We start from the raw sequence: 54,583 nt of genomic DNA, 5'->3' as shown, positions 1-54,583 counted from the left end.
GGCGGGGGGTTGTGTTGGGGGGGGGGGGTGGTGGTGTTTGTTTCGCTCACCCCCCCCCCCCCGGGGGGGGGGGGGGGGGGCCGCGGGGGGGGGGGGGGGGGGCCCCCCCTTTTCTGGACGCGGTGTTGGGAGAAGGCCCCCTCACCCGTCGCTACGCGCCGACCTCTCCCCCAAAGGGAGAGGTGAAGAAGCCATCCTCATCGAGGGCAGGAGCTAACTATGGCACGCAACGTTTCCACTCAAGCCAAAGTCGGCTTCACCATCGGCGCCTGGGTCATTGCCCTGCTGCTATTCTCGCCGATCCTGTGGACCATCCTGACCGCGTTCAAGACCGAGGGCGAGGCGATCGCCAATCCGCCCACGTTTCTGCCGCAACACTTCACGCTGGAAAACTTCGGCGCCGTGCAGGATCGCTCAGACTATATCAAGCACGTCACCAATTCGGTCCTCGTGTCGTTGGGCTCGACGCTGCTGGGCCTGATCATCGGCATTCCGGCCGCCTGGTCGATGGCCTTCGCGCCAACCAAGCGCACCAAGGACATCCTGATGTGGATGCTCTCCACCAAGATGATGCCCGCCGTGGGCGTGTTGATCCCGATCTACCTGATCTTCCGCGACCTGCACCTGCTGGACACGGTGCACGGCCTGACCATCATCATGACGCTGATCAACCTGCCGATCATCATCTGGATGCTCTACACCTACTTCAAGGAAATCCCCGTTGATATCCTCGAGGCCGCCCGCATGGATGGCGCCGAATTGTGGAACGAGATCGTCCACGTCCTCGTGCCGATGGCCGTCCCCGGCATCGCCTCCACCTTGTTGCTGAACGTCATCCTGGCCTGGAACGAGTCGTTCTGGACCATCACGCTGACCTCGGGCCGCGCCGGTACGTTGACCGCCTTCATCTCATCCTTCTCCAGTCCACAGGGCCTGTTCTTGGCCAAGCTATCGGCGGCGTCGCTGCTGGCGATCGCGCCCATCCTCCTCCTCGGCTGGTTCAGCCAGAAACAACTCGTCCGCGGCCTGACTTTTGGCGCAGTGAAATAGGGATTTGTAGAAAATGGGCTCCATCGCACTCTCCCACGTCAACAAGTCCTTCGGCGACGTTCAGGTCATCCCGGACATCACCCTCGATATCAAGGACGGCGAATTCGTCGTCTTCGTCGGCCCCTCGGGCTGCGGCAAGTCCACGCTGCTGCGCCTGATCGCCGGCCTTGAGGACACCACCAGCGGTCATATCCTGCTCGACGGGCAGGATATGACCAAGGCGCCACCCGCCCGCCGGGGCCTCGCCATGGTGTTCCAATCCTATGCGCTCTATCCACACATGACGGTGCGCGACAACATCGCCTTCCCGCTCAAGATGGCAAAGATGAGCAAGGAGCAGATCGACGCCAAGGTCGAGTATGCCGCCCGCACCTTGAACCTGGCGTCCTATCTCGACCGCCGTCCGCGTGCCCTGTCCGGCGGCCAGCGCCAGCGCGTCGCCATCGGCCGCGCCATCGTGCGCGAGCCCAAGGCTTTTCTGTTCGATGAGCCCCTGTCCAATCTCGATGCGGCTCTGCGCGTCAACATGCGGCTGGAAATCACCGAACTGCACCAGCAGCTCAAGACCACGATGATCTACGTCACCCACGACCAGGTCGAAGCCATGACCATGGCCGACCGCATCGTGGTGCTCAATGCCGGCAATGTCGAACAGTTCGGCTCCCCACTCGATCTCTACAACAAACCCGCCAACCGCTTCGTCGCCGGCTTCATCGGTTCGCCCAAGATGAATTTCATCGACGGCGCCGAAGCCGCCAAGCACCAGGCCCACTCCATCGGCGTGCGCCCCGAACATTTTACCTTGTCGCGCATCCCGAAGCCCGGCGCCTGGAAGGGCACCGTGGCGGTTGCCGAACTGCTCGGCTCGGACACGTTCCTGCACGTCAACGTCGACAATTTTGGGCTGTTCACCGTGCGCACCGGCGGCGAGGATACCTACAAGCACGGCGACGATGTCTACCTGACGCCCGAGCCGACCCGCATCTACAAATTCGGCCCGGACGGAAAAGCGCTCTGAACCAACCGCCGCGTCATTCCCGCGCAAGCGGGAACCCGCTCTTGGGCCGGCGCGATAGAATGGGTTCCCGCTTGCGCGGGAATGACGTCGTGGCTTGAACGACACGATCAAGGACTAGACCAATGACCACCAAGCTCTCCGCCGCCACGCTCGAAGCCGTCGCCAAAACGGCCTCAGTCCCGCAATACGACCGGAGCAGCCTCACGGCCGGGATCGTCCATTTCGGCGTCGGCAATTTCCACCGCGCGCATCAGGCCGTCTATCTGGACGACCTGTTCGCCACCGGCAGCGACCATGATTGGGCCCTCGTCGGCGCCGGTGTGCGCGAGGCCGACGAAGCCATGCGGCAAAAGCTGCTGGCGCAGGACCTGCTGACCACTGTGGTCGAGCAGGAAGCCGATACCAGCACCGCCCGCGTCACCGGCGGCATGATCGATTACCTCCAGCCCGGCGACAGCGCCGCGGTGATCGCTAAGCTCACCGACCCCGCCATCCGCATCGTCTCGCTGACCATTACCGAGGGCGGCTATTATATCGACCCGGCAAGCCAGAAGTTCGATCCGAAGCACCCGGACATCGCCTACGACGCCGCCCACAGCCATGCGCCCCGCACGGCGTTCGGCCTGATCCTCGCGGGCCTGCTCGCCCGCCGCTCGGCCGGCATCGAGCCCTTCACGGTGATGAGCTGCGACAATATCCCGGGCAATGGCCATGTCACCGAAAACGCCGTGATCGGGCTGGCCCGCCTGATCGATCCTGAGCTTGCCTCCTGGGTCAAGGACAAGGTCGCCTTCCCCAATGGCATGGTGGACCGCATCACGCCAGCCACCTCAGATCGCGAGCGCACGCTGCTCGCCGAGAATTTTGGCATCGAGGACAACTGGCCGGTGTTCTGCGAAAGCTTCCGCCAATGGGTGCTGGAGGACAATTTCCCCGCCGGCCGCCCGGCGCTGGAAAAAGTGGGCGTGCAGTTCGTCGCTGATGTCGCGCCCTACGAGCACATGAAAATCCGCATCCTCAATGGCGGCCACGCCACCATCGCCTATCCGGCGGGGCTGATGGATATCCATTTCGTGCACGAAGCCATGGAAAACGCTCTCGTCGCCGCCTTCCTCAAAAAGGTCGAGAACGACGAAATCATCCCCGTCGTGCCACCCGTGCCCGATACCAATCTCGACGAGTATTTCGCGCTCTGCGAACGTCGCTTCGGCAATCCCAAGATTGGCGACACTATCCGCCGGCTGGCGCTCGATGGCTCCAACCGCCAACCCAAATTCATCATCCCCTCCGCCGCCGACCGCGTTGCCGCCGGCCAATCGGTGACGGGGCTGGCCTTGGTTTCCGCCCTCTGGTGCCGCTACTGCTTCGGCACGACGGATTCCGAGGTTGTGATCGAGCCGAACGATCCAAGCTGGGACCGCCTGACCGCACAAGCCAAACTGGCGAAAGACGATCCTAAAGCCTGGCTGGCCATGACCGATATCTATGGCGACCTCGCCCGCAACACGACCTTCGTCGCGGCCTTCAGCCATGCGCTGACGACACTGTGGTCGGTCGGCACGAAAGCGACGTTGGAACGCTATCTGGCGAATACGCTCTGACGATGAACCGGGCGCCAAAGCTGCCCCACCCACCGACCCTTCCCCCGGACTTGATCCGGGGGCCACTCCCCACAGCCGATGATCGCTCGAGAGACCCGCGGATCAAGTCCGCGGGAAGCGGCGGTGGGTGGGGTTGGATTATAGACAAATCATGACCATCGACCTCATCATCTTCGACTGCGACGGCGTGCTCGTCGATAGCGAACCCCTCGCGATGCGCGTGCTGGTCGCCGCCATCGCCGCGCAGGGCATCACCGTTACCACCGAAACCGCCTATCGCGATTTCCTCGGCCGGTCCCTGGCCTCGATCTCGACCAGCCTGATCGATTCCCACGGCGCGCCGCTCGGCCCCGCCGCGCTCGCCAGCATGCGCGGTGACCTTTACGCGCTCTACCGCCAAGAACTGCGTCCCAGCCCCGGCCTGCCCGCCATCCTCGATCAGCTCAAAATCCCGTTCTGTGTTGCCTCCTCGTCCGAACTCGAACGCATCCGCCTCAGCCTCGATCTGACGGGCCTGCTGCCCTGGTTCGAGCCCCATATTTTCTCCGCCAGCATGGTGGAAAACGGCAAACCGGCGCCGGACCTGTTCCTTCACGCCGCCTGCCAGATGGGCGTTGCGCCGGCCAAGTGCCTTGTCATCGAGGACAGCCCCGCCGGCATCGCTGCCGCCCGCAATGCCGGCATGGCGGTGTTCGGCTACATGGGCGGCAGCCACGTCGCCCCAGCCGGTCTTCGCGCCGCCGTCGCCGCGCTCCATCCCGACGCGATTTTCGACGATATGCACGCCCTGCCCGATCGGCTAAGCTCACTGCGAACCGAGAAGAAGGCGCAATAGCGTTGAAGCAAAGCCTCCTGGTGGCAGTGGATGTGGGCACGGGGAGTGCCCGAGCCGGAGTGTTGACGCCGCAAGGCGCGCTGCTCGGCCGCGCCGAAATGCCCATCGCCATGAACCGCACCGACGCCAATCATGCCGAGCATGACAGCGAGGATATCTGGTCCGCCGTCTGCGGCGCGGTGCGCGAAGCGATGGCGCTGGCCAAGGCCGACCCGGCCGATGTCGTCGGGCTCAGCTTTGACGCCACCTGCTCGCTCGTCGTCCGCAATGCCAACGGCGCGCCGCTCACCGTCTCCACTAATGGCCTCGCCCGTTGGGACACCATTGTCTGGCTCGACCACCGCGCCCTCGCCGAAGCCGAGGAATGCACCGCCACCGGCCACGAAGTGCTCAAATATGCCGGCGGCGTTATGTCCCCGGAAATGGAAGTGCCCAAGCTGATGTGGCTCAAGCGGCATATGCCGGACACTTGGGAGCGCGCCGGACAAATCTTCGACCTCGCCGATTTCCTCTCTTGGAAAGCCACCGGCTCGCTCGCCCGCAGCCAATCGACGCTGGTTTGCAAATGGACCTATCTGGGCCATGTCGCCGCCCCCTGGCGCCGCGATTTCCTCGCCACCGTCGGGCTGGATGATTTGTTCGAGCATGCGGCCCTGCCCGAGGCCGCCAGCGAAGTCGGCGCCGATCTTGGGCCGCTCAGCGCTGGCGCCGCTGCCGAGCTTGGGATCACCGCCGCTTGCCATGTCGGCGCCGGCTTGATCGATGCCCATGCCGGGGCGCTCGGCGTGCTCGGCACCTTTGCGGGCGATGTCGACACCATCGACCGCCACTTGGCGCTGATCGCCGGCACCTCGAGCTGTGTCATGGCGCTCTCCGCAGAAGACCGACCGACCCCCGGCGTTTGGGGTCCGTATTTCGGCGCCGTGCTGCCGGGTGTCTGGCTTAACGAGGGCGGCCAGTCGGCGACCGGCGCGCTGCTCGATCACATCATCAAATGGCATGGCGCGGGCGGCGAGCCGACCTCGGCGATGCATAGCCGTATTGCCGATCGCATCATGGAACTCCGCGCGATTGAGGGCCAGAACTTCGCGCTACGCCTGCATGTCCTGCCCGATTTCCACGGCAACCGCTCGCCGCTCGGCGATCCGCACGCGCTGGGCGTCATTTCCGGCCTGACGTTGGACAACGATTTCGACTCCCTCTGCCGCCTCTATTGGCGCACCGCCGTCGCCATCGCTCTGGGCGTCCGCCACATCCTCGAAACTCTAAACACGCGCGGTTACGCCATCGATACGCTGCACGTCACCGGCGGCCACACCAAGAACCCGCTGCTGATGGAACTCTACGCCGACGCCACCGGCTGCACGGTGGTCGAGCCCGCCGCCCAGGACGCGACTCTGCTCGGCATGGCCATGGTCGCCGCCACCGCCGCCGGGCTTTATCCGTCGCTGGATCAGGCCTGCATGGCCATGCACCAGGGCGGCACCGAGCGGAAGCCCGATCCCTCCGCCCGTGCTCGCTTCGACAAGGATTATGCCATTTTCCTCGAAATGCTGCGCCAGCGGCAGATCATCGACGCGATGAGCTAAAGTCTAGCCGTTAGCACCATCTCACCCACCCGCTGCCCTTCCCGCGGGCTTGACCCGCGGGCCTCTCGCCGCTCACGCCGTGTTGAGGGCGGCCCGCGGGTCAAGCCCGCGGGAAGAACGGTGGTTGGGCAACCTCAGCGCCTTCGCAACTCAGCCCGTCACAATTCAATCCGCACAACACCCATCCACTCATCCCGCCTATCCCTGCCCGCCAAACCCCGCTAAGCTTTGACCGGGAAGTCAAATTTCGTGGCACTTGAAGCGAGCGACGCGAACGCATGTCGATCAAAGCCGCCGTCTATCATCTGACGCATTATAAATACGACCGTCCGGTTGTCCTGCAGCCGCAGATCATCCGGCTCCAGCCCGCCCCGCACAGCAAGACCAAGGTGTTGAGCTATTCGCTGCGGGTGTCACCCAGCAATCATTTCGTCAATGTGCAGCAGGACCCCTACGGCAATTTCCTGACGCGCTTCGTCTTTCCAGAGCCGGTCACCGAGCTCAAGATCGAAGTCGATCTCGTCGCCGACATGACGGTCTACAATCCGTTCGATTTCTTCGTGGAAGAGAGCGCCGAAATCTGGCCGTTCCAGTATCCCGAGGATATCCGCGCCGATCTATCCATCTATATGCAGCCCGAACCGGTGGGCCCGCTGCTGCAAAATTTCCTCGACGGCATCGACAAGACGCCGATGAACACGGTGAACTTCGTTACCGCCATCAATGCGTCCATCCAGCAGCACATCACCTATATCGTGCGCATGGAAACCGGCGTCTGGACGCCCGAGGAAACCCTGGGCAATGCCCGTGGCTCCTGTCGCGATTCGAGCTGGCTGCTGGTGCAGACCCTGCGCAATCTGGGCCTCGCTGCGCGGTTCGTGTCCGGCTACCTGATCCAGCTCAAGCCCGATCTGGTCTCGCTCGATGGCCCTGCCGGCACCGATCACGATTTCACCGACCTGCACGCCTGGTGCGAGGTTTATCTCCCCGGCGCCGGCTGGGTCGGCCTCGATCCCACCTCGGGCCTGCTGACGGGCGAGAGCCACGTTCCACTGGCGGCCACGCCGCATTACAGGAACGCCGCCCCGATTTCGGGCTTTGCCAGCTACGCCGAAGTCGATTTCGCCTTCGACATGACGGTCACCCGCGTCGCCGAGCATCCGCGCATCACCAAGCCGTTTTCCGATGCAGCTTGGGACGAGCTCAACGCCCTTGGCCATCAGGTCGATAAGGTGCTGCTCGATAACGACGTTCGCCTCACCATGGGCGGCGAGCCGACCTTCGTTTCCATCGATGACTTCGAAGCCGATGAATGGAATACCGGGGCCGTCGGCCCCACCAAGCGCGCGCTCGCCGATGACCTGATCCGGCGCCTCCGCACCCGCTTTGCCCCCACCGGCCTGCTGCATTACGGCCAGGGCAAATGGTATCCCGGCGAAACCCTGCCGCGCTGGACCTTTTCGCTCTATTGGCGCGTCGACGGCAAGCCGGTCTGGAAGGACGAGGCTTTGGTGGCTCGCGAGGGCGTGAAAACCACGGCCACCCACGAGGACGCCAAGAAGTTCCTCGATGCCTTCGCGCACAATCTTGGCCTCACCGGCGAAACCATCGACGAGGCCTACGAGGACCCCGGCGAATGGCTGCTCAAGGAGGCCAATCTCCCGGCCAATGTCGATCCCGCCAATTCCGAACTGGCAGATCCAGAAGCGCGCTCGCGCATCGCAAAAGTGTTCGAGCGCGGCCTGACCAATCCCACCGGCTACGTGCTGCCGGTGCAGCGCTGGAACGCACAGGCGTCGAGCCCATGGCTCACCGAAAAGTGGAAAACCCGGCGCGGCAAGCTGTTCCTCGCACCGGGTGACAGCCCGGCCGGCTACCGCCTGCCGCTCAGCTCGCTCAAGCATCTCAAGCCGATCGACTATCCGCATGTGGTCCAACAGGACCCCGGCGAAGTGCGCGGCTTGCTTCCCGAGCCCGATGAAATCCTGCCGCGCAATACCGGCGGTCCCGCCGTCGATCCGCGCACGCAGACGACGGCCGCCTTCACCGCCGCCACCGAGCAACAGGACCGCACCGAGCAGGAAATCAGCGAGATCGAGGGCCAGGTCCGCACCGCCGTCACTGCCGAAGTGCGCGATCACCGCATCTGCGTCTTCCTGCCGCCGGTGGAGAAGCTCGAGGATTATCTCGAACTCGTTGCCGCCACTGAAGCCGCCGCCAAGGCCGTCGGCTATCCGGTGCATTTGGAGGGCTATGCGCCGCCGCACGATCCACGCCTCAACGTCATCCGCGTCGCGCCAGATCCGGGCGTCATCGAGGTCAATATCCACCCGGCCTCGAACTGGGACGATTGCGTCGCCACCACCACGGCGATCTATGAGGAAGCCCGCCAAAGCCGCCTCGGCGCCGACAAGTTCATGATCGACGGCCGCCACACCGGCACGGGCGGCGGCAACCACGTCGTGGTTGGCGGCGCTACGCCCAATGACAGCCCGTTCCTGCGCCGGCCCGACATGCTCAAGTCGCTGGTGCTGCATTGGCAGCGCCACCCGGCCATGAGCTACATGTTCTCGGGCCTCTTCATCGGCCCCACCAGCCAGGCGCCGCGCTTCGACGAGGCCCGCCACGACAGCCTCTACGAACTCGAAATCGCTATCGCCCAGGTGCCGCATCCAGCCTCCGGCCTGCCGGCCCCGCGCCCCTGGCTGGTCGATCGCCTGTTCCGCAACCTGCTCGCCGACGTCACGGGCAATACCCATCGTTCGGAAATCTGCATCGACAAGCTCTATTCCCCTGATGGCCCCACCGGCCGGCTGGGATTGGTCGAATTCCGCGGCTTCGAAATGCCGCCCAACGCCCGCATGGCCCTGGCCCAGCAGGTGCTGGTCCGCGCCCTGATCGCCCGCTATTGGACCGACCCCATCGACGGCAATTTCGTACGCTGGGGCACCACGCTGCATGATCGCTTCATGCTACCGCATTACGTCTGGGCCGATTTCCTCGATATCCTGGCCGATCTCCACAGTCACGGCTTCAAGCTCGACCCTGCCTGGTTTGCCGCCCAGCTCGAATTCCGCTTCCCGTTCTGCGGCGAGGTCGAATACGAGGGCGTCCGCCTCGAACTGCGCCAAGCGCTCGAGCCGTGGCACGTCATGGGCGAACAGGGTGCCATCGGCGGCACGGTCCGGTTCGTGGACTCTTCGGTCGAACGCCTCCAGGTCAAGCTCGAAGGCATCAACCCGGAACGCTACGCCGTCACCTGCAACCAGCGTCCGGTCCCGCTCCGCGTCACTGATACCGCTGGCACCGCCATTGCGGGCGTTCGCTACAAAGCCTGGCAACCCGCCTCCGGCATGCATCCGGAACTGCCGGTCAATACGCCGCTGGTGTTCGATATCTACGACAAATGGAGCCAGCGCCCGGTCGGCGGTTGCGTGTACCACGTCGCCCATCCGGGCGGCCGCAGCTACGATACCTTCCCCGTCAATGGCAATGAGGCCGAAGCCCGCCGGCTGGCGCGCTTTGTGCCGCAAAACTATTCCGGTGGAGGCTTCGTTCTTCATGATGAAAAGCCTGCGGATGAATTCCCGCTGACGCTTGACCTGCGCCGCCCGCCCAGATGATTTGACCGCCAATGGAAACTCGACAGCAAAAGCCTCGCGGCAAGCCTCCGGCCGGTCCCAGCATCATCGCTGATTACCGGCTGCAACCGGGCGTGCCCGACGAAATGATCGACCCCTCGGGCAATATCCGTCCGGGTTGGGCCGAGTTGATGTCGGCCTTCGACGACCTCGGCCCGACCGAGCTTGCCGCCCGCTTCGAGCGCGCCGATCAATATCTTCGCGATGCCGGCGTGTTCTATCGCAAATATGACGGCGCTGCCGGCAAGGAACGCTCCTGGCCGCTCGCCCACATTCCCCTGCTGATCGACGAGGCCGATTGGACGCGCATCAGCCACGGCCTGATCGAACGCGCCGAACTGCTCGAACAGATCGTCGCCGATATCTATACCGACAACACCCTGGTGCAACGCGGCCTGCTGCCGCCCGACCTCGTAGCCCGCAATGGCGAATTCCTGCGCCCTTTGGTCGGCGTCAAGCCCGCCTCGGGCTACTTCCTGCACTTCTGCGCGTTCGAGCTTGGCCGCGGCCCCGATGGCAATTGGTGGGTACTGGGTGACCGCACCCAGGCCCCGTCCGGCGCCGGTTTCGCCATCGAAAACCGCGTCGCCACGACGCGCGCGCTGAGCGAAATCTACAGCGACATGAACGTGCATCGCCTCGCCGGCTTCTTTCGCACCTTCCGCGATACGCTGTTCGAGCAGGGCCGCCGCGATGGCGGCCGCGTCGGCATCCTGACGCCCGGCCAGCTCAACGAAACCTATTTCGAACACGCCTATATCGCCCGCTATCTCGGCCTGATGCTGCTCGAAGGCGAGGACATCACCGTCGAGGACGGCAAGGTGATGGTGCGCACCGTGGCTGGCCTCAAGCCGGTCAGCGTGCTGTGGCGTCGCGTCGACGCCTCCTTCACCGACCCGCTCGAATTGCGCTATGACAGCCGCATCGGCACGCCCGGCATGGTCGAGGCCCTGCGCCAGGGCTCGATCTCGATGATCAACGCTCTGGGCACCGGGATTCTGGAAACCCGCGCGCTCGCTGCCTTCCTGCCGCGCCTGTCCAAGGCCATCGCCAGCAAGCCGCTCGAACTGCCCGAAATCGCCACCTGGTGGTGCGGCCAGCCGGCCGAGCGCGACTATGTCATCGACAATTTCGACAAGCTGATGATAGGCCCCGCTTTCGCGACTACGCTGCCGTTCGACGATCCGCGCGGTACTGCGCTCGGCTCGTCGATGACGCCGGAGCAAAAGGCGGATCTGATCGCCCGCATCCGCCTCAATGGCGCCGATTATGTCGGCCAGGAACAGGTGCAACTCTCCACCGCCCCGGTCTATGTCGAGGGCAAGCTGCAACCGCGCCCGATCACGCTGCGCGTCTATGCCGCCCGCACCGACAAGGGCTGGACCATCATGCCGGGCGGCTTCGCCCGCGTCGGCTCGTCGCCCGATACCGCCGCCATCGCCATGCAGCGCGGCGGCCAGGCGGCCGACGTCTGGGTGCTGTCGAGCAAGCCGGTGGAGCGCGTCACGCTGCTGCCTCAGGATGGCCAGAAGCTGGTCCGCAATTCGCCCGGCAGCCTGCCCAGCCGCGCCGCCGATAACCTGATCTGGCTCGGCCGCTATGCCGAGCGCTGCGAGGCCACGGTGCGCATCCTGCGGGCGTACAATGCCCGGCTGGCCGAACTCTCCAAGTCCGACCTGCCCATTCTCACGCACGCGCGAAAATTCCTCGAAACCATCGACGTCGATGCGACCGATGCGCTGCCGCAGGGACTGCTATCGTCCATCGACAGCGCAGTGCACAGCGCCAGCCAGATCCGCGACCGCTTTTCGCCCGATGGCTGGCTCGCTTTGGCTGATCTGCAAAAAAGCGCCCAGCGCTTCGCCGCCCGCGTGCAGCCCGGCGACGACGCCACCCGCGCCATGACGGTCATCCTGCGCAAGCTGGCTGGTTTTTCGGGCCTCGTGCATGAAAACATGTACCGCTTCGCCGGCTGGCGTTTCCTCGAACTGGGCCGCAGGCTGGAACGCGCCATCCAGATCGCCCGCATCACCGCCTGGCTGACCGACAAGGAAGCCCCCGACGGTTCGCTCGAAATGCTGCTCGAAATCGGCGACAGCGTCATGTCGCATCGCCGCCGCTATTCGGTCAGCGCCGGCACGCAGAGCGCCATTGACCTGCTGGTCCTCGACCCGCTCAATCCGCGCTCGGTGCTGTTCCAGCTCACTGAACTGCGTGCCCAGATCGAAATCCTGCCGAACGGCGTCGAGGATGGGCAACTTTCGCCCGCTGCCAAGGCCGCGCTGCAATTGCACACCGACCTCGTCATCGCCGAGCCTGCCGACATGACCCCCGTGCGCCTCGAAAAGCTGGCGGCAGATATGGGCATGCTGTCCGGCCTCGTCGCCGCGGCGTATTTTGTATGATGGGGAATGCGATGGCACGATGTTCCCCGCGCACTCCACTTGCCGCGAGCTTGACCCGCGGGCCGCTCGCCATACACACCATGATCGCGGCTTCCGCTGAGCCCCGCGGGTCAAGCCCGAGGGAAGGCGACAGTGGGTTTTGGGCTCCTGGAGCGGAAAACTAACCCATGCTCTACGATGTGAAACTGGACCTGCATTATGACTACGACGCCACAGTACAGGGTGGGCGCCATCTGATCCGCGTCGCGCCGATCAGCATTCCCGGCGTGCAGCGCGTCGTGGCTGCTGGGCTGTCGTTCGAGCCACGGCCAGATCGCAAAAGCCATTTCACCGATTTCTTCGGCAATTCGGTTACCACCATCGCCTATGACGGGCCACACGACACGCTCGATGTGCGGCTCTCCGCCCGCGTCCAGGTCGAGGACATCCATCCGCCTGCCGACCTGTCGCCTACCCTGCCTAGTCTCGCCGCGGAAATCGCCCGCTTCTGGTCGGTGGCTCCCGATAGCCCGCATCATTTCCTCGCCGCCTCGCCCCGCGTGCAACTGGTGCCGGCCATCACCGACTATGCCCGCGATGTGGTCGCCAGCGCCGCCTCGGTGCAGTCGGCGACGCTGGCGCTCTGCATGGCGATCCATCGCGATTTCACCTACGACCCCAAGGCCACCGACGTCGCCACCAAGCCCGCAGAGGCCTTTGCACTGCGCAAGGGCGTCTGCCAGGATTTTGCGCATATCATGATCGCCGGCCTGCGCGGCGTCGGCATTCCCGCGGGGTACGTCTCCGGGTTCCTCCGCACCATTCCGCCCCCCGGCAAGGCCCGCCTCGAAGGCGCCGACGCCATGCATGCCTGGGCCCGGGTCTGGTGCGGCCAGCATGCCGGCTGGATCGAATTCGACCCTACCAATGCGATGATCGCCGGCCCCGATCATATCTCCATCGGCCACGGCCGCGACTACGGCGATATCTCGCCCATCGTCGGCGTGCTGCGCACCCATGGCGGCCATGAAACCACCCAATCGGTGGACGTCATCCGGGTCGAATAATCCCTTACACACTAGTAATGGAACCAAAATCAGCCATTGCCCGTTCATTGGGCAAGCGCAACAACGCGCTCCAAAGTTCAAACAATCCCACCAATATTTGGCTGGTGATGAGTTGCGGAGGCCGGCATGACCCATATGGAAATCAAGGCAATCGAAGACGCCGGCCGCAGTTCGATGGTTTGGTCCACCGAAGGCTATGATGGGCAGACCCATTATGCCGACGTGCTCAAGGCCTTGGCGCCCGCGTTGTTCATTCTCGCCGCCGCCGCGGCCCTCATGTTGTTTATTCTGTAAACGTCAGCGTCCGGAACCTTAGCGTCAACCGTACAGGAGAGTTCCAATGACTTTAGGCACCATTCTCATCATCATCCTGATCCTGCTGTTGATCGGCGCACTGCCCAATTGGGGCTACTCGCGCGGCTTCGGCTACTTCCCTTCCGGCATTCTCGGCGTCGTCCTGGTTGTGATCCTCATCCTTGTCTTGATGGGACGCATCTGACGCCGAACCACAAACGGGCACCTGGCTTCGGCCGGCTTCTACCTCAAGGTAGATCGTGCCCTGCGGGCTAAGGTCGCCCCACCTTTTGCCCGCCCCATGACGCCTCGATGCGCTCCCCCCAGCGTATCGGGGCGTCTCTTTTTGCCGCCGCAAGGAACCCCCCGCTGTTCGCAGCGTTAAACTCGCAACTCATGGAGCGTCCCAATGTCCACCACACCCGACCTCGCCCCCAACCGCACTCCCGCCGCCGCGGCTCGCCGCACGGCTAACCGGGCCCGCAGCACCGTCAAGGAAGCTCAGCTCGAGGACCAGATTTCCCAGTTGCAGGCTGACCTCAAGGGCATCGCCTCCACGCTCGCCAAGCTGACCAATTCCAAGGTTTCCGAAGTGCGCGACGTCGCCACCAGCGAGGCCCGCCATCTGCAGCGCCAGGGCCAGAACGTTATCGAGGACGTGCAGGACCAGGCCGGCGCGCTTGAGCAGCAGCTCAAGGATACCATCCGCGAAAAGCCCCTGACCGCCGTCGCCAGCGCCATCGGCATTGGCTTCGTCCTCGCCTTGCTGTCGCGCCGCTAAACGCCATGAACCTGCTGGTTCCCATCGCTGCCCTCCTCGGCTTTGAAGTCGAGGAGATCACCGATCGTCTCAAGGCCCTGGCGATCGCCAATGCGGTGATCGCGCTGTTCGGGCTGTTGACGCTGGTCTTCCTGCTGGTCGCCGGGTTTCTGGCGCTCGCGTCCCAGCTTGGCCCCATCTATGCGGCATTGATCTTTGCCGGCGTGTTCTTCGTCATCACGGCGGGGATCGTGATCGGTATCCAGATTTCGGAAAACTCCCGCAAGCGCCGCGTCGCGGAAAAACGCCGCTCCAGCGACACCAGCGCCTTCGTTACCACTGCTGCGCTCACCGCCCTGCCCGTGCTGCTGAAATCGCCCCTCATCCGCAATGTGGGCCTGCCACTGGCCGCCGTCGTTGCCGCTGCGATGTTCATCGGCAAGTCGCGGGACGATAAGACGGACGATTAAGACCCAACAGGTCTGCGTCTCACATACTGTGGCCCATCCATTGATCGCACCATCATTCCCGCGAAAGCGGGAACCTATTCTTGACCTGGATTAGAACCGAATAGGTTCCCGCTTTCGCGGGAATGATGCCGTGTATTGCTATCGCTGTAAGGGAGAGGTCAGGGTCTCACTCAAATAGCGGCAGTGGTACCCAGATATCCGCCGCGACCCCTTGCGGCTCGAATCGCAATTTCACCTCGCTGTCGAGCACCTTGGCCAGGCTTCGTTCGATCAGCCGCACACCCAGGCCTGCTTCGTTCGGCGCGTTCACCTGCGGACCGCCGGTTTCGCGCCAATGCATCGACAGCCCGCGCACCGGCGCGTTGAGCACTTCCCAATCAATGGCAACGATGCCATTCGTGCCAGACCAGGCGCCATAGCGATGCGCATTGGTGGTCAATTCGTGCAGGATCAGCCCCAGTCCCAGCGCATGGTCGGCCGGCAGGGTCACGTCCTCGCCGCTTACCTCGGCCCGATCCGGGGCGTGGATAAAGTTTTCGCCCAGTTGCGAGCTCAGCACTTCGTAGAGCTGCACCCCCGACCAGTCGCGGTCAGCCAGCAGCACATGCGCGTCCGAAATCGTCCGCAACCGGCCGGAAAACGCCTCGATGAACTGCTTGGGGTCGGGATTTTTCTTGATGGTCTGGCGTGCCACCGATTGGATCATCGCCAGCGTATTCTTGACCCGGTGATTAAGCTCGCGTAGCAGCAGCCGCGTCTGCTCGGCGCTCTGCTTGTTCTCGGAAATATCCAGGCTCGCCCCCATCATGATGAGCGGCTTGCCCTCGGCATCGCGTTGATAGACCCGGCCACGCATGGTCAGCCAGCGGCCGTTCTTTCCCACCCGCGCTTCCGCATTATAGTCCAGCCCGTCGGCGAAGCTGGCGGCGATGGCTTCTTCCACTAGCGGACGGTCGCGCGCGTCATGGGCATCTAGGATTTGCCCGACATGGATCGAGCCGACTTCGGGCAGTTCATACATGCGCCGGAAGGTGTCGTTGCACGACACTTCCCCGGTGCGAACATCCCATACCCAACTGCCGACCTTGCCGGCCTCCAGCGTCAGCGCGTGGCGCCATTCTTCCTTGATCAGCGCCGCCGCCGTGCGCGCCCGCACCCGGGCCTCGTCCTTGAGCGAAAACAACGTCGCCGCCACTTCGGCCATGTCGATCAATTGCGCAATCAGATCGGGGTCGACGCTCTCGCGCGGCCTGGTGCCCAAGACGCAGAGCGTACCGATGCGCTGCCCCCGCACCGTCACCGGCGCTCCGGCATAAAACCGCACGTTTGGCCAGCCGACCACGAAGCGATTATGTTTGAAGCGCTCATCCTGGTTCATGTCGAGCACGACCAGATGGTCGCGATCTACTGCTGCGATGGTGTGAGCGCAGAATGAAATCTCGGTAGGCGTCTCGGACAGGCCATCGACGCCGAAGCAGGAACGGAACCACTGGCGGTCGACATCAATCAGGGTCACCTGGGCAAATTCGGTTCCAAACAGCCGCGCCGCAATGCGCGTCAGACGGTCAAAATCCGGGTCTGGTTCGGAATCCATGACTTCCAGCGCAGCGAGCACATCGCGCCGCGCCGGGTCTTCCACAACCTTGCGGACATCGTCCGAAAGGGGGGGTATCTGATCAATCAACTTGTCGTCCTGAAGCTAACGCGTCCACCCGGCTGGAGACTCACAAAACACCATCGCCATACGCGCAAACGCGAACCAAGCGCCTAGGTTGCAAACAATTTGAAATTATTCGCTGTCGTCGCCCGCCGCTGCCGCCACAGCGCGAGGCAGCACCACCTTGAGCGCCTGCGGATGCACCTTGAGCGTTACCGAGCGGTCAAGCCGGATCAGCTCCCCGTCGATCACCGCCATGGCGCCGCGCTTGCGATTGGGGAAGTGCAGCGTAACCTCGGCCACCTCCTCCTCCGACACCGCCGGGCTCGCTCGCCAGGTGCCGAGAAAGAGATCGGCCGCCAGTTTCAGCAGCGCCGGAGTGGACAATGGCGCCGCCACATAAACGCCGAGCACCGCCCCATCCAGCCGGTCGGCATGCAGCACGCGCCCGCTGCCCAGCGGATTATTGCTGACCGCGATGCCCGCCACCCGGCGCGTATCGACGCCATTCTCGGTGTGGATTTCCGCGCTGAATTCGGGCGGATTGATCGCCGCGGCACCGATCGCCCGCAGGCTCGCCAGCATTTTGCCGATGCGGCTGCCATAGCTCATATTCTCGCGAATGCGCACCAGCCGCGCGTGGATGCCGACGCCGAACTGGTGCACGAACGGCCGGTCATTGGCGCTGGCGATGTCCACCGCGCCGATCTCGCCATCCGCAATCGCCTCCAGCGCCTCGGCCAGCGTCAACGGCATGCCCAGCGCGCGTGCGAACAGGTTCATCGTGCCCGCAGGCAACACGCCCAGCGGCACGCCCGACGCAAAGGCAATCGCGGCGGCCGTCGAAATCGTGCCATCCCCGCCCCCCGCCAGCAGGGCGTCTATGCCTTCGATTTGCGCCGCCGCCCGCAATGCGGCTTCCACCCGCTTGCCCTTGACCAGGCGGCAATCCAGCTCATGCCCGTGCTGCTCAAAAATTGCCTTGGCCTGCAAGCAGAAGGCGTCGAGATCCATGGTCCGGAGCGTGCCGCCATCGCGGTTGAGGATGGCTACAAAGCGCAATGGGCAAGTCTCCAGGTCAGGCTGATGGCGTCTCGGAAGCTATCTTGCCGGCGCCCTCGAGATTGGGCAGCGGCACCGTCACCGTCAAGCCGCCCGTTGCACCGCGCTCGTAAATCGGTACGCCGCCAAACTGTTGCGCCAGTTGCTTGATGATTACGGAGCCCAGCCCGCCATCGCCCGGCTCGATCCCCTCGGCCAGGCCCTGCCCGTCATCTTCCACCGCCAATGTGGGTACGCCGGCGCCGTCGCGGAACAGCTTGACGACGATGCGGCCCTGCCGCCCGCCCGGAAAGGCGTGCTTGTAGGCATTGGTCACCAGTTCCCCCACCACGATGCCGATCGTCGTGGCGTCGCGCGCATTGATGACGATCGGCTGGACCTCGCCCACCAGCTCGATTGCACCCGCATCGGTGGTGGTGCCCTTGAGGTCGTCCAGCACCGCGTTGAGGAATTCGTGCGCGTCGGTGGTTTCGAGGTCTCCCCCCAGCCGCAGCCGGCGATGCGACGAGGCGATGGCGTGCACACGTCCCCGCGCCGCCTCCAGCGCTTCGCGCACCTCGCTCGATTTCGAGCGCATCAGTTGCAGCCCCAGCAGCGACGACACCGTCGCCAGCGAATTGCCGATGCGGTGATTGGTATCCTGCAACAGCGCCTCGACCCGCTCCCGCTCGCGCTCGGCATGGGTCGTGGCCTCTTCCAGCGCCTGGGTCCGCTCGCGCACCCGCGCTTCCAGCGTTTCGTTCTGGCTACGCAATTCGTTCTGGTTACGCGCCAATATGGTGATGTCCTGCCGGGTCCGGCCGAGCAGGGATACCCCCAGGATCGCCGCCCCGGCCAGCGCCGCCAGGATCGCCGCGACCAGCCAGCGGCGCGAGCCTTCCATATCCTCGTTGCGCTGCAGCAGATTGGCGTTTTCCTCGGTGATGAACTGCTCAAGCGTGCCGCGCACTTCCTCCATCATCCGGGCGCCCAGGCCGCTATCGGTCAGGTTCTGCGCCTGCTGCCGACGCTGCGTCGAATACAGTTCCACGGTGCGCGCCATCTCGGCCGTCTTGATGTTGATCTGGCCCACAATGGACTTCACCCGCTCGCTTTGCGCCGGATTGGTCTTGGTGACCTCGATCAGCGCCGCCACGCGGGTGTCGATGGTGGACGACGCCCGCTCATAGGGCTCCAGATACTCTTCGTTGCCGGTCAGCAGGTAGCCGCGCTGATTGCTCTCGGCCTCGCTCAGCGCGATGGTCAGCTCGCGCGCCTGGTTGCGAACCTCATAGCTGCGCAGCACGTCACCCATCTGGCTATCGACGCCTTGCACCAGGAATAGCGCCGACAGGCCAGCCACCACCACCAGCGCCAAGGAAACCAGCGTGGCAAAGCGCTGCCCGCTCTTGCGAACGGGCCTCGCCGCCGGCTGTGCTAAACTGGTCGTCGTGCTCATGCGCTTCGCTCGTTGTGCGTCAATTCTGCCGTCGTTTCGTGGCCCTGGCATGACTGCCCTCTAGCCCTCGCCAATGGCCGTTTTGAGGCCAGCGGTCTCAAATCAACGGCCGCTTGCGCTCGGGCAGCCCGTCCCATTCGGCGATCTGCATCAGCCCGTCCACATCCAGCACTTCGCAGGCGCGATCATGCCAGCGGATCAGCTTGCGATCCGCCAGCTTGCGCAGCGTCTTGTTGGTATGAACGATCGATAGCCCGAGGGTATCGGCGACATGCGATTGGCTGATCGGAATGTGCAGCGTCCGGCTGCCATCCAGCCCCACCGCCGCCGCCCGCTGGTGCAGGAACGCGATCAGATAGGCCGCGCGCTCCATGGCCGTGCGCCGCCCCAGGCTCAGCAGGTGATCGTCGAGCATGCGTTCCTCGCGCGAGGCCAGCCAGGTGATGTCGAAACCCAGCCCCGGATGGTTGCGGAACAATTCATCCAGCCGGTCGCGCTGGAACACGCACAGCACCACTGGCGACAACGCCTCCACCGAGTGGTCCATTTCCCCGATGACCGAACCCTGCAGTCCCAGCAGGTCGCCCGGCAGCATGTAGTTGAGGATTTGCCGCCGCCCGTCCGGCAGGGCTTTGTAGCGGAACGCCCACCCAGACAGCAGCGTATACATGTGGGCGCTATGCGCGCCTTCGGACAATAGGGTCGTGCCGGTCTCGGCCTGCAATTCCCCGGCCTTGAACGATGAGACGAACTTGAGTTCGGCCGGCTCGAAGGCCCGGAAATGCGGCATGGCGCGCAGGGGACACTCTTCGCACGGCACGCGTCGTCCGGGGCTTGGCAGCACTATGCTCACGCTCGGACCCCGCCGCTACTAAAACGTAGGGTCATGTCATACTTAAATGACAGTACGCAACCACGCGGCGCATGAAGCGATTCAACACGCGTGCGGAATCTATCATGCTCACTGGCCAAACGGTCCTCATTGTCGAGAGCGAATTCCTCATTGCGCTGGACATCCAGCGCTGTCTGGAGACCTTCGGTGCAGCCCACACCGTGTTCGCTCGCAACACCGCCGAAGTGCTGGACGCGATCGACCGCTGGCCCAGTTTTGGCTTGGCGCTCGTGGAAGTCCATCATCGCCATGATGAGAAAACGGCTTCGTTATTGCGTGGGCTCGCCAGGGCCGGCGTCAAGCTGATCTTGCTGACCGCCGACACCACGCTGCGCCGCGGCCATTCCGACTTTCCCGCTACGCCCGTGGTCATGAAGCCGTTCCTGGAGGAAGACCTGGCAAGCGCCCTGAAACAGGCGCTCACCAGTTGAACTCAGAATGAGTGGTTGTGGGTCGTCACCTGCGTGGCCACGGCATCGGGGCCGTAATCGGCTTCGCCGCTGACCTTGAGGATATCCTGCAGCCGCGTGCGCGCCCGGCTCACCCGGCTTTTCATAGTGCCAACGGCGCAATCGCAGATTTCGGCAGCTTCTTCATAGGAGAACCCCGAAGCCCCGATCAGGATCACGGCTTCGCGTTGATCGTCGGGCAACTGCCCAAGCGCCTTCTTGAAGTCCTGCAAATCCATCGAACCATATTGCGGCGGATGCACTGACAACCGCTCGGTGAAAGCACCGTCGCTGTCCTGCACTTCGCGGCCGCGCTTGCGCATCTGGCTGTAGAATTCGTTGCGCAGGATGGTGAACAGCCAGGCCTTGATATTGGTGCCCATCTCGAAGCTGGTCTGCTTGGCCCAGGCCTTCATCACGGTGTCCTGCACCAGATCGTCGGCCTTGTCGTGCTTTCCGGTCAGCGACACCGCGAAGGCGCGCAGACTGGGCAGTGTCGACAGCATTTCGCGCTTGAACGAGGTTGGCTCTGCGGCGATTTTTTCGACGCGCGTCATCTCTGTCATGGCGCTATTCCCTGCTACGCGGTGCGTCTTTTGATTTTTGCGCCTGCTCCGCGCTATCGAGTTTTTCAAGCAGGTCTAGCAATTGGTCGGGAACGCCTTCGTCCTGAACTGAGCCGTAAAGGGCACGCAGACGCGAGCCGATATCCGTATTTGGACCCAGACCGTCGTCAGCCCGCCCCGCCTGCACGCGCGTACGCTGCTGGGACACAATGTCTTCCTTTATCATACCGTGAAACCGCCAGATGTGTTTTGATTTGCCCGCATTCAAAGCTCCAAATGCGCCGGCCGCAAAAAAGTTCCACCCCACGATGGAACTTTCGCCCGGCCCTCTCGTTGATGGGTTTCGCATAGCGTCACTGGGGAGTTACTTTACATGACTTTGTCAACGCGGATTGCTCCGCATCTGCCGTACTTGCGGCGGTTTTCGCGGGCCACCACTGGCTCGCAAACGTCCGGTGATGCCTATGTGGCCGCCACTCTCGAAGCGCTGATCGCCGATATCTCGCTCTTCCCCGAAGCGAGCAATGACCGCATCGCGCTCTACAAGCTGTTTTCCGCCTTGTTCTCCTCGTCGGCTGTGCGCGTGCCGGAGCCCACTTCTTCCTATGCTTGGGAAAAGCGCGCCGCCGCCAATCTGGCCAATCTTTCGGCGCGTCCGCGCCAGGCATTCCTGCTGGTGGCCGTCGAAGGCTTCACCCATCCCCAGGCCGCCGAAATCCTGTCGGTCTCCGACAAGGAATTCACCGCCCTGCTCGATGAAGCCTCCATCGAGATTTCGCGCCAGGTGGCGACCGAGATCATGATCATCGAGGACGAGCCCTTGATTGCCATGGATATCGAACAGCTTGTCGAAAGCCTCGGCCACAAAGTGGTGAGTGTTGCCCGCACCCACAAGGAAGCCGTCAACCTGTTCAACCAGACTCAGCCGCGCATGATCCTGGCCGATATCCAGCTCGCCGATGGCAGTTCGGGCATCGATGCGGTCAACGACATCCTCAATCACCATTCGGTGCCGGTCATCTTCATCACCGCTTTCCCCGAGCGGTTGCTGACTGGCGAGCGCCCCGAGCCGACCTTCCTTGTCACCAAGCCGTTTAATCCCGACATGGTCAAGGCGCTGATCAGCCAGGCACTGTTCTTCGACGAAGGCTCGCGCGCTGCGGCTTAAAAACCGTTTGGCGATCACGTCTGAAAAAGGCCGGGATTTCCCCGGCCTTTTTCGTGACGGCCCGGAACCGCCCCCTAACGCTCCCCGTTGTGTTCTTCACTGAAGCGTACGGTGGAGACCAAAATGCTGTATTACGCGCTGGTCTTTTTAGTCATCGCCCTGATCGCGGGGGTGCTGGGATTTGGCGGTATTGCAGGAGCCTCTGCCAGCATCGCCCAAATCCTCTTCTTCGTGTTTCTCGCCTTCCTCATCATCTCGCTGACCATTGGCTTTGTTCGGCGTGTCTGAGGTTAGTCGGGAGGATGTTCTGACGTCTAATGCCACAAGCGGTGTCGCCTGCCGGCGAGCTGCTTGTCTTGCCAGCGTCCAGGCTGTTTTTGTCGAGGTTCTGGACTATGCCCCAGCTATTGGCCGATAATCCCATCACCACCCAGCTCCGCGCCCTGTCGATCGGGCTGCGCGCCCGGGGCATCGCCATCCTGCACCAGGATGCCGAGGGCCGCTACGATCTGGCGGAAAACCTGCCGCTGGCGTGGCCCGCCAAGGTCATCGGCAAGACCGACGCCGAAATCCTGCCCCCTTTGCTGGCCGATCAGATCACCACCGCCCGCCGGCAATGCATGGCTACCGGCCTCGAGCAGGTCATCGATTTCGAATTGTCCGAGCCCACGCGCCGTCGCCATTTCGAAGCCCGCTTCAGCCCCGACGAGCACGGCACGGTCACGACCTTGTTTGACATTACCGACGAGCGCAATCGCGAGATCGCCGTCACCACGCTGCTTCGCGAAGTCAGCCACCGCTCCAAGAACCTGCTGGCCATCGTGCAGTCCGTCGCCATGCAGACCGCCCACCACAGCGGCGATATCAAGGACTTCCTCGACAAGTTCCGCGGCCGGCTGCACGCGCTGTCCAGCACGCAGGACCTGGTCACCGAGAGCAATTGGCGCGGCACCCATTTCCAGACCCTGGTCATGTCCCAACTCGCCCGCGTCAGCCCCGGCGTGCTCAAGGACACCCGCATTACCGGCGACAATCCCCTGCTCAGCCCCAATGCCAGCCTGCATATCGGCTTGGCCATCCACGAGCTGGCCGCCAATGCGGTGATCCACGGCGCGTTGGCGGAGGATCAAGCCGGCCATGTCTGGGTCAATGCGCAGATCGAAAAGGCCGCTGGCCTGCCCGAACAGTTGATCATCGAATGGCAGGAAACCGGCATCGATACCCAGCAAGTCCGCCAGGCACCCCGCTTTGGCACCATGGTGCTCGAACGCATCGTGCCCCTCTCGGTGGGCGGCAGCGCCAGCTTCGAGATCGACGATGATAAGGTGCGTTATCGGCTGGCGGTTCCCTCGGATCAGTTCGAGCCTTAAGGGAGCACTGCACTCGTCGCGATATCCACCTCTCCCATTGGGGGAGAGGTCGACCCTCTTGGGTCGGGTGAGGGGGCCTGTCCCGCGCACCTCACCCAGCAAACTCACCGGCGCTTCGCGCCGACATCTCCCCCAAGGGAGAGGTGAAGCCCTCACGGCCCCGGAAACATCTCGTCGATCTTGCCTGTCCAGTGATACACAGCCAGCCCGATCCACTCGCGCATCGCCGTGGTCGTGGTCATCAGATTATCCACCGGATTGTCGACATCCATGCTCAGCCCCTCTAGCCCGCTGCTGCGATAATCGGTCGGCCAGGGCAAAACCTCGATCCCCGCCTTGCGAAACAGTCCCATCGAGCGCGGCATATGAAACGCCGAGGTCACCAGCAGTTTTGGCCCCTCGATCCCCGCCAGCAGACTTTTGCTGAACTCCGCATTCTCCTCGGTATTGCGCGCCTGGCTCTCCAGCACCAGCCGATCCTGCGGAATGCCCAGCCCGAGGAAAAACCGCTGCGCCGTCTCCGCCTCCGGCTCGCCGCCATCCTGCAACACCGCCATGCCGCCGGTGATAACGATCTTGGCCTCTGGATAAAGCTGCGCCAGTTTCAGGGTTTCGGCAAAGCGATCGCCTGCCGGGTTTAACTCGCTGATTTGTCGCGCGGCGCTGATCGGCCCGTTCGAGGCCCCGCCCAGCATGATGATGGCGCCGACATGCTGCGGCCAGGCCGGACGCCCGAACCGCTCCTCCAGCGGCCGGATCAGCAGAGCCCCTACAGTCGTGAAGCTGGACACGGTCAGCACCAGCACTCCCAGCACCGCCAAAATGACCCCTGACTTGCGGAATCGGATCGACAGCAGCAGGCCCAGCACGATCAGCAGCAGCGACGCGGCCAACGGCTGCGCCACGGTCCAGAATATTTTGGCGACGATCAGGAACATGGCCTATCCCTAGAGAACTCACAGCCTGCGCTCTGTATCACGCATTTGGTGCTTGCTATCTCCCCCGCTTTTGCTTTTCTTGGAGCGGGAACGATTGCCAGCCGAAAAAATGAGCAATCCCCCTCAGGAACGGCGACAGGCGAACTTTTGAATATGACGCAATCGGCGCCGGAAACGGCGATCAGGCCCAATGTCGTGTCCATTCGCGACCTGCACAAATCCTTCGGCGAGCTCGAAGTGCTCAAGGGCATTTCCTTCGATGCTCGCGAAGGTGAGGTCGTCGCGCTGATCGGCTCGTCCGGCTCGGGCAAGTCCACCCTGCTGCGCTGCATCAACATGCTCGAGGTGCCCAACCAGGGCAGCGTCGCCATCGACGGCGAGGAAATCCGGCTGCGCGGCACCGGCCATGATCGGCGCATCGCCGACGAGCGCCAGATTCACCGCATCCGCTCCGAGCTTGGCATGGTGTTCCAGTCGTTCAACCTGTGGGCCCACATGACCATCCTGGAAAACGTCATGGAAGCGCCGCTGGTGGTGCAGAAGCGCCCCCGCCCCGAAGTCGAGGCCGAAGCCCTCGCCATGCTGGCCAAGGTCGGCATTCGCGAAAAGGCCGCCTCCTATCCCGCCCAGCTTTCCGGCGGCCAGCAGCAGCGCGCTGCCATCGCCCGCGCCCTCTGCATCAATCCGCGCGTCATGCTGTTCGACGAACCCACCTCCGCGCTCGATCCGGAGCTCGAAGTCGAAGTGCTGCGCGTCATCAAGATTCTGGCCGACGAGGGCCGCACCATGGTGCTGGTCACCCACGATATGGAATTTGCCCGCTCGGTATCCGACCGGGTCATTTTCCTGCATCAGGGCCTGATCGAAGAGGAGGGCACCCCCGATCAGGTGTTCGGCGCCACCCGCTCGCCGCGCCTCAAACAGTTCCTCAATGCTGCCAACCACGAGTGACTTGCCCACGCGATCACTGCAGCAGCCTTGGCGACAAGCCCGATCAACGGGCGACCACAAGAAAAGTCATTCAACGGAGAACCCCACAATGAAGAAGATCATCCTCGCCGCAGTGGCCATTCTGGCCCTGTCCGGCGCCGCCCAGGCCCAGGAAACGGTGCGCATCGCCACTGAAGGCGCCTATGCACCGTGGAATTTCCTCGACGATGCCGGCAAGCCGGCCGGCTACGAGATCGACCTGGCCAATGCCATCTGCGCCAAGGCCGGCTTCACCTGCGAAATCCTCACCAATGAGTGGGACTCGATCATTCCGAACCTGGTCGCGGGCAACTATGACGTGATCATGGCCGGCATGTCGGTCACCGACGAGCGCAAGCAGACCGTCGATTTCGCCGATGAATACAAGCCCGTCGATCCGTCGCGCTTCGTCGCCCTCCCCAAGGCGGGCATCGATTTTGCCAACCTCAAGGGCAAGCGCGTCGGCGCTCAGGGCGGCACCATCCAGGAAGCCTACGCCCAGGAGCATTTCGCCGCTGACAACACCGTCGTCGCCTTCGGCACTGCCGACCAGGCCATGGCCGATCTGGCCGCCGGCAATCTCGACATCATCCTGGCCGATGGCGCCTATCTCGATCCGATCGTGGCCACCGGCCAGGTCGAGTTCGTCGGCGAGCCCGTGCTGATCGGCGGCGGCGTCGCCCCCGCTCTGCGCAAGGACGAAGGCGAACTCAAGGGCAAGATCAACGAAGCCCTGACCGCGCTCAAGGCCGACGGCACCGTCGACACCCTGATCGCCAAGTGGTTCGACGGCGCCGGCCCGTTCTACAAGAAGTAAGTACCCCATTCGGCCGCGATACGACGGTCGAACTGATCTGCTCCCCTCCCCCTTGAGGGGAGGGGTTGGGGGTGGGGGTGTCGTCGCTTCCCTCGGTGCGATGCCTGTGGAGGCCTCGACACCCCCACCCTAGCCCTCCCCTCAAGGGGGAGGGAACCGATCGAGCCCGGTCAGTAGATACTGCGATCAATCACCGACGGTCCAACTACAGGTCACCCACGCCCAATGTTCGATTTCCTGCCCCAATGGATGCGCGACGGCCTCGGCGACGACGTGCTGTTCTGGCTGGGCTATCTGACCAACGGCAAGCACCTGACCTGGTATGCCAGCCTGCAATTCACCGTCTTCGCCGCCGTTTTCGGCAGCCTCCTCGCGGTGACGTTCGGGTTGATCGGCGCCACGCTCAAGAATTCCACCTTTCCCCCCGCGCGGCTGATCGGCACCATCTATGCCTCGATCGTGCGCGGCGTGCCCGACGTGCTGTTTTTCATCTTTTTCCCGCTGGCCTTCGAGCAGGGCGTCGAATGGATCATGGCCACTCAGGTTTGCACCCCCGAAACCATCGCCGCCCAATCCGCCGCCTGGCCCCCCTGCAAGGCCGCCAACTGGCTGCTCAGCACGCCCGAATATCTGGTCATGGCCAGCGTTTCCCTCGGCATCGTCTACGGTGCCTTCGCCACCAATGTTATCCACGGCGCCCTGCGCGCCGTGCCCAAGGGCCAGCTTGAGGCCGCCCGCGCCTATGGCATGAGCGCCAGCCAGGTGCTGTGGCGCATCCATATCCGCCAGATGTGGGTCTATGCCCTGCCCGGCCTTTCCAACGTGTGGATGCTGATCATCAAGGCGACGTCCCTGCTGTCGCTGCTGCAGATCGCCGATATCGTACTCTGGGCCGATCGCCTCGGCGCGCCCAATTTCCTCAAAAGCGTGGGCCTCGTGCATGACGACTGGCGCTGGCGCTATTACCTGGTGCTGTTCGTGTTCTACATCCTCGTGACGCTGGTCTCCGAGAAGGGCTTCAACGTCCTGATGCGCTGGGCTGGCCGCGGCATTTTGGACGAGAGCCGCCGCTGATGGACATTTTCCTCAACGAACTGGCCGCCTTCGCCCCCGCCGCCCTGTTCAACATCTATTTCGCCGCCGCCTCGATCCCCATCGGCTTTGTGCTGGCGGTGCTGTTCGCGCTCGGCAAGGGGTCGCCCAATCCATGGATTTCTCGCCTGTCGCGCGGCTACATCTACGCCTTCCGCGGCTCGCCGTTATTCATCCAGTTCTTCATGTTCTATTCGCTGGCGCTGTCGCTCAATATCAGTCTGTGGAAGCCTTGGGGCGTGTCCGGCTGGATGCTGCACCCGCTGTTCATTGGCCCCGTCGTGCTGATCCTCAACACCGCCGCCTATTCGGCCGAAATCTTTTACGGCGCCCTGCGCGCCGTGCCGCGCGGCGAAACCGAAGCCGCTCGCGCCTACGGCATGAGCCGCTGGCAGCAGTTTCGCTCGGTCACTTGGCCCAATATGATCCGCCTGGCGTGGCCCGCCTACACCAATGAAGTGGTGTTCCTGTTCCACGCCACCGCCATCGTCTATTTCGCACTGCCGGTGATCGACAACCAGATGGACCTGCTCGTCACCGCCAAGTCACGCTTCGAAAAGGACTACAACACCTTCCTGCATTTTTCGGTCGCGGCGCTCTATTTCCTCGCCGTCTCGCTGGTGGTGTTTTTCCTCTTCGGCCTGGTTTACAAACGCCTGATGCGCCACATGCCCGTCCAGCCGCGTATGCGCTTCGCCCCCAAATGGATCAGGTAGACCCATCATGAAGATCACCGCCGATCTGTGCATCGTCCCGATGGGCGTCGGGCCATCGGTATCGCGCTATATTCGCGACGTGCGCGACATCATCGAGGCCTCCGGCCTGGTCCACGTCATGCATGCCAATGGCACTAATATCGAGGGCGAAATGGCCGCCGTCACCGCCGTGGTGGAAGCCTGCTGCGCCCGGTTGACCGAACTCGGTGTCGAGCGCGTGTTCTGCACGCTGGTGTTCTCGACCCGCACCGACAAGCCCCAGATCATGGCCGACAAACTCGCCGCCATCGCCGATTAGAGACCGTCATGACCTTCACCCAGCACCAGACCACCCTCATCGGCGACGCCCCCGGGACCGCCACCACCCTCTATAGCTACACTGCCGGCCCCGCAGACGCGGCCATCAAGGTCCACCTGCAAGCCGCGCTCCATGCCGATGAGCAGCCCGGCACCATGGCCCTGCATCATCTGCTCCCCATGCTGCGCGATGCCGATGCGGCGGGTCAGCTCAGGGCCCGGTTCGTCGTCTTTCCCTCGGTCAATCCGCTCGGCCTCGGCAATGGCTCGCTGCGCCACCATATCGGCCGCTACGACACCCAGACCGGCCTCAACTACAACCGCCGCTGGCCCGATCTCTATCCCGCCATCGCCGATGCCATTGCCGGAAAACTGACCCAAGACGCCCTAACCAATACCAAGCTTATACGCGCCGCAGTCGCCGCCTTCATCGCCACCCAGCGACCCACTTCGGCTGCCCAGCAGCTTCGCCTCATCACGCTGCAGTCCGCCCACGACGCCGATATCGTGCTCGACCTGCATTGCGACGACGATAGCCTCAAACACATCTTCACCTCGCCCGAGCTGATGCCCGGCCTGCAGGACCTGGCCGACTGGTTCGGCACCGAGGCCACCCTCACCGCCGAAGACAGCGGCGGCGGATCGTTCGATGAAGTCTTGCCTCTGCTCTACCGCAAGGCGCAGGCCGCCAATCCCGGTTTTCCCATCTCCATGGCCTCCGAAACCGCCACGCTGGAATATCGCGGCCAGGCCGATGTGTTCGACGCCATCGGCCAGGCCGACGCGCAGGCTTTGTTCAATTTCTTCGCCGACCGCGGCGTGATCGCCTCCGATCCCGGCCCGCGACCAAAGCCGGCGCCGGCTCCAGTCCCGTTCGAAGCCACCGAGGTCCTCCGCGTCGACGCCCCCGGCCTGCTCGCCTACCACGTCGAGCTTGGCGACCGCGTCACCAAGGGCCAACCCGTCGCCGATCTCATCGCCATGGACGGCCCCGACGCCTTCCTCGCCCGCCGCCCGATCCTGGCCGGTACCGACGGCTTCATCCTCTCCCGTGCCTCGGCCAAATACGTCAAGCGCGGCAGTTCGATCGCCAAGATCGTGGGGACGGAGCCGCTGGCCACAAGAGCGGGCGGGTACTTGCTGGAAGACTGAGCTCAGATTTGGGGAAGGTATCTCCCCACCCACCGTTCTTCCCGCGGACTTGATCCGCGGGCCTCTATCAACACGGTACAAGCGGAGAGTGGCCCGCGGATCAAGTCCGCGGGAAGAACAGTGGGTGCGGCATCACAATGCCCAACAAGCCGACCTTAACCCGCCGCCCGCGTTAGCACCGCCTCGGCCTCCGCCTTCACCAACCGCGCCCGCGTCGGCACGGTGGTCAGCAAATAATGGGGCAGCTCGATGGCGTCCAGCGGCCGGGCAAAGTAAAACCCCTGCAATTGATGGCAGGCGATCCCGCTGAGAAACTCGGCCTGCTCCTTGGTCTCGACGCCCTCGGCGGTGATCTTGAGCTTGAGCGTCTTGCCCAGCGACGCAATCGCCTTGAGGATATCGCGCGCCACTGGATCGGTGCTGGATGCCTCGACGAACGAGCGGTCGATCTTGATCCTGTCGAACGGGAATTTCAGCAGATAGCTGAGGCTCGAATAACCGGTGCCGAAATCGTCCATGGCGATAGTGACGCCAAGCGCGCGGATTTCCGCCAGCTTGTCGGTCACTTCGTCGAGGCTCTCCATCAACAGCCCCTCGGTGATCTCGATCTCCAACCGCCCCGGCGCGATGCCCGAGACCGCCAGCGCTTTCTTGACCACCAGCGCAATGTCCGACTGGCGAAAGTGCTTGGCCGACAGGTTGACCGCCACCGTCAGGTGATCCGGCCAGGTCGCGGCCGCCATGCAGGCCTGCAGGATGGTCCAGTCGCCGATATCGACAATCAGGTTGGTCAGCTCGGCGATGGGAATGAATTCGGCCGGCTGCACCAGACCGCGGATCGGATGGTTCCAGCGCACCAGGGCCTCGAACCCGGTCGGCTGCGCATCGACAGCCGACACCAGCGGCTGATAATGCAGCACCAGTTCGTCGTTCTTGATGGCGTCGCGCAGTTCCACTTCCAGCAGCCGGCGCTCGCGCGCCTCGCTGTCCATCTGGCTCTCGAAAAACCGGAACACGCTGCGCCCGTCCGCCTTGGCACGATACAGCGCCAGATCGGCGTGGCGCAAAATCTCGTCCGGTCGCGTGCCGTTCATCGGCGCCAGCGCAATGCCGATGCTGACCCCGATCGACACGAACTCGCCGTCGATATCGTAGGGCTTCTTCACATCCTCGAGCAGCCGCGTCGCCACAATGGAGACATTCTCCGCCATCGCGTCATTGGGCAGGATGATGGCGAATTCGTCGCCCCCCAGCCGCGCCACCACATCGGTATCGCGCACGCAGCGCAGCACCCGCTTGGCCACCTGGATCAGCAGCTTGTCGCCCGTCATGTGACCGCGCGTATCATTGACCGATTTGAACTGGTCCAGGTCCAGATACAGCACCGAAAACGGCGCGCCATAGCGCTCCAGCCGCGCCACCGATTGGTTCAGCAGCTCGGTGAACTTGGTGCGGTTGAGCAGGCCCGTCATCGGATCGTGATGCGCCAGCTTGGTGATGCGCCGCTCGGCGATCTTGCGCTCGCTGACGTCCGAGCCGGTGCCGATATAGCCCAGATAAGCGCCGCTATCGTCGAAAGCCGGCTTGCCGGTCAGGTTCCACCAGCATTCGTGCCCACCTGCCGTCACCCGCAATTCCACATCCTGGAAGGTCTGCCGGTCCGCCACGTCGAACTCGACCTGCGCCATCAGCGGATCGTTGGGCGGGGTGATGCAGGCGAGGAAATGCACGAAATCGGCACCCATCAGCGCCTCTTCGTTCACCCCGGTCGCTGCCGTGAAGCCGCCCGAAATCCGGTTGATCCGCCCGGCCTCGTCAAAGCCCCAAATCCAGTCCGAAGTGCTCTGTTCGAATTCGCGCAGCAGCAGCCCGATAATCTGGCGCTTTTCCTGCACCTGGGCCTCCGAGGCGCGATGATCGATGAACGAGCGCGCGTGGCGGAAAGCGACTACCACCATCAGGATCGAAAAACCCGCCAGCAGCGGTCCCTGCACCCACAGGTCGGCGGTGCTGTGCAGGCCCACCACCGACCAGAATGCCCCCACCAGCAGCGGCACGGTGAAGGCGATAAAAGCCTGCGGATAATTGACCATCGCCATCATCGAGATGCACAGCAGCCCGCCAACGCCGATCGTGGCAGCGCTGCGCACCAGAGCGCTCTCGCCCACCGGCAAGATATTGAGCGTGGCGCCCCACAGCGCCCCCAGTACGATGGCGAAGCACATGGCCTTGACGACCGCCGCGACCGGGAACCCCAAAGTCGTGGGCGGTGGCGATCGCCGCGCCATCACCGTGGCCGTGCCATAGATCAGATTGAGCGCCGCGAGGCATGCCAGCAGGGGCGCAAATCGCGTCGTGCCCCAGGTCAGCGCCAGGAAGATCACGCTGACCACCAGCGATCCTGCCAGTAGCGCCGGGGTCGTCTGGCCCACCGAGCGCAATTGCTGCCGCAACAGCGTGTTGCGGACCGGCGCTGCCAGATCATCGGCGCCGATCAGCCGATCGATCATTCCGTTGACCGACGAAATCAAGCCAAGCATGACTGACAGTCCCGGGACACTCATGGCAGTAACCATGCAGCGGGGGCGCTTAATATTGCGTATGCACAATGATCAGGACTTGTTGGCAGTGTGGCAATGATCGCAGTTAACGCGGGTTAACCTGAAGTGCAGTCGTGCCGCGCCGGCAGCGCCTCCGCAATCATTCATCTGCCGGTTGCGCGGCCCGCCGGCTTGCCGCTGCCGCGCCTCGCCTTGAGCCCCGTGATCGCCGCCTTGACCCTGGCGGCGTCGAGCGGCTTTGTCACCACCCCATCGGCGCCCGCTGCCAGGGCGCGCATACGGTCCGACAGGATCGAGATCATGAACACCGGGATCGCCGCCGTCGCCGGATCTGATTTCAGCGCCGCCAGCACGTCCCAGCCATCGAAACCCGGCATCAGGATATCGAGAAAAATCGCCGCCGGCTTGACCGTCCGCGCAATCTGCAACGCCGATTGCGGCGCATCGGTGCAGATCGGCGCATAGCCCTCCTTGAGGAAGAGCCGCTTAGCCAGCTCGAGAAAATTGCGGTCATCGTCGACCACCAGCAGCCGCTCGCGCTCATCGTCAATGACGAGCGCATCCGCAGCCACATTGGGCGCGCTGGTCTCTGCATCAATTTCATCCAGGAACGCCTGCTCGTCGAGGCTCGGCCCGCGATGCAGCACCATCGGGACGCTCGGCTGCTGGCCTTTGTCGACGTTGAGCAGGTGGGGCCAGGTCTTGGCTGTCTCGATCCTCGAAATATCCAGGATGTCGTTGACCATAACCAGCACATGCTGGCCTGCGGCGCGGATCTTTTCCAGATCGGCCAGCGCCTCGCCCTTGCCTTCCAGCTCCGCCTTGTCCAAAAGCTGCCCCGAATAGCTCAACAGCGCATTGAGCGGAACGCGCATTTCACGGCTCATCTGGGCGAGGAAGTCGGACTTGGCCGCATTGGCGCGCTCAGCGGCCGCCTTGGCCGCCCCGAGCGTGTCGATTGTCGCCCGCTGCCGCGCGATTTCCTCGACCAGCGCGCGCCGCCTGTCGAGCCGGGTCGCCACATGAGCGACAGCGCTCGCAAGCCAGCTCACCAGCCGCCGAAATTTCGCCAATGCACCCATAGGCCCATCTCGCCATTCGCTTGGCGCGAGATTGGTCCCAGCCCTTTAAGAACGCGTTAAGGATTGGCTGCAGAGTGAAGGCACCGTGCCACGGCCTGTGGGTTATGGGATGTGTCCGACACCCCCTAAACCCCCAAATCCCCATGCTCCAGCGCCGCCATCACGCCGCGCAGTTCCGCCAGCCCCTTCATCCGCCCGATCGTCGGATAGCCTGGCTGCGAACGCCGTCCCAGATCGTCCAGAATATCCTGCCCATGGTCGGGCCGCATCGGGATGATGTGATCGCTCCGCCCCGCCGCCTTGCGCTTTTTCTCCTCGCGCACGATCGCCGCGATCAGTGCCACCATGTCGGTATCGCCGCCCAGATGTTCGGCCTCGTAGAACGAGCCCATCACATCGCTCGTGTCGCGCTTGACGTTGCGCAGGTGCAGGAAGTGCACCTTGTGCCCAAGCCGCTCCATCATCCCCGGCAGGTCATTGTCCGGCCGCGCGCCCAGCGAGCCAGAGCACAGCGTCATCCCATTGGCAGAACTGTCCACCGCATCCAGCATGGTCGTGTAGTCTGCCTCGGTCGACATCACCCGCGGCAGGCCCAACAGCGCGAACGGGGGATCATCCGGATGGCAGCACAGCCGGACCCCGAGGTCTTCCGCCACCGGCACCACCGCCTCGAGAAAATCCACGAAATTGGCCCGCAGCCGCTCCGCCGAAATGCGGTCATATTCGCTCAAATGCTGGCGCACGTCGTCGAGGCTCATCGACTCGGTCGATCCCGGCAGCCCCATGGTCACATTGCGCGCCAGCGCCTTCTTGCCCGCCTCGTCCAGCGCCCCAAACCGCCGCCCGGCCTCGTCGGCAATGGCATTGGTATAGTCGGCCCCAGCGCCGGGCCGCGCGAGAATATGGATATCGAAGGCGGCAAAATCATTGATGTCGAACCGCATGCACGAGCCGCCATTGGGCAGGTTCCAGCGCAGGTCGGTGCGGGTCCAGTCCAGCACCGGCATGAAATTGTAGCAGATGACTTCGACGCCGCTGTCGCGCAGGTTGCGCATCGAAATCTTGTAATTCTCGATATGGGCGCGCCAGTCGCCCTTCTGCTTCTTCATGTCCTCGGTGACGGGCAGGCTTTCCACCACGTCCCAGGTCAGCCCCGACGCCGTGCCGTCCTTGCGTGTGCCGATTTCGCGATGCCGCTTGGCGATCTCCTCGGCGCTCCACACCACCCCGTTGGGCACATGATGCAGCGCGCTGACCACGCCCACCGCGCCCACTTGGGTGATATCGTCGATCGAGGTGATATCGGCTGGCCCGAACCAGCGCCAAGTCTGTCGCAAAGCAAATCTCCGCACTTGTATGGTAGTGCTTTGCCACACCGGCCCGCGCCGATAAAGCGCTATTCGCCGTTTGCCAGGGCGATCAGTTGATCGGCATGGCACGGTGTACCCGCCTTGCACCAGCAGGCCAGGTTGCGCCCCGCCAGTTCCGCCCTCATGACCGCCAGGTCCGGCGGCGCCCCAGGCGACAGCTTCGGGTCCAGCGTTCCGCCCACCCAGCGCCCATAACGCCCGACAGCCTCGGCCTGCGCCGCGTCTTTGCCCACGCCCAGTTCCGCCATCACCTCGGCGATGGTGAACGGGTTGCCCCACTTGCCGGGCCGCGCCACGCTCTGCGCCGGCAGGCCATTGAGCGCCAACGAACTGCCCTGCAGATCGAACCCGGCCCTTCTCGACAACACCAGCCGCTGCGGTTTCATCGCAAATCCTTGTCGTAGACGAACCTTGGCATCTCCCATTTGAAGAAGATCGCCAACACCCGCATGCTAAACCCGATTGCGCCCGCCACCACGATCATCACATCGGCATGGCCGCCCCACTGCAAGCCAAAATAGTAGATCGCGCCCGTCACCGCCGAGCATGTCGCGTAAAGCTCGCCGCTGAACACCAGTGGAACGTCATTGCACAACACGTCGCGCAAGATCCCGCCCGTGATCCCGGTCAGCATGCCGGCGACGATGACGATCACCGGGCTCACCCCCATCTCCATGCCCACATTGCAGCCGATAATCGAGAACACCACCAGCCCCAGCGCGTCGAGCAACAGGAACGGCCAGCGCAGCCGGTGCACGATCCGCGCTATGGCAATGGTCAGCAGCGCCGCCCCGCAACTCAACAGCAGCAGATAGGGGTTTGCCACCCAGCTCAGCGGATAATGCCCGAGGATGATGTCGCGCGCCGAACCGCCGCCCAGCGCCGTGACGCAGGCCAGCACGCACACGCCGAACCAGTCCATCTTGCGCCGCCCCGCCGCCAGCGCCGCCGTCATCGCCTCGACCGTAATGGCGATATAGAAAATCACGATCAGCATGCGCGCCCTCACCGTCGAAACCGGGTTGCCGCTCCTCCGTTATCGATGGAGAGTTCGAGCCCCAGTGGAGTTGGTCATGCGAAAACCCCAGAGCGTCAAGGCCCTTGAAACCTTCGGCCGCGTCCGCCTGTCGGAAAACTTCTTCATGCGCGATTTTCTCTATTCCGAAATCGCGGTTCTCAACGGCTTCCACAACCTTCCCGATGATCCCGATCTCGCCATCGCCGCCGGCAAGGTGCTCTGCGAAACCCTTCTCGAACCCCTACAAGCCCGCTTCGGCCGCCTCTCCATCCGTTCGGCCTATCGCTCGCCCGAAGTGAACCGCTTCGGCAACGAAAATGGCCTGAACTGTTCGACCAATGAGAAAAACTACACCGGCCACATCTGGGACCGCCGCGACGCCGCCGGCCGCATGGGCGCAACCGCCTGCGTGGTGGTCAACCGCTTCATCCCCTATTACGAGCGCACCGGCGATTGGGAAGCCATGGCCTGGTGGGTTCACGACCACCTGCCCTATTCCGACATGGAGTTCTTCCCGAAGTTCGCAGCGTTCAACTTGCAATGGCGCGAAGGGCCGATCCGCGGGATTTATAGCTTCATCCCGCCCCGGCGAGGGCGACTGACCGGCCCGGGGAAGGACAATAGGGCCGGTCGGCACGAGGCGTCCTATGCGGCGATGCTCGCGGAGATTGGGTAGGCGAGACACCCTCATCCGGCCCTTCTGGCCACCTTCTCCCCGACGGTTAGAAGAAAAGAGGGCATCGAGCCATCAGGATTCCTCTCCCCGTCGGGGAGAGGGTGGCCGAGCGTAGCGGAGGCCGGGTGAGGGGATTCTCTCCACTCGCTCGGTTGAGCAAGCGGGCCCACGCATGCCTCCCCACCACCGCCTTCCCGCGGACTTGATCCGCGAGCCTCTCCCAACACGGCACAAGCCGACAAAGGCCCGCGGATCAAGTCCGCGGATAGGGCCGGTGGTTGGTTGGCAATCGCGTTCTAGCTAAAGAAAATCCGCCCGCATCGGCGTGAACACATCCACCAGCCGCCCCGGCTCAAGCGCTTTCACTCCATGCACCAACCCACTCGCCACAATGAAACTCCCCCCGGTCCCCACCACCTGGGTCACCCCATCGATGGTCACCTCAAAGCTCCCCTCGGCCACGTAGCTCACCTGCACATGGGGATGGCTATGCAACGCGCCCACCGCGCCCGCATCAAACCCGAACTCCACCTGCATCAGCTCCGGCGTATGGATCAGCACCCGCCGCCGATTGCCCGGCGCCACTTCGATCCACGTCGCGTCACCCGCCTGCGCAAAAACCTTGTCCATGCTCACCTCGCCAACCAGCCCCCGTCCACCGGCACCACTGCGCCGTGCATATATCCCGCCGCCCGCGACAGCAGAAACACCGCCGCGTCGCCGATATCGCTCGGCTCGCCCCAGCGTCCCGCCGGTATCCGCGCCAAAATTCCCGCCGACCGCTCGGCATCGGCCCGCAGGGCCACCGTATTATTGCTCTCGATATAGCCCGGCGCGATGGCGTTCACATTGATCCCCCGCGCCGCCCACTCATTGGCCAGCAGCCGCGTAACACCCAAAACGCCATGCTTGGACGCCGTGTAACTCGCCACTCGAATGCCGCCCTGAAAGCTCAGCATCGAGGCGATATTGACGATTTTTCCCGCTCGTCCAGCATCCAGCACTTTCCGCCCAAACGCCTGGCACAAGAAGAACATCGCCTTGAGATTGACGTCCATCACGTCATCCCAATCGGCCTCGGTAAAATCCACCGCATCGACCCGCTTGATGATCCCGGCATTGTTCACCAGTCCGTCGATCGGCCCATGCGCCTCCCAGGCCCGCTCGAACATTTCCGGCGCACCGCTCGACAGGTCAGCGCTCACCGGCACGAAGTCAGCGCCGATCCCCGCCATCAACCCTGCCGTCTCGTCCAGCGATGACCGCCCAACCCCGATCACAAGCCCACCGGCCCTGCCAATCGACAGCGCTATCCCCTGCCCGATCCCGGTGTTGGCGCCCGTCACCAGCACCGTCTTGCCCTCAAGGCTGAACGCCGAAAGATCCATCAGCGCAGTTCTTCCATCGCTACTTTGTCGACGTCCGTATAGTCGACATTGTCGCCCGCCATCGCCCAGATGAACGTATAACTCGCGGTCCCAACGCCCGAGTGGATCGACCACGACGGCGACAAAACTGCCTCCTCGTTCTTGACCATCAGGTGCCGCGTTTCGTCATATTCACCCATCAGATGCACCACGCGCGCGTCCTCGGCGAGATCGAAATACAGATACGCCTCGCTGCGGCGGTCATGATAATGGCTCGGCATGGTGTTCCACACCGATCCCGCCGCCAGCGTCGTCATCCCCACGACCAATTGGCAGGTCTTGGCGCCCTCGGGATGGATGAACTGGAAGATCGAGCGCTCATTGCTCGTCGCCTGGCTGCCCAGATCGAGGCGCTTGGCATCCTCAATCTTGATCAGCGTAGTTGGATGGCGCGCATGCGCCGGCGCACTGATGAGGTAGAACTTGGCCGGCTCCCCGGCATCGTCCGACGCAAAGCTCACCGCCTTGGCGCCCATGCCGACATAGAGCATATCCCGCGCCGCCAGCCTGTGGCTCGCGCCATCGACGCTGATGCTCCCGGCCCCGCCGATATTGACCACGATCAGCTCGCGCCGATCCAGAAAGTTCGGTGTCCCCGTCGGCTTGATCGCCTCCAGCGCCAGCGCCGCCCCACCGGGCATTGCCCCGCCAATCGCCAGCCGGTCATAATGCGAATAGGTCCAGTTCACCCCACCGAGGGTAAACAATTCCTCGATCAGAAAGTGCTCCCGCAGCTCGTCGGTATTCATCGTCGCGGCGCTGACCGGATCGATGGCAAAGCGGATTTCGAAATCTGTGGTCATGGCGGAGCTCCTCAGCGCGTGCCCGCCCTTCTACCCCGCGACAATCTGGTATGGAAGATGAAAGACGAGAAACTCTTCGCCCCACCCCACCACCGGTCTTCCCGCGGGCTTGACCCGCGGGCCTCTCGCCGCTTGTGCCGGGTTGAGAATGACCCGCGGATCAAGTCCGCGGGCAGCGCCGTGTATGTGGTACGATGCTGCTCAATGTGAGAACCGCCGCCCCGTTAAATATGGATCGCCCCATCCTCCAGCGACAAAGCCGCCTCGCGCACCGCCTCCGACAGCGTCGGATGCGCATGCGTGGTGCGCGACAGGTCCTCGGCCGAGCCGGAAAACTCCATCAGCACCACCAGCTCGTGGATCATCTCGCCGGCATTCTTGCCCACGATATGCGCGCCCAGCACCCGGTCGGTCTCCACATCGGCCAAAATCTTCACGAACCCCTGCGTCGCCAGCATGGCCTTGGCACGGCCATTGGCGGTGAAGGGGAACTTGCCGATCTTGTAGTTGACGCCCTCAGCCTTGAGCTCATCCTCGGTCTTGCCGACCGACGCGATTTCCGGATTGGTGTACACCACCGCCGGCATCGCCGCATAGTTCACATGCCCAGCCTGGCCCGACAGGATCTCGGCCACCGCGATGCCCTCGTCCTCGGCCTTGTGCGCCAGCATCGGCCCGGCGATGACGTCGCCAATGGCATAGATGCCATCCACCGAGGTCTTGAACTGCGCATCGACGCGCACGCGGCCGCGCTCGTCCAGCGCCACGCCGACGATGTCCAGCCCCAGGCCATCGGTGAAGGGCTTCCGCCCGATCGCCACCAGCGCCACGTCGGCATCGAGGAGTTCCATGTCGCCGCCCTTGGCCGGCTCGATCCGCACCTTGAGCGAACCGTCGTCCTGCTTGTCGATGCCCGCAACCTTGCTCGACAGCTTGAATTCCATGCCCTGCTTTTGCAGCATGCGCTGGAATTGCCGCGCCACTTCGCTATCCATGCCCGGCAAAATCCGGTCGAGATATTCCACCACCGTCACCTGCGACCCGAGCCGCGCCCAGACCGAGCCCAGCTCCAGCCCGATCACGCCCGCGCCGATCACCAGCAGGCGCTTGGGCACCTTGTCCAGGTTCAGCGCCCCGGTTGAAGTCACGATCTGCTTCTCGTCGATCTCGATGCCCGGCAGGTTGGCCGAAACCGAACCCGAGGCGATGACGATATTCTTGGTCTCGATCTCGGTGCGCGCGCCATTCTCGGGCGTCACGAATACCTTGCCCGGCGCCGCGATGGTGCCGATGCCGCGGAACGTGGTGATCTTGTTCTTCTTGAACAGATAATCCACCCCGCCCACATTGGCGGCGACCGTTTCGGTCTTGTGGTTCATCATCTGCGCCAGGTTCAGCACCGGCGCCGGAATGTCGATGCCCAGCGGCTTGAAGCCGTGGCCGGCTTCCTCGAACATCTCGCTGGCATGCAGCAGTGCCTTGGAGGGGATGCAGCCGATGTTGAGGCAGGTGCCGCCCAGCGTGCTCCACTTCTCCACCACCGCAACCTTCATCCCCAGCTGGGCCGCGCGGATTGCCGCGACATAGCCGCCCGGACCCGAGCCGATGATGGTGAGATCGAACGCGTCTGCCATGATGGAAAGCCCCAATTACCCTAGTGTTGCTGGCTTATAGCGACCCGCACCGCCAGCAAGATGAATGTAATGCCGGTGACACGATTAAACCACCGGCCAAGACGGAAAAAGCCCTGTCGCACGCTGCTGGTCGTAAAGAAAATCGACACCAGCGCAAACCAGGCAAAAAGCATCATGCTCATGCACAGCACATAGAACACCTTGATGTCGCCGCCGGTATGCGCCGAGACCAGCGTCGTGAACAGCGCGAGGAAAAACAGCACCGCCTTGGGGTTAAGCAGATTGGTCAAAAAACCCAGCCCAAACGCCGCCCAGTCGCTGCGCCGCGCCTCGTTCTCATCCCCGATGATTGGCGGCGTCGGCGGCGGACTGCGCAGCGCCGCGATCGCCAGCCACACCAGATAGGCGGCCCCCGCCCACTTCAAGATATTGAACAGCAGCAGCGATTGCCCCACGATCACCCCAACACCCAGCAGCGTGTAACTGCCATGCACCAGGATCGAGGTGGCGATCCCCGCCGAGGTGAACAAGGCCGCCCGCCTGTCCTGCGCGATCGACTGCCGCAGCACCATGGCAAAGTCTGCGCCGGGAATGACCGCGTTGATGGCGAAGGCCAGCATCAGTCCGGCAAACTCAAACCATGGAAAACTCATCGCACCACCGCGCAGCTATGACAGTCCATACCTATACGGGGCATCGCTGGGGCGAAAGCCGAAATCCGGCTGTCCCGTCATCCCATTCTGCACGTAGAAAGCGGATGAGGCGCTCCAGCCATTTCTGCTCCGGCCGCTGGTGCTCCTGCATACCCAAATCTCTCCTGTCCTTCCCGCGGGCTTGACCCGGGGGCCACTCGCCGCTTGTGCCATGCTGATAGCGGCACGCGGATCAAGTCCGCGGGAAGAACAGTGGGTGGGGATAGATCGCTGGAGTGCCCGATATAAAGAGTCAGCGGCTACCGCGCGCACCCCGCGAACGTGAACACATCGCCCGGATCGGCGTCATTAAACTCGCGCCGATAACTCGAATACCACATTGCCGAGGTCAGTTGCGGCAGCAGGATCTGCAACGGCGCCGGAGCGCGGTCATTGGTCGCCAGCACGCTGATGCCATTGACCATCTCGGTATAGACCACCGCCTCCCACAGCCGGCAGGTTTGTGCCTTCTCGGCCTTGGGATCGCAGGGGCCCTCCAGCGCGCCCCAGGATTGCGCATAGCCGTTCGGCTGCCAGACGTCGCCACGCAGCTCCACGCCGGATTTTGGCATCGCCATGGTGAAGGCAGCGGTCTGGTTGACCATCGCCGAAACCGGTACATCGTGAAATTCTATGGTCCAGTCGCTGCCCGGCTGGTCGTATCGCGCATTGACCAATGCGCATTCCGCCCCCAATGCCGGCGCGACCAGTCCCGCCGCCGCCAACAACGCCCCCAACAGCCGCATCGTCGCCCTCCACGTAACGATCAGCTTATCGAATCGGCGCCGTCCGCCAAGTCATGCTTTCACTGCGAGGCGATTTCCTGCGCCTTTTTTAGTGGGCCCGACAACTGTTTATCGATATCCATCGCCCCGCCCTCGACCTCGGCCAGGAAGTTGCGGCAAAACCCTTCCTTGTCGCCGGCCTGGTTATAGGCGGCCATGATCTGCGCACCGCCATAGGTCTCGGCGGATTCAAGTTGTCCCGGCGTGCCGCCGCCTAGGCGCTCGATGACCCGGTCGGCCAGATCGAGAAATCCGACATTGCGCAGATACCAGTTGTCGTTGGCCTGCTCATAGGCGGTGTCGAGCCCCGTGGTTTCGTAACAATGCGAAGTCATCGCCGAAACGATGGCGGCCGAGGCGTGAAACGCCATCAACTCGCCGACCAGCTTGGCGTCGCCGTCCTGCCCCTTGGCCACTCCGCCCGTCAGCATCACCATCGCCGCGCAAGCGACCGCTCTCAAACCCGTCAACCAAACCACTCCGGAACCCTGGACCCGCGCCATAGCATCTTCTGTGGGCCTGATACCGGCAAAACCTTGCCCGCGCGTTGCTGTGGGCAGGTTGTGCAATCACTTTTACCGGAGAGTCGGGGCGTGGCGCGTTTGGCGTTGCTTAGTACTGCGATTTGCCACCGCTTTGCGCGTGCTGCAGAACCACTCCCGTCCCTCCCCGCAAGGGGGAGGGTGAGCCCGGCGGGCTTGGCAGAAGCGTGCAAAACACTCGATATCACCCTCCCCCTTGCGGGGAGGGCCAGGGAGGGGGTTCTTCCTCACCGCAAACTCGATGTTGCCCTGCCCCCTAGGGAGCAATCCCCCGCCCGCCCGTCACGTTGATCACCGACCCGATAGTATAGCTCGCCTCGTCCGACAGCAGCCACAGGATCGCTCGGGCCACTTCCTCGGCTGTGCCGGGCCGCGGGATCGGCAGCGATGGCCCCATCCGATGCGCCCGGTCCGGATCGCCGCCAGCTGCATGTATCTCGGTCGCGATCACCCCTGGCCGCACCCCGTTGACGCGAATGCCATCGCCCGCCACTTCCAGCGCCAGCCCGACGGTAAAACTGTCTATGGCGCCCTTGGCCGCGGCGTAATCCACGTAAGTGTTGGGCGCACCCAGCTTGGCGGCCGCCGATGTCACGTTGACGATAGCCCCGCCCTGCCCGCCAAACTTGGTCGACATCCGGCGCACCGCGCGCCCCGCGCAGAGGATCGAGCCAAAAGTATTGACCGCGAAAATCCGCTGCAATCGCGCCAGGTCGAGGTCTTCCACGCGTATACTGGGCTCGATCGTCCCCGCATTGTTGACCAGCCCAACCAGTCGCCCCATCCGATCAGCCGCCGCGAAAATGTGGTCGATATCGGCCTCCAGCGTCACATCGCCCCGCACCGCAAGCGCTTCGCCGCCCATGCCATGGATTTTTGCGCAAACCGCCTCCGCCGCCGTCACATTGCCGGCATAATTGACGATGACCCCATAGCCCCGCTCGGCCGCCAGCAAGGCCGTCGCCGCCCCAATTCCGCGCGATCCCCCGGTAACGATCACAACCTTGTCAGACATCGCCAAATCTCCCTCAATGTGTACAGTCTAGGATTTATCGTCGATGGGCGCATCCCTCTCCGCTCATCCCACAGGGTCGAAATCCCGACGCCGTCTTCATCGCCGAAAGGATGCGCGTTCTGATGCCACAGTCCACAAACCGCCTGAGCTGTGCCTGCGGCCAGTTCCACCTTGAGGTCATTGGTGCGCCGATCATCAACGCGGAATGTCATTGCACCAGTTGTCGCGAAGCCGGCGCCCGGCTCGCTTCCGTACCACCAGCCTTTCCGCTCCAGCAACCCAATGGCGGAACGCATTACGTGCTCTATCGCAAGGATCGCGTTGGCTTTCCGGTCGGCACCGAAAGCCTCGCCCAGTTTCACCTGATGCCGACCTCGCCCACAAGGCGCGTCCTGACCAGGTGCTGCAACACACCCATTTTCACCGAATTCAAGCACGGCCATTGGCTGAGCCTCTATGCCGGCCTCTGGGCCGGGCAACCCCTGCCCCCACTGGACCTGCGCACCCAGACCGGCAACCTGCCGCCAGGCACGCAGCTCACTGGTGATGTTCCGGCCGGCGCGATGGCAACCGCCGGATTCTACGCCAAACTGCTCCGCTCCTGGATCGCCATGGGCTTTAGGGTTCCAACCATAACCGTAAACGGCGATATCAAAGCCTGACTTCCGCGCAAGAGCAGCCCCACCCCTGTCCCCTCCCCACAAGGGGGAGGAGACCCTCCAAACTATCTTCGTATCCACTCGCTCAGAGCAGCAGTTCCATCGTCTCCCTCCCCCTTGTGGGGAGGGGTCAGGGGTGGGGGATGTTTAGCCCGTATCCCGCCATGACCCACAAACATAAGGGCCCGCCTTTCGGCGAGCCCCAAAATTCAAATCCGTCAGACCCTTAGAGATCGAGGACGAGCCGTTCCGGCGCCTCAAGGCTTTCCTTGACCCGGACCAGAAACGTCACCGCTTCCTTGCCGTCGACCACGCGGTGATCGTAGCTGAGCGCCAGATACATCATCGGCCGCACCACGACCTGACCATTGATGGCAATCGGCCGCTCCTGGATTTTGTGCATGCCCAGAATGCCCGACTGCGGAGCGTTCAGGATCGGCGTCGACATCAGCGAACCATAGACGCCACCATTGGAAATGGTGAACGTGCCGCCCTGCATGTCGGCCATCGACAGCTGACCGTCGCGCGCCTTCTTGCCCAGGCCGTTGATCGATTTTTCGATCTCGGCGATCGACATCGAGTCGGCATTGCGCACCACCGGCACGACCAGGCCTTTTTCGGTGCCCACGGCTACGCCGATATGCGCGTAGTTCTTGTAGATCAGGTCGTCGCCATCGATCTCGGCATTGATCGATGGGATTTCCTTGAGTGCATGCACCACGGCCTTGGTAAAAAAGCCCATGAAGCCGAGCTTGACGCCATGCTTCTTCTCGAACAGTTCCTTGTAGGAATTGCGCAAATCCATCACCGGCTTCATGTCCACTTCGTTGAAAGTGGTCAGCATGGCGGCAGTGTTCTGGGCGTCCTTCAGGCGACGCGCAATGGTCTGGCGCAGGCGGGTCATCTTCACCCGCTCTTCGCGCGACGCATCATCGGCGGCGACCGGCGCACGCGGCGCGGCAGGCGCCTTCGGAGCCTCGACAGCAGGCGCTGCCGGAGTGCTTGCAGGCGCGGCCTGTGCAACCGCAGGCGCGGCGGCCTGGGCCACGGGAGCGGCCGGCGGCGTGATTGGACGGCTCAGCGCTGCCAGCACGTCTTCCTTGAGCACCTGACCGCGCTTGCCCGAACCTTCGATGTCCGAGCCGTTGATCTCGTTCTCGTTGATCAGCTTCTGCGCCGAAGGAGCCGGCGGCATCGTGGTGCCATTGACCGGCGCGGCGCCTGCCGGCTTGATCGGCTCAGGGCCCGCGGCGTTCGCTGCGGGAACGGCCGCCTTGGCTTCGACGGACTTGGGTGTCACCACCGCACCGGCGCCGCCGATGGCGCCCAGCAGCGCGCCGACATCAACCGTATCGCCCGGATTGGCCGCGATGGCTTCCAGCACGCCGGCCGCGGGAGCAGGCACTTCGATGGTGACCTTGTCGGTCTCCAGCTCGACCAGCGGTTCGTCGGCAGCGACGGTGTCGCCCACCTTCTTGAACCATTGCCCGATCGTGGCTTCGGTAACGCTCTCGCCCAGGGTCGGCACCCGGATTTCGGTCGACATAATTGGCAGGTCCTTTGTTTATGTCTCAGGCGTCCCTGAGCGGGACGCCGCAAATTAGCTGGTAACGCTGACGCTTTAAAGCGCTATCGGCATTTGTTAGCTGGCGTAAGCCTCGTCGAGGAACGCCTGCAACTGCGCCAGATGCGTGCGCATCAGCCCTGTCGCCGTCGAGGCCGAAGCCGGCCGGCCGACATAGCGCACGCGCTGGCCATTGCGACCCATCTGGTCGAACACCCATTCCACATAGGGCTGGATGAACGCCCAGGCGCCCATGTTCTTGGGCTCTTCCTGGCACCAGACGATTTCGGCATTGGGGAAGCGGTTCAATTCGTCCAGCAGCGCCTTGGCGGGGAACGGATAAAGCTGTTCCAACCGCAGCAGATAGACATCGTTGATGCCCTTCTTCTCGCGGTCTTCTAGGAGGTCATAATAGACCTTGCCCGTGCACACCACGACGCGGCGGATCTTGTCGTCGCTCGCCAGCCGCACTGTCGTCTTGGGCGCGCCAGGCGCTTCCGCATCGTCCCACAACAGGCGATGGAAGCACGAATCCGGCCCCATCTCGTTGAGGCCCGACGTCGCCCGCTTGTGGCGCAGCAACGACTTCGGCGTCATCAGGATCAACGGCTTGCGGAAGTCGCGGGTGACCTGACGGCGCAGCGCATGGAAATAGTTCGCCGGCGTCGTGCAGTTGGCAACCTGCATATTGTCTTCCGCGCATAGCTGCAGGAAGCGCTCGGGACGCGCGGAGGAATGCTCGGGGCCCTGCCCCTCATAGCCATGCGGCAGCAGCATCACGAGGCCGCTCATGCGGAACCACTTGCGCTCGCCCGAGGAGATGAACTGGTCGATCACCACCTGCGCGCCGTTGACGAAATCGCCGAACTGGGCCTCCCAGATCGTCAGCGCCTTCGGCTCGGCCAGCGAGTACCCATACTCAAAGCCCAGCACCGCCTCTTCCGAGAGCATCGAATTGATGACTTCGTAGCGGCTCTGGTCTTCGCTCAGGTTATTGAGCGGCGTATAGGTGTGGTCGTCCACCTGATCGTTCAGCACGGAATGTCGCTGGCTGAACGTGCCGCGTTCCACGTCCTGGCCGGAAAGGCGCACCGGGTGCCCCTCGGTGACCAGCGTGCCGAATGCCAAAGCTTCCGCCGTCGCCCAGTCTATCCCCTCGCCCGCTTCGATGGCGGCAAGGCGATTGTCCATGAACCGCTTGACCGTCTTGTGGACGTTGAAGTCAGCCGGCACATAGCTCAGCTTGGCGCCGAGCTTGGCCAGCGTATCGATCGCGACGCCCGTATCGCCGCGACGCGGACCATCCTGCTCGGCCGGACGCAAATCCCGCCACGCACCATCCAGCCAATCGGCCTTGTTGGGGCGATAGTCCTGCCCGGCCTGGAATTCGCCTTCCAGATGCGCGCGCCAGCCGGCCTTTTGCTCTTCGAGCTGTTCGGCCGTCAGCAGGCCCTCGCCGATCAGCTTTTCCGAATAGATCTCGAGCGTCGTCTTATGCGCGCGGATCTTGGAATACATCATCGGCTGGGTGAACGAAGGCTCGTCGCCTTCATTGTGCCCAAAGCGGCGGTAGCAGAACATGTCGATCACCACCGGCCGCCCGAACTTCTGACGGAACTCGATGGCCACCTTGGCGGCGAACACCACCGCTTCCGGGTCATCCCCGTTGACGTGCAGCACCGGCGCTTCGATCATCTTGGCCACATCGGTCGGATAGGGCGAAGAGCGCGAATAGAGCGGGCTGGTGGTAAAGCCGATCTGGTTGTTGATGACGAAATGGATCGAGCCACCCGTGCGGTGCCCCTTGAGGCCCGACAGCCCCAGGCATTCGGCGATCACGCCCTGTCCGGCAAAGGCCGCATCGCCATGCAGCAGCAGCGGCAGCACCATGGTGCGGTCCGGCTTGCCGTCGGTGGCGATATTGATGAGCTTGCCATCAGGGGAGATATGCTGGTCCTGCTTGGCGCGCGCCTTGCCCAGCACCACCGGATCGACGATCTCGAGATGGCTGGGGTTCGCGGTCAGCGACAGATGCACCTTGTTGCCATCGAACTCGCGGTCCGAGGAGGCACCCAAGTGATACTTGACGTCGCCCGAACCTTCCACGTCCTCGGGGTAATAAGCGCCACCCTTGAACTCGTGGAACAGCGCCCGGTGCGGCTTGTGCATCACCTGCGTCAGCACGTTCAGCCGCCCGCGATGCGCCATGCCCAGGACGATGTCCTTGATGCCCATGGCGCCGCCGCGCTTGATGATTTGTTCCAGCGCCGGGATCAGCGACTCCGAACCATCGAGGCCAAACCGCTTGGTGCCGGTGAACTTGACGTCGAGGAACTTCTCGAAGCCCTCGGCTTCGATCAGCTTGGAGAGGATGGCCTTCTTGCCTTCGGGCGTGAAGGTAATTTCCTTCTCCGGCCCCTCGATGCGCTCTTGGATCCACTGCTTGGCTTCAGGATCGGAGATATGCATGAATTCGATGCCGACCGTGCCGCAATAGGTGCGTTCCAGGATCGCCAGCATTTCCGGGATCGTGGCGTATTCCAGCCCCAGATAGTTATCGATGAAAATCTTGCGGCTGAAATCGGCTTCCGTAAAGCCATAGCTGCGCGGATCGAGTTCCGGCGCCGGCTCGTCGGCCTTGAGCTTGAGCGGGTCGAGATCGGCATGCAGATGCCCGCGCATGCGATAGGCCCGGATCATCATGATGGCGCGGATCGAGTCACGCGTCGCCTGCAGGATGTCGGCCGTTGTCGCTGCCGGAGCGCCAGTGGCCTCGGCCTTCTTGGCCATGACCTTTTCGGTCTTGATGGCGATTTCGCCCCAATTGCCGTCGAGCGCGCTGACCAGTTCGCCATTGGCGCTCTGCGGCCAGTCCTTGCGGCCCCAGCTCGGGCCATCGGCGCTCTTCTTGGCGTCGCTGCCGGTATCGTCCAGCTTGCCGAAAAAGCTCGCCCAGGTCGGATCGACGCTGGCCGGATCAGCCTTGAAGGCAGAATAGAGTTGCTCGATATAGTCGGCGTTCCCACCATAGAGGAACGACGTCAGCAAGAACGTGTCGTTCTTTTCCTGTCGTGTCATCGCTTTTTGTCGCGAGGCCCACGCCCCGCCATCCTTCTGAACGGGCTGGAGAAAGATCCAGCCGCATGCGGTCCTTAAATTAGGTCGGATACTGACCGCTTATCCTTAGTATCCTGTTAAATGAAGCGCTCCCTGAGCAGGAACGCGGCTCAATAGTCTCGTCGAACATAGCGTGGAGCTACCACTGTTCTGTGTCCGACATGCGACCGGCATGGTCACAATTCGATGAGGAAGAACCCCCACCTAGCCTCCCCCTGGAGGGGGAGGAATTACATCGGGGCTGTCGCAGATCACTGCCTGGCCCCGGTCAGTCCCTCCCCTTCCAGGGGGAGGTCAGGTGGGGGTCACCCCACCCACAATCTCTCTTCAGCCCTTCAACACTTCGCTCAGCGTCCGGCCGATCCGCGCCGGCGACTTCGACACCTTGATACCCGCGGCTTCCATCGCCGCGATCTTGTCTTCGGCGCCGCCCTTACCACCCGAAATTACGGCGCCAGCATGGCCCATCGTGCGCCCGGCCGGTGCCGTCAGGCCCGCGATGAAACCGGCCATCGGCTTCTTACGGCCCTTCTTGGCTTCGTCGATCAGGAACTGCGCGGCGTCTTCCTCGGCGGAACCACCGATTTCGCCGATCATGATGATCGATTTGGTCGCTTCGTCGGCGAGGAACATTTCAAGGATATCGATGAACTCCGTCCCCTTGACCGGGTCGCCGCCGATACCGACAGCGGTGGTCTGGCCAAGGCCTTCATTGGTGGTCTGGAACACTGCCTCATAGGTAAGCGTGCCCGAGCGGGAAACAATGCCCACCGAACCCTTAGAGAAGATCGAACCCGGCATGATGCCGATCTTGCATTCCTCGGGCGTCAGCACGCCCGGGCAGTTCGGCCCCAGCAGCCGCGACTTCGAACCGACGAGCCGCGCCTTGACCCGCACCATGTCGAGCACCGGAATGCCTTCGGTAATGCACACGATCAGCGGAATTTCCGCCTCGATGGCCTCGATGATGGCGGCGGCGGCGCCCGGAGGCGGCACATAGACGACCGATGCCGTCGCGCCCGTGCGCTCCTTGCCCTCGGCAACCGTCGCGAACACCGGCAGCGATGCCGAGGCGTCGACGCCGCTGGTCCAGGTCTCGCCGGCCTTTTTGGGGTTCACCCCACCCACCATCTGGGTGCCGTAATAGGCCAGCGCCTGTTCGGTGTGGAACGTGCCGGTCTTGCCGGTCAGCCCCTGCACGAGAACCTTGGTGTCTTTATTGACCAGAATGGACATGGATTTTCCTACAGTCGATTGAGTTCGGTGACGGTCAGCGCGCTTGTCGCATTGCCGGTATTGAGCGTGCTCGAAGGTTCCACCATGAGCACGATGGGCTCGTGGGTCAGCGCGCGGGGCCGATGTTCGGTGGCCTTGGGCACGACGAGGAATTCGCCCTCGCCCAGTTCCACCACGCCGTCGCGAAAATCGATGGCAATCCGCCCCTTGAGCACGAGAAACGCTTCGTCCTCTTGCTCATGCGCGTGCCAGTCGAAGACTTCGCCGAATTTGGCGATCTTGACCTGGCTGTCGTTGACGTCGCCGGCGAGATGGGGCTGCCACACACCCTTGATGCCGGCCTCGGCCGCCTCGACCAGGTTGATCTTGCGGGGCACCATCACCCTTAGCCCTTCACCGCCGCCACGATCTTTTGTGCGGCGTCGTCGAGATCGTCGGCCGAAATCACATTCAGGCCCGACTTGTTGAGGATTTCCTTGCCTTCCTTGACGCGCGTGCCTTCCAGCCGCACGACGAGGGGCACCTGCAGCCCGACTTCCTTGACCGCGGCGATCACGCCCTCGGCAATGACGTCGCAGCGCATGATACCGCCAAAAATATTGACCAAGATGCCCTCAACCGCCGGATCGGCAGTGATGATCTTGAACGCCGCTGTCACCTTCTCCTTGGTGGCCCCGCCGCCAACGTCGAGGAAGTTCGCCGGCTCGGCGCCATAGAGCTTGATGATGTCCATGGTCGACATCGCGAGGCCCGCGCCATTGACCATGCAGCCAATGTTTCCATCGAGCGCCACGTAGGCCAGGTCAAATTTGGAGGCTTCGATTTCCTTGGCGTCTTCTTCGCTCAGGTCACGCAGTTCGGCCAGTTCGGGATGCCGGAACGCCGCATTGTTGTCAAAGCTCACCTTGGCATCGAGCACGCGCAGGTGCCCGTCGGTCATCACGATCAGCGGATTGACCTCGAGCAGGCTCATGTCCGTGTCGGTGAAGGCCTTGTAGAGAATGGGGAACAGCTTGGCCGCATCCGTCTTGGCGTCGCCATCGAGCTTGAGCGCGGCGACGATCTCGGCCACGTCCTTGTCGGTCACGCCCGCCAGCGGATCGATGTCCACGGCGATGATCTTTTCGGGGGTATCATGGGCCACCGCTTCGATATCCATGCCGCCTTCGGTCGAGACCACGAACGAGACGCGCCCGGTCTCACGGTCGACCAGCACCGAGCAATACAGCTCGCGCGCGATATCGGCGCCGTCTTCGATATAGAGCCGATTGACCTGCTTGCCGGCCGGGCCGGTCTGCTTGGTCACCAGGGTATTGCCGAGCATTTCCTTGGAGAAGGCGACCACGTCGTCGATCGTCTTGGCCAAGCGCACGCCGCCCTTGGCATCGGGACCGAGTTCCTTGAACTTGCCCTTGCCGCGCCCGCCAGCATGGATCTGGCTCTTGACCACATAAAGCGGCCCCGGCAGCGACTTGGCGGCAGCAGCCGCCTCATCGGCGGAGAAAATCGCCACGCCTTCAGCCACCGGCGCGCCGTAGGTCTTCAGCAGCGCCTTGGCCTGGTGTTCATGGATATTCATTTTAGTCCCCTTGGATGGGTCGAATTCTATTGGCCGATTGCCGGCAGTTCAGTCAGCCCCCCCTGAGGGGAGGGGTCGGGGTGGGGGTGTCGTGATCACCATATAGCCCGATGGGCGTGGAAACCTCGACACCCCCACCCTGTCCCTCCCCTCAAGGGGGAGGGAACGACTGCCCACAGCGCCGAGATTATTTCAATTTAGGCGCAATCACCTTGCACGCCTCGATTAGGCCTTCAACAGCACCGACCGACTTGTCGAACGCCTTCTGTTCAGCACTGTTGAGTGAAATTTCGATGACCTTTTCAGCGCCACCGGCACCGATCACCACCGGCACGCCCACATAGGTGCCTTTGACGCCATACTGGCCGTCCAGATACGCCGCAGCCGGCAGCACCCGCTTCTTGTCCTTGAGATAGCTTTCCGCCATCGCGATCGCCGAAGTGGCCGGCGCGTAGAAGGCCGAGCCGGTCTTGAGCAGGCCGACGATTTCGGCGCCGCCATCGCGGGTACGCTGAACGATGGCGTCGAGCTTTTCCTTGCTCATCCAGCCCATCTTGACGATGTCGGTCAGCGGGATACCGGCCACCGTCGAATAGCGCACCAGCGGTACCATGGTGTCGCCATGGCCACCCATCACGAAGGCATTGATGTCTTCCACCGAAACCTTGAGTTCATCGGCGATGAAATGCACGAAGCGCGAGCTGTCCAGCACGCCGGCCATGCCGATCACCATATTGGTGGGCAGGCCGCTGAACTTCTGCAGCGCCCACACCATCGCGTCGAGCGGGTTGGTGATGCAGATCACGAAAGCCTTGGGCGCATACTTGGCGATACCCGCGCCAACCTGCTCCATCACCTTGAGGTTGATTTCCAGCAGGTCGTCGCGGCTCATGCCGGGCTTGCGCGGCACGCCGGCGGTGACGATGACCACATCGGCGCCCTTTAGGTCTTCATATTTGGAGGTGCCGGTGATCTTGGCATCATAGCCTTCGACCGGGGCCGACTGGGAAATGTCCAGCGCCTTGCCCTGCGGCACGCCGTCGACAATGTCGAACAGCACGATATCGCCCAGATCTTTCATAGCCGCCAGATGGGCCAGAGTTCCACCGATCTGCCCCGAACCGATGAGAGCGATCTTTTTGCGTGCCATAAGCCTCAATCTCCGACTGCGTTGATTTGGCGCACCTCTTAACCCTGTCCCCATTTCAGGGCAAGTGAACCCTTCGTCTTAAAGGGCTTCGCAGCCATGCCCATGGGTCAAGGCCCTATGCCGGTTCGGCAGCCCCCGCGTCGCGCAAACCCTGTGCCAAGTAGTCCTCCGACTGCATTTCGATCAGTCGCGACACCGTGCGCTGGAACTCGAACGCCGTCTTGTCGTCGCTCGCCAACTGCTCCAGCGGCACGGCAAAGCTCGCCCCCAGCTTCACCCCGCGATCATAGAGATTGTCGATCAACAGGATGAACCGCTTGGCCCAGTCGCTGCGCGTCCGGTCCATCTGTGGCACGTCGTCGATGATGATCGAATCGAATGCATGGGCAATTTTGACGAAATCGCGCGACCCCAGCGGCTTTTCGCAGAGGTCCGCAAACCCGAACCGCGCCGCCCCCAGCGCTGCCAGCGGCACGGCGATCTGCCGTCCGGTACTCTCGATGCTGGTTGGCTCCCCGGGCTCACCGCCGGTGATGCGCAGCCACAGCTCGTCCATCGCCGCCCGTGCCGCCGCTCCGGTTCCGAAGCAATAAACGTGCTGCCCGGCAAATTTCAGCCGCCGATAATCCCGCGCCGCCGGCAATTCCGCCACCAGCGTTCGCTCTTTCAACAGCCTGATGAACGGAACGAACAGCTCGCGGTTGAGCCCATCCTTATAAAGCCCATCCGGCGCCACATTGCTCGTCGCCACCAGCGTCACGCCCGCCGCGAACAGCTTGTCGAACAGCCGATACAGCAGCATCGCATTGGTGATGTCGTGGACATGGAATTCATCGAGGCACAACAGCCGCAGCCCCGATTTGATGATCGGCTTGACCACCGCCTCAATCGGATCGCCATCGTCGCCCTTGGCTTTCGCCTTTTTGCGAAATGCCGCGATCCCGGCATGGATCTCATCCATGAATTCGTGGAAATGCACCCGCCGCTTTTGGCTGATCGTCACGGTCGTGAAGAACAGATCCATCAGCATGGTCTTGCCCCGTCCGACCTCGCCGAACAGGTAGAGCCCCTTGACCGGCTCCGGCTTCTCCATCAGCCGCGCAAGAAATCCAGCATGCTTGCTGTCCTCCAGCCCCTCGGCCACCCCATCGAGCAACCGCGCCGCCTCCCGCTGCGCCCCATCCCCCACAAACGCCCCCCGCTCCACCAGTGCCGCATAAGCAGCGCTGATTGGACCTTCAGAAGCGGAGGTTCGTGAAATGGTCACTACGATTTTCGGATGTTGGATTTGGCTCAGGCCGAGTCGAAAACGGTGGTTCGCGAGAACCGGAGCGCAGCGTACTTTTGTACGTGAGCACCGGAAGCGCAGTGAACCGCCGTTTGCAGACCGGCCTCAGTCAAATCCTAGCGCTGCATGGTGATGGCTTGGCCGCCGCCGAGCACGCCAATATAACGACCGCCGCTTGGCGTGAGCGAGCCAGCGATATTGCCGTTCACATCATAAAGCTGCAGCTGCGCGCCAACCTGCTGCCAACCGGCAACCGCGGCCAGGCTGGGCAGGGCACAGCCCGGAGCCGAAGCGCGATAATAGTTCGCGCCTTCCTTAAGCGTCAGCGGCAGGTTGAGCCGGCACTGGCTGGTTCCCGCCAACGCGGTCCACACGCCTTCTGGGCCGGAACTAACCATGCCCGGCTGGGCGATCGGCGCCAACTGGCCATTGACCATCGCCGTCTGCGTCCCGCCCTGAATAGGCGGCAGCGTACTGAACCCGCCTGCCGGCTGCGCGGCCACGCCACCCAGCACCGGCTGTCCAGACAGGCCCGGCGCCGGAGCCCCGGTTGCACCAATGGCTGGCAAGCTACCCTGCGCCACGGTCGAACCCTGCACCGGGCGCAGTTGCGATGGCGCCTGAATGGTATTGAGGCCGGCCGTGTTAGAGGCCGTCGAGCATCCGACCACAGTCATTGCCATCATCGCCAAGCCAACTGCTGACAACGATCCGCGCATCCAAACCATCATCGGCTTGCTCCTGCCTAAGGCTTAATAAAGGTTAACATTTAGCCGGCTTATAGCCAAACCACACCACATGTTCAATCGCCGAACCTATCGAACTCAGCAATGCCTGTGAATGTGGCCCATTTTGGGGTCAATGCCCGCAAAACCCTATGGTTCCAGCATTTCGCGCAACAGGTCGTCCGCCAGCACTCGCGCGTCCGCAGCTTCCTCCTCCGGCACCTGCACCGGCACGCCCTTCGGGCCGAACACTCCCGGCAGTCCGGGCAGGCCACCCTCGCCGCCTTCCAGCGGATGAAATCCATGCGCCCTAAGCGCCACCACCAGCACCCGCGCCATTGAGGGGTCCTCGACCTGGGCGATGATTT

At 63.3% G+C, this 54,583-nt stretch carries 53 protein-coding genes (1 of these 53 running past the window's edge); 24 read left to right on the top strand and 29 right to left on the bottom strand.

The genetic code is table 11. The features are described 5' to 3' along the window. The first annotated feature begins 219 nt into the window (after nucleotides 1-219). From ABIB57_RS19125 to ABIB57_RS19070, 12 genes are all read left to right on the top strand, one after another. Complete coding sequence (locus ABIB57_RS19125) at nucleotides 220-1,050, top strand: carbohydrate ABC transporter permease (protein ID WP_354042805.1); 831 nt, start codon at nucleotides 220-222, stop codon at nucleotides 1,048-1,050. A 13-nt stretch (nucleotides 1,051-1,063) separates the two neighbouring features. Further along, nucleotides 1,064-2,068, top strand: a complete 1,005-nt coding sequence (locus ABIB57_RS19120) for an ABC transporter ATP-binding protein (RefSeq protein ID WP_354042804.1) — start codon at nucleotides 1,064-1,066, stop codon at nucleotides 2,066-2,068. Nucleotides 2,069-2,190: 122 nt separating this feature from the next. Continuing rightward, a complete protein-coding gene (locus ABIB57_RS19115) occupies nucleotides 2,191-3,669 on the top strand; it encodes a mannitol dehydrogenase family protein (RefSeq protein WP_354042803.1) in 1,479 nt (492 codons plus the stop codon). Between the two features lie 151 nt (nucleotides 3,670-3,820). After that, nucleotides 3,821-4,504 (top strand): HAD family hydrolase, encoded by a 684-nt coding sequence (locus tag ABIB57_RS19110; protein ID WP_354042802.1) that lies wholly within the window; start codon nucleotides 3,821-3,823, stop codon nucleotides 4,502-4,504. Nucleotides 4,505-4,506: 2 nt separating this feature from the next. Next, nucleotides 4,507-6,093: an FGGY-family carbohydrate kinase gene (locus tag ABIB57_RS19105; protein WP_354042800.1), complete on the top strand. Its 1,587-nt coding sequence runs from the start codon at nucleotides 4,507-4,509 to the stop codon at nucleotides 6,091-6,093. A gap of 278 nt (nucleotides 6,094-6,371) precedes the next feature. After that, nucleotides 6,372-9,716, top strand: a complete 3,345-nt coding sequence (locus ABIB57_RS19100; protein ID WP_354042799.1) for a transglutaminase family protein — start codon at nucleotides 6,372-6,374, stop codon at nucleotides 9,714-9,716. 11 nt (nucleotides 9,717-9,727) lie between these two features. Then, nucleotides 9,728-12,139 (top strand): circularly permuted type 2 ATP-grasp protein, encoded by a 2,412-nt coding sequence (locus ABIB57_RS19095; RefSeq protein ID WP_354042798.1) that lies wholly within the window; start codon nucleotides 9,728-9,730, stop codon nucleotides 12,137-12,139. A gap of 167 nt (nucleotides 12,140-12,306) precedes the next feature. Next, nucleotides 12,307-13,185 (top strand): transglutaminase family protein, encoded by an 879-nt coding sequence (locus ABIB57_RS19090; protein ID WP_354042797.1) that lies wholly within the window; start codon nucleotides 12,307-12,309, stop codon nucleotides 13,183-13,185. Nucleotides 13,186-13,311: 126 nt separating this feature from the next. Continuing rightward, on the top strand, nucleotides 13,312-13,479 hold the full coding sequence (locus ABIB57_RS19085; protein ID WP_354042795.1) for a hypothetical protein: 168 nt from the start codon (nucleotides 13,312-13,314) through the stop codon (nucleotides 13,477-13,479). Nucleotides 13,480-13,525: 46 nt separating this feature from the next. Continuing rightward, nucleotides 13,526-13,684 carry a DUF3309 family protein gene (locus ABIB57_RS19080; protein WP_082092705.1) on the top strand — a complete coding sequence of 53 codons (159 nt, stop codon included), beginning with the start codon at nucleotides 13,526-13,528 and terminating at the stop codon, nucleotides 13,682-13,684. Between the two features lie 204 nt (nucleotides 13,685-13,888). Then, nucleotides 13,889-14,260, top strand: a complete 372-nt coding sequence (locus ABIB57_RS19075; protein WP_354042794.1) for an ElaB/YgaM/YqjD family protein — start codon at nucleotides 13,889-13,891, stop codon at nucleotides 14,258-14,260. A 5-nt stretch (nucleotides 14,261-14,265) separates the two neighbouring features. Beyond that, the gene (locus tag ABIB57_RS19070; RefSeq protein WP_354042792.1) at nucleotides 14,266-14,709 is read left to right on the top strand and encodes a phage holin family protein; all 444 of its coding nucleotides are present in this window, start codon (nucleotides 14,266-14,268) and stop codon (nucleotides 14,707-14,709) included. 166 nt (nucleotides 14,710-14,875) lie between these two features. Here the strand turns inward: ABIB57_RS19070 and ABIB57_RS19065 are convergent, their stop codons facing one another. The 4 genes from ABIB57_RS19065 to ABIB57_RS19050 form a co-directional block, all read right to left on the bottom strand. Continuing rightward, nucleotides 14,876-16,393, bottom strand: a complete 1,518-nt coding sequence (locus ABIB57_RS19065; RefSeq protein ID WP_354042791.1) for a sensor histidine kinase — start codon at nucleotides 16,391-16,393, stop codon at nucleotides 14,876-14,878. Between the two features lie 105 nt (nucleotides 16,394-16,498). Beyond that, entirely contained in the window at nucleotides 16,499-17,428 is a 930-nt protein-coding gene (locus tag ABIB57_RS19060) for a diacylglycerol/lipid kinase family protein (RefSeq protein ID WP_354042790.1), read from the bottom strand. A 16-nt stretch (nucleotides 17,429-17,444) separates the two neighbouring features. Beyond that, the gene (locus ABIB57_RS19055; RefSeq protein WP_354042788.1) at nucleotides 17,445-18,866 is read right to left on the bottom strand and encodes a sensor histidine kinase; all 1,422 of its coding nucleotides are present in this window, start codon (nucleotides 18,864-18,866) and stop codon (nucleotides 17,445-17,447) included. Nucleotides 18,867-18,963: 97 nt separating this feature from the next. Beyond that, nucleotides 18,964-19,719: a Crp/Fnr family transcriptional regulator gene (locus ABIB57_RS19050; protein ID WP_354042787.1), complete on the bottom strand. Its 756-nt coding sequence runs from the start codon at nucleotides 19,717-19,719 to the stop codon at nucleotides 18,964-18,966. A 104-nt stretch (nucleotides 19,720-19,823) separates the two neighbouring features. On the opposite strand from ABIB57_RS19050, the gene ABIB57_RS19045 reads away from it, so the two are divergent. Further along, complete coding sequence (locus tag ABIB57_RS19045; RefSeq protein WP_354042786.1) at nucleotides 19,824-20,189, top strand: hypothetical protein; 366 nt, start codon at nucleotides 19,824-19,826, stop codon at nucleotides 20,187-20,189. A 2-nt stretch (nucleotides 20,190-20,191) separates the two neighbouring features. Here the strand turns inward: ABIB57_RS19045 and ABIB57_RS19040 are convergent, their stop codons facing one another. Together ABIB57_RS19040 and ABIB57_RS19035 are read right to left on the bottom strand one after the other, a co-directional pair. Continuing rightward, entirely contained in the window at nucleotides 20,192-20,764 is a 573-nt protein-coding gene (locus ABIB57_RS19040; RefSeq protein ID WP_299727334.1) for an RNA polymerase sigma factor, read from the bottom strand. Nucleotides 20,765-20,777: 13 nt separating this feature from the next. Then, the gene (locus tag ABIB57_RS19035) at nucleotides 20,778-21,080 is read right to left on the bottom strand and encodes a NepR family anti-sigma factor (protein WP_502914428.1); all 303 of its coding nucleotides are present in this window, start codon (nucleotides 21,078-21,080) and stop codon (nucleotides 20,778-20,780) included. Between the two features lie 66 nt (nucleotides 21,081-21,146). Here ABIB57_RS19035 and ABIB57_RS19030 point away from each other — a divergent pair, with 66 nt between their 5' ends. The 3 genes from ABIB57_RS19030 (at nucleotide 21,147) to ABIB57_RS19020 (ending at nucleotide 23,311) form a co-directional block, all read left to right on the top strand. Further along, on the top strand, nucleotides 21,147-21,941 hold the full coding sequence (locus tag ABIB57_RS19030; protein WP_354042785.1) for a response regulator: 795 nt from the start codon (nucleotides 21,147-21,149) through the stop codon (nucleotides 21,939-21,941). A 123-nt stretch (nucleotides 21,942-22,064) separates the two neighbouring features. Next, nucleotides 22,065-22,229 (top strand): DUF1328 domain-containing protein, encoded by a 165-nt coding sequence (locus tag ABIB57_RS19025; RefSeq protein WP_354042784.1) that lies wholly within the window; start codon nucleotides 22,065-22,067, stop codon nucleotides 22,227-22,229. 107 nt (nucleotides 22,230-22,336) lie between these two features. Further along, entirely contained in the window at nucleotides 22,337-23,311 is a 975-nt protein-coding gene (locus tag ABIB57_RS19020) for a sensor histidine kinase (RefSeq protein ID WP_354042782.1), read from the top strand. Nucleotides 23,312-23,463: 152 nt separating this feature from the next. On the opposite strand, the gene ABIB57_RS19015 is transcribed toward ABIB57_RS19020, so the two are convergent. Next, nucleotides 23,464-24,249, bottom strand: a complete 786-nt coding sequence (locus tag ABIB57_RS19015; protein WP_354042781.1) for a YdcF family protein — start codon at nucleotides 24,247-24,249, stop codon at nucleotides 23,464-23,466. Nucleotides 24,250-24,402: 153 nt separating this feature from the next. On the opposite strand from ABIB57_RS19015, the gene ABIB57_RS19010 reads away from it, so the two are divergent. The 6 genes from ABIB57_RS19010 (at nucleotide 24,403) to ABIB57_RS18985 (ending at nucleotide 29,292) form a co-directional block, all read left to right on the top strand. After that, entirely contained in the window at nucleotides 24,403-25,200 is a 798-nt protein-coding gene (locus tag ABIB57_RS19010; protein ID WP_354042780.1) for an ABC transporter ATP-binding protein, read from the top strand. Nucleotides 25,201-25,288: 88 nt separating this feature from the next. Continuing rightward, the gene (locus ABIB57_RS19005; protein ID WP_354042779.1) at nucleotides 25,289-26,035 is read left to right on the top strand and encodes a transporter substrate-binding domain-containing protein; all 747 of its coding nucleotides are present in this window, start codon (nucleotides 25,289-25,291) and stop codon (nucleotides 26,033-26,035) included. 225 nt (nucleotides 26,036-26,260) lie between these two features. Next, nucleotides 26,261-27,109 (top strand): ABC transporter permease, encoded by an 849-nt coding sequence (locus ABIB57_RS19000; RefSeq protein WP_354042778.1) that lies wholly within the window; start codon nucleotides 26,261-26,263, stop codon nucleotides 27,107-27,109. Continuing rightward, nucleotides 27,109-27,843 carry an ABC transporter permease gene (locus ABIB57_RS18995; RefSeq protein WP_354042777.1) on the top strand — a complete coding sequence of 245 codons (735 nt, stop codon included), beginning with the start codon at nucleotides 27,109-27,111 and terminating at the stop codon, nucleotides 27,841-27,843. Before ABIB57_RS19000 ends, ABIB57_RS18995 begins: the two co-directional genes overlap by 1 nt. Before the next feature lie 7 nt (nucleotides 27,844-27,850). Beyond that, complete coding sequence (locus tag ABIB57_RS18990) at nucleotides 27,851-28,141, top strand: MTH1187 family thiamine-binding protein (RefSeq protein WP_354042776.1); 291 nt, start codon at nucleotides 27,851-27,853, stop codon at nucleotides 28,139-28,141. Between the two features lie 8 nt (nucleotides 28,142-28,149). Continuing rightward, entirely contained in the window at nucleotides 28,150-29,292 is a 1,143-nt protein-coding gene (locus tag ABIB57_RS18985) for a succinylglutamate desuccinylase/aspartoacylase family protein (protein WP_354042775.1), read from the top strand. Nucleotides 29,293-29,447: 155 nt separating this feature from the next. On the opposite strand, the gene ABIB57_RS18980 is transcribed toward ABIB57_RS18985, so the two are convergent. The 5 genes from ABIB57_RS18980 to ABIB57_RS18960 all read right to left on the bottom strand — a co-directional run bounded on the left by ABIB57_RS18980 (nucleotide 29,448) and on the right by ABIB57_RS18960 (nucleotide 35,302). Continuing rightward, nucleotides 29,448-31,832, bottom strand: coding sequence for a putative bifunctional diguanylate cyclase/phosphodiesterase (locus ABIB57_RS18980; protein WP_354042774.1), 2,385 nt, complete (start codon nucleotides 31,830-31,832; stop codon nucleotides 29,448-29,450). Nucleotides 31,833-31,996: 164 nt separating this feature from the next. Next, on the bottom strand, nucleotides 31,997-32,935 hold the full coding sequence (locus tag ABIB57_RS18975; RefSeq protein WP_354042773.1) for an ATP-binding response regulator: 939 nt from the start codon (nucleotides 32,933-32,935) through the stop codon (nucleotides 31,997-31,999). Between the two features lie 125 nt (nucleotides 32,936-33,060). Beyond that, a complete protein-coding gene (gene uxuA, locus ABIB57_RS18970) occupies nucleotides 33,061-34,272 on the bottom strand; it encodes a mannonate dehydratase (protein WP_354042772.1) in 1,212 nt (403 codons plus the stop codon). Between the two features lie 59 nt (nucleotides 34,273-34,331). Continuing rightward, on the bottom strand, nucleotides 34,332-34,691 hold the full coding sequence (locus ABIB57_RS18965) for a DUF4326 domain-containing protein (protein ID WP_354042771.1): 360 nt from the start codon (nucleotides 34,689-34,691) through the stop codon (nucleotides 34,332-34,334). Next, on the bottom strand, nucleotides 34,688-35,302 hold the full coding sequence (locus tag ABIB57_RS18960; RefSeq protein WP_354042770.1) for a trimeric intracellular cation channel family protein: 615 nt from the start codon (nucleotides 35,300-35,302) through the stop codon (nucleotides 34,688-34,690). Before ABIB57_RS18960 ends, ABIB57_RS18965 begins: the two co-directional genes overlap by 4 nt. A 76-nt stretch (nucleotides 35,303-35,378) precedes the next feature. Between ABIB57_RS18960 and ABIB57_RS18955 the strand changes: the two genes are divergently transcribed. Next, entirely contained in the window at nucleotides 35,379-35,999 is a 621-nt protein-coding gene (locus ABIB57_RS18955) for a hypothetical protein (protein ID WP_354042768.1), read from the top strand. A gap of 300 nt (nucleotides 36,000-36,299) precedes the next feature. On the opposite strand, the gene ABIB57_RS18950 is transcribed toward ABIB57_RS18955, so the two are convergent. The 8 genes from ABIB57_RS18950 to ABIB57_RS18915 all read right to left on the bottom strand — a co-directional run bounded on the left by ABIB57_RS18950 (nucleotide 36,300) and on the right by ABIB57_RS18915 (nucleotide 42,897). Further along, on the bottom strand, nucleotides 36,300-36,629 hold the full coding sequence (locus ABIB57_RS18950) for a cupin domain-containing protein (RefSeq protein WP_354042767.1): 330 nt from the start codon (nucleotides 36,627-36,629) through the stop codon (nucleotides 36,300-36,302). 2 nt (nucleotides 36,630-36,631) lie between these two features. Continuing rightward, nucleotides 36,632-37,387 (bottom strand): 2-dehydro-3-deoxy-D-gluconate 5-dehydrogenase KduD, encoded by a 756-nt coding sequence (gene kduD, locus ABIB57_RS18945; RefSeq protein WP_502914427.1) that lies wholly within the window; start codon nucleotides 37,385-37,387, stop codon nucleotides 36,632-36,634. Beyond that, a complete protein-coding gene (gene kduI, locus ABIB57_RS18940) occupies nucleotides 37,387-38,229 on the bottom strand; it encodes a 5-dehydro-4-deoxy-D-glucuronate isomerase (protein WP_354042766.1) in 843 nt (280 codons plus the stop codon). The genes kduD and kduI overlap by 1 nt, the downstream gene beginning before the upstream one ends. Nucleotides 38,230-38,453: 224 nt before the next feature. Beyond that, nucleotides 38,454-39,863, bottom strand: a complete 1,410-nt coding sequence (gene lpdA, locus ABIB57_RS18935) for a dihydrolipoyl dehydrogenase (RefSeq protein WP_354042765.1) — start codon at nucleotides 39,861-39,863, stop codon at nucleotides 38,454-38,456. Between the two features lie 20 nt (nucleotides 39,864-39,883). Beyond that, a complete protein-coding gene (locus tag ABIB57_RS18930; protein ID WP_354042763.1) occupies nucleotides 39,884-40,516 on the bottom strand; it encodes a LysE family translocator in 633 nt (210 codons plus the stop codon). 299 nt (nucleotides 40,517-40,815) lie between these two features. Further along, nucleotides 40,816-41,301 (bottom strand): hypothetical protein, encoded by a 486-nt coding sequence (locus ABIB57_RS18925; protein ID WP_354042762.1) that lies wholly within the window; start codon nucleotides 41,299-41,301, stop codon nucleotides 40,816-40,818. A gap of 59 nt (nucleotides 41,302-41,360) precedes the next feature. Next, nucleotides 41,361-41,771 (bottom strand): hypothetical protein, encoded by a 411-nt coding sequence (locus ABIB57_RS18920; protein WP_354042761.1) that lies wholly within the window; start codon nucleotides 41,769-41,771, stop codon nucleotides 41,361-41,363. 367 nt (nucleotides 41,772-42,138) lie between these two features. Next, complete coding sequence (locus tag ABIB57_RS18915; RefSeq protein WP_354042760.1) at nucleotides 42,139-42,897, bottom strand: SDR family oxidoreductase; 759 nt, start codon at nucleotides 42,895-42,897, stop codon at nucleotides 42,139-42,141. Between the two features lie 122 nt (nucleotides 42,898-43,019). On the opposite strand from ABIB57_RS18915, the gene ABIB57_RS18910 reads away from it, so the two are divergent. After that, nucleotides 43,020-43,559, top strand: a complete 540-nt coding sequence (locus tag ABIB57_RS18910; RefSeq protein ID WP_354042759.1) for a GFA family protein — start codon at nucleotides 43,020-43,022, stop codon at nucleotides 43,557-43,559. A 223-nt stretch (nucleotides 43,560-43,782) separates the two neighbouring features. On the opposite strand, the gene odhB is transcribed toward ABIB57_RS18910, so the two are convergent. From odhB to ABIB57_RS18865, 9 genes are all read right to left on the bottom strand, one after another. Next, the gene (odhB, locus tag ABIB57_RS18905; RefSeq protein ID WP_354042758.1) at nucleotides 43,783-45,102 is read right to left on the bottom strand and encodes a 2-oxoglutarate dehydrogenase complex dihydrolipoyllysine-residue succinyltransferase; all 1,320 of its coding nucleotides are present in this window, start codon (nucleotides 45,100-45,102) and stop codon (nucleotides 43,783-43,785) included. 96 nt (nucleotides 45,103-45,198) lie between these two features. After that, a complete protein-coding gene (locus ABIB57_RS18900; protein WP_354042757.1) occupies nucleotides 45,199-48,198 on the bottom strand; it encodes a 2-oxoglutarate dehydrogenase E1 component in 3,000 nt (999 codons plus the stop codon). 366 nt (nucleotides 48,199-48,564) lie between these two features. Then, entirely contained in the window at nucleotides 48,565-49,473 is a 909-nt protein-coding gene (gene sucD / locus ABIB57_RS18895; RefSeq protein WP_354042756.1) for a succinate--CoA ligase subunit alpha, read from the bottom strand. Nucleotides 49,474-49,481: 8 nt separating this feature from the next. Further along, nucleotides 49,482-49,853, bottom strand: coding sequence for a cupin domain-containing protein (locus ABIB57_RS18890; RefSeq protein WP_354042755.1), 372 nt, complete (start codon nucleotides 49,851-49,853; stop codon nucleotides 49,482-49,484). 5 nt (nucleotides 49,854-49,858) lie between these two features. Then, nucleotides 49,859-51,052, bottom strand: a complete 1,194-nt coding sequence (gene sucC / locus ABIB57_RS18885; RefSeq protein WP_354042754.1) for an ADP-forming succinate--CoA ligase subunit beta — start codon at nucleotides 51,050-51,052, stop codon at nucleotides 49,859-49,861. Nucleotides 51,053-51,239: 187 nt separating this feature from the next. Next, complete coding sequence (mdh, locus tag ABIB57_RS18880; protein ID WP_354042753.1) at nucleotides 51,240-52,202, bottom strand: malate dehydrogenase; 963 nt, start codon at nucleotides 52,200-52,202, stop codon at nucleotides 51,240-51,242. Nucleotides 52,203-52,317: 115 nt separating this feature from the next. After that, complete coding sequence (gene zapE / locus ABIB57_RS18875) at nucleotides 52,318-53,469, bottom strand: cell division protein ZapE (protein WP_354042752.1); 1,152 nt, start codon at nucleotides 53,467-53,469, stop codon at nucleotides 52,318-52,320. Between the two features lie 137 nt (nucleotides 53,470-53,606). Next, on the bottom strand, nucleotides 53,607-54,221 hold the full coding sequence (locus ABIB57_RS18870) for an AprI/Inh family metalloprotease inhibitor (RefSeq protein ID WP_354042750.1): 615 nt from the start codon (nucleotides 54,219-54,221) through the stop codon (nucleotides 53,607-53,609). A gap of 144 nt (nucleotides 54,222-54,365) precedes the next feature. Beyond that, nucleotides 54,366-54,583: the 3' portion of a hypothetical protein gene (locus ABIB57_RS18865; RefSeq protein WP_299731497.1), read on the bottom strand. Its footprint extends 10 nt past the window's final position; 218 of the gene's 228 nt are visible here — the last part of the coding sequence; the start codon falls outside the window, past its right edge — the gene reads right to left on this strand; its stop codon occupies nucleotides 54,366-54,368.

This window comes from Devosia sp. UYZn731, assembly GCF_040546795.1.
Classification (GTDB): domain Bacteria; phylum Pseudomonadota; class Alphaproteobacteria; order Rhizobiales; family Devosiaceae; genus Devosia.
The sequence above is the reverse complement of the archived record's forward strand: the minus strand, read 5'-3'. Positions and strand labels throughout refer to the sequence as shown.

Bases quoted from the DNA above. Each gene is read 5' to 3' on its own strand.
- ABIB57_RS19125 (WP_354042805.1), top strand. From the start codon at position 220: ATGGCACGCAACGTTTCCACTCAAGCCAAAGTCGGCTTCACCATCGGC.
- ABIB57_RS19120 (WP_354042804.1), top strand. From the start codon at position 1,064: ATGGGCTCCATCGCACTCTCCCACGTCAACAAGTCCTTCGGCGACGTT.
- ABIB57_RS19115 (WP_354042803.1), top strand. From the start codon at position 2,191: ATGACCACCAAGCTCTCCGCCGCCACGCTCGAAGCCGTCGCCAAAACG.
- ABIB57_RS19110 (WP_354042802.1), top strand. From the start codon at position 3,821: ATGACCATCGACCTCATCATCTTCGACTGCGACGGCGTGCTCGTCGAT.
- ABIB57_RS19100 (WP_354042799.1), top strand. From the start codon at position 6,372: ATGTCGATCAAAGCCGCCGTCTATCATCTGACGCATTATAAATACGAC.
- ABIB57_RS19095 (WP_354042798.1), top strand. From the start codon at position 9,728: ATGGAAACTCGACAGCAAAAGCCTCGCGGCAAGCCTCCGGCCGGTCCC.
- ABIB57_RS19090 (WP_354042797.1), top strand. From the start codon at position 12,307: ATGCTCTACGATGTGAAACTGGACCTGCATTATGACTACGACGCCACA.
- ABIB57_RS19085 (WP_354042795.1), top strand. From the start codon at position 13,312: ATGACCCATATGGAAATCAAGGCAATCGAAGACGCCGGCCGCAGTTCG.
- ABIB57_RS19080 (WP_082092705.1), top strand. From the start codon at position 13,526: ATGACTTTAGGCACCATTCTCATCATCATCCTGATCCTGCTGTTGATC.
- ABIB57_RS19075 (WP_354042794.1), top strand. From the start codon at position 13,889: ATGTCCACCACACCCGACCTCGCCCCCAACCGCACTCCCGCCGCCGCG.
- ABIB57_RS19070 (WP_354042792.1), top strand. From the start codon at position 14,266: ATGAACCTGCTGGTTCCCATCGCTGCCCTCCTCGGCTTTGAAGTCGAG.
- ABIB57_RS19055 (WP_354042788.1), bottom strand. From the start codon at position 18,866: ATGAGCACGACGACCAGTTTAGCACAGCCGGCGGCGAGGCCCGTTCGC.
- ABIB57_RS19045 (WP_354042786.1), top strand. From the start codon at position 19,824: ATGCTCACTGGCCAAACGGTCCTCATTGTCGAGAGCGAATTCCTCATT.
- ABIB57_RS19040 (WP_299727334.1), bottom strand. From the start codon at position 20,764: ATGACGCGCGTCGAAAAAATCGCCGCAGAGCCAACCTCGTTCAAGCGC.
- ABIB57_RS19030 (WP_354042785.1), top strand. From the start codon at position 21,147: ATGACTTTGTCAACGCGGATTGCTCCGCATCTGCCGTACTTGCGGCGG.
- ABIB57_RS19025 (WP_354042784.1), top strand. From the start codon at position 22,065: ATGCTGTATTACGCGCTGGTCTTTTTAGTCATCGCCCTGATCGCGGGG.
- ABIB57_RS19020 (WP_354042782.1), top strand. From the start codon at position 22,337: ATGCCCCAGCTATTGGCCGATAATCCCATCACCACCCAGCTCCGCGCC.
- ABIB57_RS19015 (WP_354042781.1), bottom strand. From the start codon at position 24,249: ATGTTCCTGATCGTCGCCAAAATATTCTGGACCGTGGCGCAGCCGTTG.
- ABIB57_RS19010 (WP_354042780.1), top strand. From the start codon at position 24,403: ATGACGCAATCGGCGCCGGAAACGGCGATCAGGCCCAATGTCGTGTCC.
- ABIB57_RS19005 (WP_354042779.1), top strand. From the start codon at position 25,289: ATGAAGAAGATCATCCTCGCCGCAGTGGCCATTCTGGCCCTGTCCGGC.
- ABIB57_RS19000 (WP_354042778.1), top strand. From the start codon at position 26,261: ATGTTCGATTTCCTGCCCCAATGGATGCGCGACGGCCTCGGCGACGAC.
- ABIB57_RS18995 (WP_354042777.1), top strand. From the start codon at position 27,109: ATGGACATTTTCCTCAACGAACTGGCCGCCTTCGCCCCCGCCGCCCTG.
- ABIB57_RS18990 (WP_354042776.1), top strand. From the start codon at position 27,851: ATGAAGATCACCGCCGATCTGTGCATCGTCCCGATGGGCGTCGGGCCA.
- ABIB57_RS18985 (WP_354042775.1), top strand. From the start codon at position 28,150: ATGACCTTCACCCAGCACCAGACCACCCTCATCGGCGACGCCCCCGGG.
- ABIB57_RS18980 (WP_354042774.1), bottom strand. From the start codon at position 31,832: ATGCTTGGCTTGATTTCGTCGGTCAACGGAATGATCGATCGGCTGATC.
- ABIB57_RS18975 (WP_354042773.1), bottom strand. From the start codon at position 32,935: ATGGGTGCATTGGCGAAATTTCGGCGGCTGGTGAGCTGGCTTGCGAGC.
- ABIB57_RS18965 (WP_354042771.1), bottom strand. From the start codon at position 34,691: ATGAAACCGCAGCGGCTGGTGTTGTCGAGAAGGGCCGGGTTCGATCTG.
- ABIB57_RS18960 (WP_354042770.1), bottom strand. From the start codon at position 35,302: ATGCTGATCGTGATTTTCTATATCGCCATTACGGTCGAGGCGATGACG.
- ABIB57_RS18955 (WP_354042768.1), top strand. From the start codon at position 35,379: ATGCGAAAACCCCAGAGCGTCAAGGCCCTTGAAACCTTCGGCCGCGTC.
- ABIB57_RS18950 (WP_354042767.1), bottom strand. From the start codon at position 36,629: ATGGACAAGGTTTTTGCGCAGGCGGGTGACGCGACGTGGATCGAAGTG.
- kduD (WP_502914427.1), bottom strand. From the start codon at position 37,387: ATGGATCTTTCGGCGTTCAGCCTTGAGGGCAAGACGGTGCTGGTGACG.
- kduI (WP_354042766.1), bottom strand. From the start codon at position 38,229: ATGACCACAGATTTCGAAATCCGCTTTGCCATCGATCCGGTCAGCGCC.
- lpdA (WP_354042765.1), bottom strand. From the start codon at position 39,863: ATGGCAGACGCGTTCGATCTCACCATCATCGGCTCGGGTCCGGGCGGC.
- ABIB57_RS18930 (WP_354042763.1), bottom strand. From the start codon at position 40,516: ATGAGTTTTCCATGGTTTGAGTTTGCCGGACTGATGCTGGCCTTCGCC.
- ABIB57_RS18925 (WP_354042762.1), bottom strand. From the start codon at position 41,301: ATGCGGCTGTTGGGGGCGTTGTTGGCGGCGGCGGGACTGGTCGCGCCG.
- ABIB57_RS18920 (WP_354042761.1), bottom strand. From the start codon at position 41,771: ATGCTGACGGGCGGAGTGGCCAAGGGGCAGGACGGCGACGCCAAGCTG.
- ABIB57_RS18915 (WP_354042760.1), bottom strand. From the start codon at position 42,897: ATGTCTGACAAGGTTGTGATCGTTACCGGGGGATCGCGCGGAATTGGG.
- ABIB57_RS18910 (WP_354042759.1), top strand. From the start codon at position 43,020: ATGCCACAGTCCACAAACCGCCTGAGCTGTGCCTGCGGCCAGTTCCAC.
- odhB (WP_354042758.1), bottom strand. From the start codon at position 45,102: ATGTCGACCGAAATCCGGGTGCCGACCCTGGGCGAGAGCGTTACCGAA.
- ABIB57_RS18900 (WP_354042757.1), bottom strand. From the start codon at position 48,198: ATGACACGACAGGAAAAGAACGACACGTTCTTGCTGACGTCGTTCCTC.
- sucD (WP_354042756.1), bottom strand. From the start codon at position 49,473: ATGTCCATTCTGGTCAATAAAGACACCAAGGTTCTCGTGCAGGGGCTG.
- ABIB57_RS18890 (WP_354042755.1), bottom strand. From the start codon at position 49,853: ATGGTGCCCCGCAAGATCAACCTGGTCGAGGCGGCCGAGGCCGGCATC.
- sucC (WP_354042754.1), bottom strand. From the start codon at position 51,052: ATGAATATCCATGAACACCAGGCCAAGGCGCTGCTGAAGACCTACGGC.
- mdh (WP_354042753.1), bottom strand. From the start codon at position 52,202: ATGGCACGCAAAAAGATCGCTCTCATCGGTTCGGGGCAGATCGGTGGA.
- ABIB57_RS18870 (WP_354042750.1), bottom strand. From the start codon at position 54,221: ATGATGGTTTGGATGCGCGGATCGTTGTCAGCAGTTGGCTTGGCGATG.